General features: G+C 72.4%; 59 protein-coding genes and 1 pseudogene (2 of these 60 cut by a window edge). 32 read left to right on the top strand and 28 right to left on the bottom strand.

Annotated elements, in window-relative coordinates:
- The 5 genes from ACZ6S8_RS18260 to ACZ6S8_RS18240 all read right to left on the bottom strand — a co-directional run.
- Positions 1-238, bottom strand: the 5' portion of a protein-coding gene (locus tag ACZ6S8_RS18260) for a sensor histidine kinase (RefSeq protein WP_469456863.1). 1,118 nt of this gene lie to the left of the window's left edge; only the first 238 of its 1,356 coding nucleotides appear in the window; it begins with the start codon at positions 236-238; its stop codon lies beyond the left edge, outside the window.
- 98 nt (positions 239-336) lie between these two features.
- Positions 337-1,008 (bottom strand): response regulator, encoded by a 672-nt coding sequence (locus tag ACZ6S8_RS18255; RefSeq protein WP_469456861.1) that lies wholly within the window; start codon positions 1,006-1,008, stop codon positions 337-339.
- A 5-nt stretch (positions 1,009-1,013) separates the two neighbouring features.
- Positions 1,014-2,348 carry a sensor histidine kinase gene (locus tag ACZ6S8_RS18250; RefSeq protein WP_469456859.1) on the bottom strand — a complete coding sequence of 445 codons (1,335 nt, stop codon included), beginning with the start codon at positions 2,346-2,348 and terminating at the stop codon, positions 1,014-1,016.
- A 10-nt stretch (positions 2,349-2,358) separates the two neighbouring features.
- Positions 2,359-3,582 (bottom strand): acyltransferase family protein, encoded by a 1,224-nt coding sequence (locus ACZ6S8_RS18245; protein ID WP_469456857.1) that lies wholly within the window; start codon positions 3,580-3,582, stop codon positions 2,359-2,361.
- Complete coding sequence (locus tag ACZ6S8_RS18240) at positions 3,575-4,507, bottom strand: alpha/beta hydrolase (protein ID WP_469456855.1); 933 nt, start codon at positions 4,505-4,507, stop codon at positions 3,575-3,577. The genes ACZ6S8_RS18245 and ACZ6S8_RS18240 overlap by 8 nt, the downstream gene beginning before the upstream one ends.
- Positions 4,508-4,854: 347 nt before the next feature.
- Here ACZ6S8_RS18240 and ACZ6S8_RS18235 point away from each other — a divergent pair, with 347 nt between their 5' ends.
- The gene (locus ACZ6S8_RS18235; RefSeq protein ID WP_469456854.1) at positions 4,855-5,337 is read left to right on the top strand and encodes an HIT family protein; all 483 of its coding nucleotides are present in this window, start codon (positions 4,855-4,857) and stop codon (positions 5,335-5,337) included.
- A gap of 59 nt (positions 5,338-5,396) precedes the next feature.
- Here the strand turns inward: ACZ6S8_RS18235 and ACZ6S8_RS18230 are convergent, their stop codons facing one another.
- The 4 genes from ACZ6S8_RS18230 to ACZ6S8_RS18215 all read right to left on the bottom strand — a co-directional run bounded on the left by ACZ6S8_RS18230 (position 5,397) and on the right by ACZ6S8_RS18215 (position 9,243).
- Positions 5,397-5,798, bottom strand: coding sequence for a nuclear transport factor 2 family protein (locus ACZ6S8_RS18230; protein ID WP_469456852.1), 402 nt, complete (start codon positions 5,796-5,798; stop codon positions 5,397-5,399).
- Positions 5,799-5,890: 92 nt separating this feature from the next.
- Positions 5,891-7,639: a serine/threonine-protein kinase gene (locus tag ACZ6S8_RS18225; RefSeq protein WP_469456851.1), complete on the bottom strand. Its 1,749-nt coding sequence runs from the start codon at positions 7,637-7,639 to the stop codon at positions 5,891-5,893.
- A gap of 463 nt (positions 7,640-8,102) precedes the next feature.
- Positions 8,103-8,621: a MarR family winged helix-turn-helix transcriptional regulator gene (locus tag ACZ6S8_RS18220; protein WP_469456849.1), complete on the bottom strand. Its 519-nt coding sequence runs from the start codon at positions 8,619-8,621 to the stop codon at positions 8,103-8,105.
- Positions 8,614-9,243 carry a type 1 glutamine amidotransferase family protein gene (locus tag ACZ6S8_RS18215; RefSeq protein ID WP_469456848.1) on the bottom strand — a complete coding sequence of 210 codons (630 nt, stop codon included), beginning with the start codon at positions 9,241-9,243 and terminating at the stop codon, positions 8,614-8,616. The genes ACZ6S8_RS18220 and ACZ6S8_RS18215 overlap by 8 nt, the downstream gene beginning before the upstream one ends.
- A 329-nt stretch (positions 9,244-9,572) precedes the next feature.
- Here ACZ6S8_RS18215 and ACZ6S8_RS18210 point away from each other — a divergent pair, with 329 nt between their 5' ends.
- From ACZ6S8_RS18210 to ACZ6S8_RS18200, 3 genes are all read left to right on the top strand, one after another.
- Positions 9,573-10,940 carry an aminotransferase class III-fold pyridoxal phosphate-dependent enzyme gene (locus ACZ6S8_RS18210; protein ID WP_469456847.1) on the top strand — a complete coding sequence of 456 codons (1,368 nt, stop codon included), beginning with the start codon at positions 9,573-9,575 and terminating at the stop codon, positions 10,938-10,940.
- 97 nt (positions 10,941-11,037) lie between these two features.
- The gene (locus ACZ6S8_RS18205) at positions 11,038-11,703 is read left to right on the top strand and encodes a GntR family transcriptional regulator (protein WP_469456845.1); all 666 of its coding nucleotides are present in this window, start codon (positions 11,038-11,040) and stop codon (positions 11,701-11,703) included.
- Positions 11,704-11,838: 135 nt separating this feature from the next.
- Complete coding sequence (locus tag ACZ6S8_RS18200; RefSeq protein ID WP_383916521.1) at positions 11,839-12,489, top strand: hypothetical protein; 651 nt, start codon at positions 11,839-11,841, stop codon at positions 12,487-12,489.
- 69 nt (positions 12,490-12,558) lie between these two features.
- Here ACZ6S8_RS18200 and ACZ6S8_RS18195 read toward each other — a convergent pair whose 3' ends face one another.
- Positions 12,559-13,305 (bottom strand): SLATT domain-containing protein, encoded by a 747-nt coding sequence (locus tag ACZ6S8_RS18195; protein WP_469456844.1) that lies wholly within the window; start codon positions 13,303-13,305, stop codon positions 12,559-12,561.
- 255 nt (positions 13,306-13,560) lie between these two features.
- Between ACZ6S8_RS18195 and ACZ6S8_RS18190 the strand changes: the two genes are divergently transcribed.
- The 7 genes from ACZ6S8_RS18190 to ACZ6S8_RS18160 all read left to right on the top strand — a co-directional run bounded on the left by ACZ6S8_RS18190 (position 13,561) and on the right by ACZ6S8_RS18160 (position 19,772).
- Positions 13,561-13,905 (top strand): YbaB/EbfC family nucleoid-associated protein, encoded by a 345-nt coding sequence (locus tag ACZ6S8_RS18190; protein WP_267721137.1) that lies wholly within the window; start codon positions 13,561-13,563, stop codon positions 13,903-13,905.
- 50 nt (positions 13,906-13,955) lie between these two features.
- Positions 13,956-14,555, top strand: a complete 600-nt coding sequence (gene recR, locus ACZ6S8_RS18185; protein WP_469456842.1) for a recombination mediator RecR — start codon at positions 13,956-13,958, stop codon at positions 14,553-14,555.
- Positions 14,548-15,195 (top strand): DUF5063 domain-containing protein, encoded by a 648-nt coding sequence (locus ACZ6S8_RS18180; protein ID WP_351274897.1) that lies wholly within the window; start codon positions 14,548-14,550, stop codon positions 15,193-15,195. Before recR ends, ACZ6S8_RS18180 begins: the two co-directional genes overlap by 8 nt.
- Before the next feature lie 145 nt (positions 15,196-15,340).
- Positions 15,341-16,615, top strand: coding sequence for an aspartate kinase (locus ACZ6S8_RS18175; RefSeq protein WP_386529612.1), 1,275 nt, complete (start codon positions 15,341-15,343; stop codon positions 16,613-16,615).
- On the top strand, positions 16,612-17,685 hold the full coding sequence (locus ACZ6S8_RS18170) for an aspartate-semialdehyde dehydrogenase (RefSeq protein ID WP_469456840.1): 1,074 nt from the start codon (positions 16,612-16,614) through the stop codon (positions 17,683-17,685). Before ACZ6S8_RS18175 ends, ACZ6S8_RS18170 begins: the two co-directional genes overlap by 4 nt.
- A gap of 171 nt (positions 17,686-17,856) precedes the next feature.
- Positions 17,857-18,660, top strand: coding sequence for a SigE family RNA polymerase sigma factor (locus ACZ6S8_RS18165; RefSeq protein WP_469456839.1), 804 nt, complete (start codon positions 17,857-17,859; stop codon positions 18,658-18,660).
- The gene (locus tag ACZ6S8_RS18160) at positions 18,657-19,772 is read left to right on the top strand and encodes a hypothetical protein (RefSeq protein ID WP_469456837.1); all 1,116 of its coding nucleotides are present in this window, start codon (positions 18,657-18,659) and stop codon (positions 19,770-19,772) included. The genes ACZ6S8_RS18165 and ACZ6S8_RS18160 overlap by 4 nt, the downstream gene beginning before the upstream one ends.
- Before the next feature lie 34 nt (positions 19,773-19,806).
- Here the strand turns inward: ACZ6S8_RS18160 and ACZ6S8_RS18155 are convergent, their stop codons facing one another.
- On the bottom strand, positions 19,807-20,598 hold the full coding sequence (locus tag ACZ6S8_RS18155) for an SURF1 family protein (protein WP_469456836.1): 792 nt from the start codon (positions 20,596-20,598) through the stop codon (positions 19,807-19,809).
- Between the two features lie 58 nt (positions 20,599-20,656).
- The gene (locus ACZ6S8_RS18150) at positions 20,657-22,492 is read right to left on the bottom strand and encodes a S9 family peptidase (protein ID WP_469456835.1); all 1,836 of its coding nucleotides are present in this window, start codon (positions 22,490-22,492) and stop codon (positions 20,657-20,659) included.
- A gap of 128 nt (positions 22,493-22,620) precedes the next feature.
- Between ACZ6S8_RS18150 and codA the strand changes: the two genes are divergently transcribed.
- Both codA and ACZ6S8_RS18140 read left to right on the top strand, forming a co-directional pair.
- Positions 22,621-23,943, top strand: a complete 1,323-nt coding sequence (codA, locus tag ACZ6S8_RS18145) for a cytosine deaminase (protein ID WP_469456833.1) — start codon at positions 22,621-22,623, stop codon at positions 23,941-23,943.
- 48 nt (positions 23,944-23,991) lie between these two features.
- A complete protein-coding gene (locus ACZ6S8_RS18140; RefSeq protein ID WP_469456832.1) occupies positions 23,992-24,507 on the top strand; it encodes a DUF5956 family protein in 516 nt (171 codons plus the stop codon).
- A 20-nt stretch (positions 24,508-24,527) separates the two neighbouring features.
- On the opposite strand, the gene ACZ6S8_RS18135 is transcribed toward ACZ6S8_RS18140, so the two are convergent.
- The 12 genes from ACZ6S8_RS18135 to lxmA (ACZ6S8_RS18080) all read right to left on the bottom strand — a co-directional run bounded on the left by ACZ6S8_RS18135 (position 24,528) and on the right by lxmA (ACZ6S8_RS18080) (position 35,417).
- Entirely contained in the window at positions 24,528-25,274 is a 747-nt protein-coding gene (locus ACZ6S8_RS18135; protein ID WP_469456830.1) for an ABC transporter permease, read from the bottom strand.
- Positions 25,267-26,082: an ABC transporter ATP-binding protein gene (locus ACZ6S8_RS18130; RefSeq protein ID WP_469456829.1), complete on the bottom strand. Its 816-nt coding sequence runs from the start codon at positions 26,080-26,082 to the stop codon at positions 25,267-25,269. Before ACZ6S8_RS18130 ends, ACZ6S8_RS18135 begins: the two co-directional genes overlap by 8 nt.
- A 133-nt stretch (positions 26,083-26,215) precedes the next feature.
- Complete coding sequence (gene lxmJ, locus ACZ6S8_RS18125; protein WP_469456996.1) at positions 26,216-27,244, bottom strand: F420-dependent peptide dehydroalanine reductase LxmJ; 1,029 nt, start codon at positions 27,242-27,244, stop codon at positions 26,216-26,218.
- A complete protein-coding gene (locus ACZ6S8_RS18120; RefSeq protein WP_469456828.1) occupies positions 27,241-28,566 on the bottom strand; it encodes a M16 family metallopeptidase in 1,326 nt (441 codons plus the stop codon). The genes lxmJ and ACZ6S8_RS18120 overlap by 4 nt, the downstream gene beginning before the upstream one ends.
- Positions 28,563-29,939, bottom strand: coding sequence for a M16 family metallopeptidase (locus ACZ6S8_RS18115; RefSeq protein ID WP_469456826.1), 1,377 nt, complete (start codon positions 29,937-29,939; stop codon positions 28,563-28,565). The genes ACZ6S8_RS18120 and ACZ6S8_RS18115 overlap by 4 nt, the downstream gene beginning before the upstream one ends.
- Entirely contained in the window at positions 29,936-30,808 is an 873-nt protein-coding gene (locus ACZ6S8_RS18110) for a class I SAM-dependent methyltransferase (RefSeq protein ID WP_469456824.1), read from the bottom strand. The genes ACZ6S8_RS18115 and ACZ6S8_RS18110 overlap by 4 nt, the downstream gene beginning before the upstream one ends.
- A 1-nt stretch (position 30,809) precedes the next feature.
- A complete protein-coding gene (locus ACZ6S8_RS18105; protein WP_469456823.1) occupies positions 30,810-31,823 on the bottom strand; it encodes a T3SS effector HopA1 family protein in 1,014 nt (337 codons plus the stop codon).
- Positions 31,820-32,965: a class V lanthionine synthetase subunit LxmK gene (lxmK, locus tag ACZ6S8_RS18100; RefSeq protein ID WP_469456821.1), complete on the bottom strand. Its 1,146-nt coding sequence runs from the start codon at positions 32,963-32,965 to the stop codon at positions 31,820-31,822. Before lxmK ends, ACZ6S8_RS18105 begins: the two co-directional genes overlap by 4 nt.
- Positions 32,962-33,915 (bottom strand): phosphotransferase family protein, encoded by a 954-nt coding sequence (locus ACZ6S8_RS18095; RefSeq protein WP_469456820.1) that lies wholly within the window; start codon positions 33,913-33,915, stop codon positions 32,962-32,964. Before ACZ6S8_RS18095 ends, lxmK begins: the two co-directional genes overlap by 4 nt.
- Positions 33,912-34,586, bottom strand: a complete 675-nt coding sequence (gene lxmD / locus ACZ6S8_RS18090) for a peptide terminal cysteine decarboxylase LxmD (protein ID WP_469456818.1) — start codon at positions 34,584-34,586, stop codon at positions 33,912-33,914. The genes ACZ6S8_RS18095 and lxmD overlap by 4 nt, the downstream gene beginning before the upstream one ends.
- Before the next feature lie 175 nt (positions 34,587-34,761).
- Positions 34,762-34,977: a lexapeptide family class V lantibiotic gene (lxmA, locus tag ACZ6S8_RS18085; protein WP_469456816.1), complete on the bottom strand. Its 216-nt coding sequence runs from the start codon at positions 34,975-34,977 to the stop codon at positions 34,762-34,764.
- A gap of 224 nt (positions 34,978-35,201) precedes the next feature.
- Positions 35,202-35,417, bottom strand: a complete 216-nt coding sequence (gene lxmA / locus ACZ6S8_RS18080) for a lexapeptide family class V lantibiotic (protein WP_469456816.1) — start codon at positions 35,415-35,417, stop codon at positions 35,202-35,204.
- A 260-nt stretch (positions 35,418-35,677) separates the two neighbouring features.
- On the opposite strand from lxmA (ACZ6S8_RS18080), the gene ACZ6S8_RS18075 reads away from it, so the two are divergent.
- Positions 35,678-37,438: an ABC transporter ATP-binding protein gene (locus ACZ6S8_RS18075; RefSeq protein ID WP_469456814.1), complete on the top strand. Its 1,761-nt coding sequence runs from the start codon at positions 35,678-35,680 to the stop codon at positions 37,436-37,438.
- A gap of 81 nt (positions 37,439-37,519) precedes the next feature.
- A complete protein-coding gene (locus ACZ6S8_RS18070) occupies positions 37,520-38,032 on the top strand; it encodes a hypothetical protein (RefSeq protein WP_469456812.1) in 513 nt (170 codons plus the stop codon).
- A 103-nt stretch (positions 38,033-38,135) separates the two neighbouring features.
- On the opposite strand, the gene ACZ6S8_RS18065 is transcribed toward ACZ6S8_RS18070, so the two are convergent.
- Positions 38,136-38,399, bottom strand: coding sequence for a helix-turn-helix domain-containing protein (locus ACZ6S8_RS18065; protein ID WP_469456810.1), 264 nt, complete (start codon positions 38,397-38,399; stop codon positions 38,136-38,138).
- A gap of 162 nt (positions 38,400-38,561) precedes the next feature.
- Between ACZ6S8_RS18065 and ACZ6S8_RS18060 the strand changes: the two genes are divergently transcribed.
- Positions 38,562-39,551 carry a helix-turn-helix transcriptional regulator gene (locus tag ACZ6S8_RS18060; protein WP_469456808.1) on the top strand — a complete coding sequence of 330 codons (990 nt, stop codon included), beginning with the start codon at positions 38,562-38,564 and terminating at the stop codon, positions 39,549-39,551.
- Here ACZ6S8_RS18060 and ACZ6S8_RS18055 read toward each other — a convergent pair.
- Together ACZ6S8_RS18055 and ACZ6S8_RS18050 are read right to left on the bottom strand one after the other, a co-directional pair.
- Entirely contained in the window at positions 39,548-39,862 is a 315-nt protein-coding gene (locus tag ACZ6S8_RS18055) for a hypothetical protein (RefSeq protein ID WP_469456806.1), read from the bottom strand. The two genes, ACZ6S8_RS18060 and ACZ6S8_RS18055, sit on opposite strands and share 4 nt — an antisense overlap.
- A 7-nt stretch (positions 39,863-39,869) precedes the next feature.
- Positions 39,870-40,094 carry a hypothetical protein gene (locus ACZ6S8_RS18050; protein ID WP_469456804.1) on the bottom strand — a complete coding sequence of 75 codons (225 nt, stop codon included), beginning with the start codon at positions 40,092-40,094 and terminating at the stop codon, positions 39,870-39,872.
- Between the two features lie 497 nt (positions 40,095-40,591).
- On the opposite strand from ACZ6S8_RS18050, the gene ACZ6S8_RS18045 reads away from it, so the two are divergent.
- The 4 genes from ACZ6S8_RS18045 to ACZ6S8_RS18030 all read left to right on the top strand — a co-directional run bounded on the left by ACZ6S8_RS18045 (position 40,592) and on the right by ACZ6S8_RS18030 (position 46,081).
- Entirely contained in the window at positions 40,592-41,338 is a 747-nt protein-coding gene (locus tag ACZ6S8_RS18045) for a hypothetical protein (protein ID WP_469456802.1), read from the top strand.
- A gap of 162 nt (positions 41,339-41,500) precedes the next feature.
- The gene (locus ACZ6S8_RS18040) at positions 41,501-42,952 is read left to right on the top strand and encodes a hypothetical protein (RefSeq protein WP_469456800.1); all 1,452 of its coding nucleotides are present in this window, start codon (positions 41,501-41,503) and stop codon (positions 42,950-42,952) included.
- A gap of 676 nt (positions 42,953-43,628) precedes the next feature.
- Positions 43,629-45,125 carry a helix-turn-helix transcriptional regulator gene (locus tag ACZ6S8_RS18035; RefSeq protein WP_469456798.1) on the top strand — a complete coding sequence of 499 codons (1,497 nt, stop codon included), beginning with the start codon at positions 43,629-43,631 and terminating at the stop codon, positions 45,123-45,125.
- A gap of 11 nt (positions 45,126-45,136) precedes the next feature.
- Complete coding sequence (locus tag ACZ6S8_RS18030; RefSeq protein WP_469456796.1) at positions 45,137-46,081, top strand: NAD-dependent epimerase/dehydratase family protein; 945 nt, start codon at positions 45,137-45,139, stop codon at positions 46,079-46,081.
- On the opposite strand, the gene ACZ6S8_RS18025 is transcribed toward ACZ6S8_RS18030, so the two are convergent.
- Positions 46,078-46,506, bottom strand: a complete 429-nt coding sequence (locus ACZ6S8_RS18025; RefSeq protein ID WP_469456794.1) for a winged helix-turn-helix domain-containing protein — start codon at positions 46,504-46,506, stop codon at positions 46,078-46,080. The two genes, ACZ6S8_RS18030 and ACZ6S8_RS18025, sit on opposite strands and share 4 nt — an antisense overlap.
- Positions 46,507-47,122: 616 nt before the next feature.
- On the opposite strand from ACZ6S8_RS18025, the gene ACZ6S8_RS18020 reads away from it, so the two are divergent.
- The 12 genes and pseudogenes from ACZ6S8_RS18020 to ACZ6S8_RS17965 form a co-directional block, all read left to right on the top strand.
- A complete protein-coding gene (locus ACZ6S8_RS18020; RefSeq protein WP_469456792.1) occupies positions 47,123-47,419 on the top strand; it encodes a hypothetical protein in 297 nt (98 codons plus the stop codon).
- On the top strand, positions 47,416-47,604 hold the full coding sequence (locus tag ACZ6S8_RS18015; protein WP_469456790.1) for a hypothetical protein: 189 nt from the start codon (positions 47,416-47,418) through the stop codon (positions 47,602-47,604). Before ACZ6S8_RS18020 ends, ACZ6S8_RS18015 begins: the two co-directional genes overlap by 4 nt.
- A pseudogene (locus tag ACZ6S8_RS18010) lies at positions 47,601-48,455 on the top strand (DUF2637 domain-containing protein). Before ACZ6S8_RS18015 ends, ACZ6S8_RS18010 begins: the two are co-directional and overlap by 4 nt.
- On the top strand, positions 48,446-48,826 hold the full coding sequence (locus ACZ6S8_RS18005) for an RRQRL motif-containing zinc-binding protein (RefSeq protein ID WP_469456788.1): 381 nt from the start codon (positions 48,446-48,448) through the stop codon (positions 48,824-48,826). Before ACZ6S8_RS18010 ends, ACZ6S8_RS18005 begins: the two are co-directional and overlap by 10 nt.
- Positions 48,823-51,033 (top strand): cell division protein FtsK, encoded by a 2,211-nt coding sequence (locus ACZ6S8_RS18000; RefSeq protein ID WP_469456786.1) that lies wholly within the window; start codon positions 48,823-48,825, stop codon positions 51,031-51,033. The genes ACZ6S8_RS18005 and ACZ6S8_RS18000 overlap by 4 nt, the downstream gene beginning before the upstream one ends.
- Before the next feature lie 139 nt (positions 51,034-51,172).
- Positions 51,173-51,424: a hypothetical protein gene (locus ACZ6S8_RS17995; protein WP_469456784.1), complete on the top strand. Its 252-nt coding sequence runs from the start codon at positions 51,173-51,175 to the stop codon at positions 51,422-51,424.
- An 18-nt stretch (positions 51,425-51,442) separates the two neighbouring features.
- A complete protein-coding gene (locus tag ACZ6S8_RS17990) occupies positions 51,443-51,640 on the top strand; it encodes a hypothetical protein (RefSeq protein ID WP_389691604.1) in 198 nt (65 codons plus the stop codon).
- A gap of 33 nt (positions 51,641-51,673) precedes the next feature.
- The gene (locus tag ACZ6S8_RS17985; RefSeq protein WP_469456782.1) at positions 51,674-51,862 is read left to right on the top strand and encodes a hypothetical protein; all 189 of its coding nucleotides are present in this window, start codon (positions 51,674-51,676) and stop codon (positions 51,860-51,862) included.
- A 10-nt stretch (positions 51,863-51,872) separates the two neighbouring features.
- Positions 51,873-52,322 carry a hypothetical protein gene (locus ACZ6S8_RS17980; RefSeq protein ID WP_469456780.1) on the top strand — a complete coding sequence of 150 codons (450 nt, stop codon included), beginning with the start codon at positions 51,873-51,875 and terminating at the stop codon, positions 52,320-52,322.
- A gap of 11 nt (positions 52,323-52,333) precedes the next feature.
- A complete protein-coding gene (locus tag ACZ6S8_RS17975; RefSeq protein ID WP_469456778.1) occupies positions 52,334-52,624 on the top strand; it encodes a hypothetical protein in 291 nt (96 codons plus the stop codon).
- A 179-nt stretch (positions 52,625-52,803) separates the two neighbouring features.
- A complete protein-coding gene (locus ACZ6S8_RS17970; RefSeq protein ID WP_469456776.1) occupies positions 52,804-53,655 on the top strand; it encodes a bifunctional DNA primase/polymerase in 852 nt (283 codons plus the stop codon).
- 2 nt (positions 53,656-53,657) lie between these two features.
- A protein-coding gene (locus tag ACZ6S8_RS17965; RefSeq protein WP_469456994.1) for an ATP-binding protein crosses the window boundary here: on the top strand, positions 53,658-54,828 show its 5' portion. The gene runs 305 nt beyond the window's last position; only the first 1,171 of its 1,476 coding nucleotides appear in the window; it begins with the start codon at positions 53,658-53,660; its stop codon lies beyond the right edge, outside the window.

Below are 54,828 nucleotides of genomic sequence, written 5' to 3'. Positions count from 1 at the left end.
CCGTGAAGATCACGGTGAAGGCGGCCAGCGCCGTCACCGCCGCGTACTGCCCCCAGGGCGCGTGCCTGCGTATCGCCGCGGGCATCCGCCGCATGAAGAACCCCGGGGCCGTCATCAGCGGGAGCGGCCGGTAGGCGAAGGCATCGGTGAGCATGTCCTGGCGCAGGGTCGCCAGCACCCCCGCGGCCATGCGGAACTCGGGCGTCCGGGGTGTCCCCCCGGCGGTCGTCTCGGTCATGCACCCACCGTAGGTCGCCGCCCGCATCGTCCGCGTCGCCGCTGATGGGGATATCCCGGGGTCCCTCTCAAGTACTACCCGGGTCCGTCAGTACCCCGTCAGTACCCCGTCGGGCGGATCAGACCCGTCTCGTACGCGAAGACGGCGGCCTGGGTCCGGTCCCGCAGGCCGAGCTTCACGAGGATGCGGCCCACGTGGGTCTTCACCGTCTGCTCGGCCAGGACCAGGTGCGCGGCGATCTCCGCGTTCGACAGACCCTGGGCGATCAGCGTGAGCACCTCGGTCTCCCGCTCGGTCAGTTCGTCGATCCGCGCGCGCGAGGGAGCGCGGGGCGCCCCCAGCCGGGAGAACTCCGTGATCAGCCGCTTCGTGATGTTCGGAGACAGCAGCGCCTCGCCGGCCGCCACCACGCGCACCGCCTCGGCCAGCTGGTCCGCCGAGGCGTCCTTGAGCAGGAACCCGGAAGCGCCGGCCCGCAGTGCCTCGTACACGTACTCGTCGAGGTCGAAGGTGGTGAGGACCAGCACCTTCACGGAGGCACCCGGGACGGAGGTGATGACGGACGTCGCCTCGATGCCGCCCATGCCCGGCATGCGGATGTCCATCAGCACGACGTCCGGCGACAGCTCGGCGACCCGGGCCACGGCGTCGGCGCCGTCCACGGCCTGGCCGACCACCTCGATGTCGGGCTGGGCGTTGAGCAGCACGGTGAACCCCTGCCGGACCATCATCTGGTCGTCGGCGATCATCACCTTGATGGGGCTGGTCATGGGGGTCAGTCCTTCTTCGTGTCAGGGGCGGATCCACCGGTCGGGTGCCGCGGGTCCATCGGGAGCACGGCGCTCACCTCGTACCCGCCGTCGGGGCGCAGCCCGGCGGCCAGCTCGCCCCCCAGCATGCCCGCGCGCTCCCGCATGCCCAACAGGCCGTGTCCCGCGCCCGGGGAGGACGGGGCGGGCCGCGTCGGCGCGGTGTTCGCGATGCACAGGTGCAGTTCGTGCGGCCCGTAGGCGATGCCGACCTCGACCTGCGAGCCGGGAGCGTGGCGCAGGCAGTTGCTCAGGGCCTCCTGCACGATCCGGTACGCGGTGAGCTCGACGCCCGGGGTGAGCGGCCGGCGCACCCCCGCGATCTCGGTGGTGACCTCCAGCCCGGCGCCCCGCACGTTGTCGACGAGGCCGTCCAGCTCGGCGAGGGTCGGCTGCGGATGGTGCGGGTTCGCGGGATCCTCCGGGTCCTCGGAGCGCAGTACGCCCAGCACCCGGCGCAGCTCCGTCAGGGCCTCCAGGGCGTTCTCCCGGATGCCGGCCAGGTTCTCCTTCAGTTCCTCGGACGGGTTCTCCACGAGGTGCGGCGCGACCTGGGCCTGGATGGAGATCACCGACATGTGGTGCGCGACCACGTCGTGGAGTTCGCGGGCGATCCGGCTGCGTTCCTCCAGCAGGGTCCGCCGGGCGCGTTCCTCCTCGGTCAGGGTCTCCTGCTCGACGAGTTCCCCGCGGGCCAGCCGCAGTGCGCGCAGGGCGTAGCCGAGGAGGCCCGAGAAGCCGAAGACGACGGCGGCGCCCACGATGGTGCTCTGGCTGTGCTCCGGCTTGAACAGCGCCTCGGCCAGGGCGGTGTAGCCGAGCGAGACGCCGACGACCACGATGGTGACCCTGGGCGGAACCCGGAGGGCGACCAGCAGGACCAGCGGCGCGAAGGCGAACAGCCCGCCGGGCGTCCAGGGCCAGGTCGCCTCCGGCGAGAGGGGGAGGGGAATCGTCCAGGCGATCAGGGCGGCGGCGACCAGTCCGAGCCACCAGGCGGCGATCGGACGGTACAGGGCCAGCCCGATGGACAGACCGGTCAGGACCGCCTGGAAGAACGCGAGATCGCCGCTGACCTGGTACGGGTCGAACAGCTGCGTCGCGGTGAGGAGGCCGAAGAATCCGGCCGCGATCATGACGACCACGTGCGGCAGCCGGGCCAGCCAGCGCGGCCGCGACATCGGGGGGAGCGGGTCCCGGCGCAGCGTGAACAGCTCCCGCACCGCCGCCCGCCAGGTGGTGTCCCCCAAGGCCGGGGCGCGGTGCGGTGGTTCGGCCGGGGTCCGCAGCTGATGGGTCACAGGGGTCACCCTAGGCACGGGTCGCCTCCTTGACGGGAGCCGGACAAGCAACGGCCGTCAGCCGCGCGGCCACCGTTCGGGCGCTGTCCACCGGCGCGCTCCCGGGCGGCCGGGGCCGCGCGGGCCGTTCGTACGCACGGAACGCGGCCCAGCACACCGCGAGCGCGGCGGCGAACACCGGCAGCCACAGCAGCCGGGCGGCTATCCAGCCCACCGAGCCGGGCACCGTGTGCAGCCCGCGCAGATCGGCCGGGGCCAGCAGCCCGACGGCGGTGACGGCCATCATGGCGGTCTGGTGCCAGAGGAAGACCGTCATGGCCGAGAGGTTCACCAGGGCCACCTTCGCCCAGGCCCTCGGCCGGGCCATGGCCCGGGCCAGCGGCTCGCGGACCAGCAGCGCCAGACCGCACTGGGCCAGTCCGAAGGCCACGGCGGCGAGGGTCGGCGGGTTCAGGTTCGAGACGGCGGCGCCGGGGACGCCCACCATGGACGCCGGGTACCCGGCCCAGAGGACCAGCGAGGCGGTCGCGGCCGTTGCGCCGACGAGCAGGAGCAGCGCCGGCCCGCGCCGGGCGAACGCCCCCCGCGCCCACGCGGCGCCCAGGGCGTAGGGGACCAGCCAGCCCACGGCCACGTTGATCCAGCCGAGGGCCTCGGGCCCGCCGAACCCGAACCGCCAGACGTCGACGCCCGCCACCACGGCCGCCGGCCAGAGCGGGCTGAGCCGCGCCACCAGCGGAGTCGCGGCGGTCAGCGCGGCGAAGACCAGCAGGAACCACAGCGGTGACAGCACCAGCCGGACCAGCGTCCGCACGGTGTCCAGGGCGACTCCGCCGAGCAGCATCCCGCCCGCGGCCACGGTCCACAAGACGAGCAGCACGGCCACCGGACGGAACAGCCGGCCCAGCCGCTGCCCGGCCCACGTGCCGTACGGGACCCCCCGCGCCCGGGCCGACGCGTACCCGGTCGCCGCGACGTGGCCGCCGACGAGGAAGAAGACGGCGAGGGTCTGCAACACCCAGGACACCGGTGCGAGCCAGGGCATGTACGCCAGCGGACTCGTGCCGCTCAGGCCGCCGTCGGCGGTGGTCAGGGCGGTGACGAGCCAGTGGCCTAGCACCACGCCGCCGATCGCCAGGGCCCGCAGCGCGTCCACGGCCCGGTCCCGCCCGGCCGGGGTGGCGCCGTCGACGCGGTCCGCCAGGACGGACCAGCGCGAGCGGAGCCTACGCACGGGGCACCCCCGCACCCGCACCCACGCCGGTGCCGGTGCCGGTGCCGAGGACGATGGCGGCCAGGCTGTCCAGGGACTCGGTGCCGGGCTTGAGGTAGTCGCTGTGCCCGGCGGAACCGGCGTCGAAGGCCCGGGCACCGAAGGCCGGATCCACCGGGTCGGCACCGAAGCCGATCCCCCCGAACCGCGCGTGCGGAACGCTGCCTATCCAGTCACCGCTGCCCCGGCCCGCCCAGATCCGGGCCCCGGTCGGCAGCTCGCGGGCGGAACGCGCCCCCGTGCCCGGGCTGCCGAACAGGGCCACGTCGGTGACCGCCGGCCCGGTGGCGGTCCGGGCGCAGACCACGGAACCGTAGGAGTGGCACAGCAGGGAGAGCCGCGCCCCCGGTCCCGACAGCCCCCGCAACCCGTCCAGGAAGGGGCCCAGTTCGGCCGCGGCCGCGTCCGCCCGGTCGGTGGTGAGGACGGTGGTGCTGACCGTGCCGGGAGGGCCGTACCCGAGCCAGGCGACCACGGCCGAGCGCGGGTGCTCGGCGGCGAGGCGCTGCTGGAGGGCGACGGCCCCGGCACGGAACCGCTGGTAGGTGTCGAGCGTGGTGTCCGATCCGGGCACGAGCACGGCGACGCGGTCGGCGCCCTTCAGCGTCCCGAACACCTCGACGGCGCGCCCTTTCCCCCGGCCGTCGAAGGCGAGGAACCGGGCCGTACCGCCCGCCTCCATGGCGTGGAGCTTCGCCGCCCGGCCGGTACGGCCGGCACCCCGCGCCGCACCGGCCGCCTCGGCGAGGTTGGCGAGGTTCGCGGCGTACCGCACTTCGGCGGTGGCGCCCTCCGTGAACGCCACGGGCGGCGGCGCGGGCACGTCGGGGGAGGCGGCGGCGGACACGGGTATCGCGACGGCGGAGGCGACCAGCGCGGCCAGCACCGTACGCCGCAGCCGTCCGCGAACCCGCCCGCCAAGCGGTGCATCCCCAGAAGCACCCGCCGTCGCCGTACCGCCCACCATCCCGGCCCCGGCACTGGCACCCGCCCCAGTCCCGGCCCCGGCCTTCGTCCCCGTCCCCGTCCCCGTCCCCGCCATCGTCTGTTCCTTCGATCCGGAAGAGCCGTCCCCGCCCCTCATCTGATTCCGAAGGTAGAAATCCAGACCCGTGGTTCGCGTCCCGCTGCGGAGCCGTGTTCGTACGTGGCTCTCAGGTATGACAGGGGTTACGCGAGAGGTGAGGTGAGGTGCTGACCGGCCCGATACACGCCGTTCAGTAGGGTCCCGTCATGATCGATACCGCATGGCGCCACGACCGCATCGGCAGCGCTCACCGGGGGGAGAACCCCACCGTCCTGCGCCGTCTCGACGCCGGCTTCGCCGTGATCGGCGACCGCCAGTTCCTGCCCGGGTACTCGGTACTGCTGACCGACGACCCCGCCGTGACCCGGCTCTCCGACCTGCCCCGGGCGCGCAGGACCGTGTACCTCTCCGACATGGAGCGGCTCGCCGAGGCCGTCGAACTGGCCTGCCGCCGCCTCGACCCGGCCTTCCGCCGCGTGAACATCGAGATCCTGGGCAACACCGACCCGTACCTGCACGCCCACGTTTGGCCCCGCTACGACTGGGAGCCCGCCGACCTCGTCCGGATGCCGGTCTGGCGGTACGACCAGGAGGCGTACTGGCGCGGCGCGGAACACGCCCTGGCCCCCCGCCACGACGGCCTGCGCACGGCGATCGGGGAGGAACTGGACCGGCTCGCGGCCGCCTGACGGCAGTCCGCCGCTCGAAGGCACCCGCCTGACGGGATCCGCCCCGGCGGAGTCGCGGATCAGTCCGCCACGAGGGGTTCCACGAGGGGTTCCACGTATCCCGCCCGCCAGCGCGGCGCGGGGTCCTGGCCGGGGCTGGTCCAGTACTCCCGCGCCCCCACGATCTCCCCGTCCCGCACGGTCCACAGGGAGACGGCGCGGTAGACGACGTGGTCCTGAGGTATCTCGACCTCAGTGACGACGAGGTCCCCGTCCGCCAGGATGCGCAGCAGTTCCACCGATCTCTCGTCCGAGTAGCCGTCGTCGCTGTTCACGGCGACGAAGTTGGCACGCCCCACGATGCGCTCACCGCTCACGGGCCATTCGATGACCGCGTCCTCGGCGATGAGCTTGGCCACCCCGTCCCAGTCGCGTGCCTCGATCCGCTCCCACAGTTGTGCCACTACGTTCAACGGCTCCATGTGCGGCAGTGTCCGACGCAGCCGTCATACGTAACAAGCTCTGCTTGCAGGCTTATTGACATCGACACAATCCGGTGGGCGCGCCCGTCGCCTCACTGTTTCCGGTACGTCAGCGGAGGGGCGTCGCTGGCGACGAGCTCCCGCTGCAGGGTCCCGTCGGGCAGCAGCAGCAAGCGGCTCCACCCGCCGGGCGCGCAGGTGACGGGGTCGCCGGAGGTGACGGCCGAGGCGTCCAGCTCCACCGGGTCGGCGGCGGTGCGCAGGGACGCCTCCCAGGAGCAGGCGAAAGCGGGGTCCTGGACGGAGAGGGACATCACGGTGTCGCCGACCGACCCGGGACCGAGGGTGAGCCGCCACGCCTGGGTGCCGTTGGCGGCGCGCCAAGTGCCGAGGTACGCCTCGGGAAGGCGGTCGGCGGCCGTCCCGGACGCGCCCGCCGCGCCGACGGGGGCGGACGGCGCCGGGGCCGAGGGGGCCGAGGGGGCCGAGGGGGCGCTGACGACGGGCGTACGGGTGCTGCTTCGGGGCGGCGCCACGTCCTGGCCGCCGCTCATTACGGCGTACACGGTGCCGCCCGCCGCGATCGCGACGACCCCGGCGATGGCGACGAGGAAGGCGGTGGACGCGGTCCGGGACCGCGGGGGCGGCTCCGCCCGGCCCGGTCCGTACGCGGGGTGCGCGGCCGGCAGCGCCGAGGGGCCGAAGCGGGTCGGCAGCGTCGACGGGTGCGCCGGGGGAGGGGGCGGCGGCGCCGAGGGCCCTGGCCCCGACGGGTACCGCGGCGCGGCGGCGGCCGGGTAGGGGGGCCCGTAGCCGGGCTGGTGCGCCGGCCCGTACGGCGGCTGGTGCTGCGGCCGGTGCTCCGGCCGGTGCTCCGGCGCGTACGGGGCCGCGGCCACGGGCTCCGCGCGGTCCGGGCCGGCGTCCTCACGGTCCAGGAGCTGTACGGCGTGCCGCCCGAGCTGGGCCACCAACGGGCCCGGAAGCCAGGGCTCCAGGGCCCTCCCGTCGGCCACGGTGTCGCCGGCGCCGACCCTGGCCAGCACCTCGGCGGGCGCCGGCCGCCCGGCGGGATCCCGGCGCAGGCAGTCCCTTACGAGGGCGTGCAGCGCGGCCGGAACACCGGTCAGGTCCGGCTCGGCCTCGGTGATGCGCAGCAGCAGCGCGGCCATGCCGCCGGGCTGCTCGCTGTCGCCGAACGGGAGCCGGCCGGTGGCGGCGTACGCGAGGACCGCGCCGAGGCAGAAGACGTCGCAGGCGGCGGTGACCGGAACGCCGTTGATCTGCTCGGGGGCCATGAACCCGGGGGAGCCGATGAGTTCGCCGGTCCGGGTCAGACCGGCGTCGGGCTCGGCGGGGGCGCGGGCGATGCCGAAGTCGATGACGCGGGGGCCGTCGAGGGTGAGCAGGACGTTCGAGGGCTTCAGGTCGCGGTGGATGAGCCCGGCGCGGTGGATGTCCTGGAGGGCGTACGCGAGGCCCGCGGCCAGGATCCGTACGGAACGCTCCGGCAGCGGGCCGAAGTCGCGGGCGACGGCCTGGCGGAGGCTGGGCCCGGCGATGTAGCCGGTGGCGAACCAGGGGGTCGGGGCCTCGGTGTCGGCGTCGAGCACCGGGGCCGTCCACTCGCCGCCGACGCGGCGCGCGGCGGCGACCTCCTGGCGGAACCGGATCCGGAACTCCTCGCGGGCGGCGAGCTCGGGGTGCACGAGCTTGACGGCGACGGTGCGGCCGCGGTCGGAACGGGCCAGGTAGACCTGGCCCATGCCGCCGGCGCCGAGGCGGGACAGCAGGCGGTACGGGCCGATGCGGTGCGGGTCGTGCGGGTGCAGTTGTTCCATGGCCGGGTGGCCCCTCCCCCTCGGACTGGCCGTGGATCCGAGCCTAGTGCGGGTGGCTCCGCCGGGGGGCCGGAATGCGTGGTCCCGGCGGGCTGCCGCCGCGGGCCCGCCGCCGGGCTCTGCCCGGGCCCGTGGGGGCGGGGCCGGGTCCTTGGCGCCGGGCGGGGCGGGGCGGGGTGGGGTGGAGGTGAGGGACAGTACCGGGCTGCGCGCCGGGGCCGCCGGGCTCTGCCCGGACCCGCGCCTCAAACGCCGGCGAGGCTGGGGTGGCGCCGGATGTCCCGCGCCTCAAGCCCCGCGCCTCAAACGCCGGCGAGGCTGGGATGGCCGGCCCCGGCGAGGCTGGGGTGGCTCCGGCGAGGCTGGGGTGGCTCCGGCGAGGCTGGAGTGGCCCCGGTGGCGCCTGGGATGGCCCCCGGGGGCGCCGGGGGTGGCCCCGCCGGCGCCGGGGGTGGTCTCGGCGTCAGGGGTGGGTGGGGTCCGGGAGGGTGTCCATGGCTGCCGTCAGGCGTTCCAGGACGCGTACCGTTTCCGCGAACGCGTCGTCGCCCAGCGCGTCCGCCAGCCGGTTCGCCAGGGCGGCGTGGCCCGGGGCGATGCGCGCGATCGCCGCGCGCCCGGCTTCCGTCGGGCGGAGCAGTTTCGCCCTGCGGTGGGCCGGGTTCGGGGCGTACTCCGCGAGTCCCTTGTCCGCCAGCAGGTCGGCGATGCGCTGGACGCTCTGCCGGGTGATGCCCATGGTCCGGGCTATCCCCGAGACGGGCAGCGGCTCCCGCAGCACAGCCCCCAGCACCTGCCACCAGGCGGCCGTCAGCCCGGCCGGCCGGGCCAGTTCCTCCGAGAGGGCGAGGAACTGGCCGTTCAGCCGGAACACCTCCAGTGCGGTGCTGCTCAGCAGGTCCTGCCGGCCGCGGTCGGTCCGGCCCGGTATGCCCGCGGCCGCGCCGGTGCCGGCCGGCGCACTCGTCGCCAGGTCAGGCATTGCCGGCCGCCGCTGCCGCCATCAGCACCGGGTAGGCGCTCGCGTCCGAGTCGCGGAAGAGGCGGTACCAGGCGTCCAGGACGTCCGGCTCGTAGACGTCGAGCCGGGAGAAGACCTCGCGCGCGAAGGCCACCGGGTCCGTCGGACCCGCCGTGATCAGGTCGCCGTCCGTGACCGCGTCGGCGTCGACGTAGTGGTCCGCGCCGCCGTAGCCCGGCTGCTCCGCCAGGTAGAAGGAGACCGCGCTCGTGTGGGTCCGGCCGTCCAGCAGGCCCTCGCGGGCGAGTCCGGCGGTGGCCCCGCAGATCGCCGCGACCGGCACTCCGGCGGCCAGGAACTCACGGGCCTTCGCCGCGAACGGCGCCAGTTCCTCGCCCGAGTCCCAGAGCTCCGCGCCGGTGAGGATCAGCAGCGCCGAGTCCTCCGGTCGCAGGTCCGCCAGGGCCAGGTCAGGCTGGATGCGAACACCGCCCATGGTGGTGACCGGCTCCCCGGCGGCCGTGCCGACCGTACGGACCTGGTGGCCGCGCTGGGTCAGGTGCGCGGTGGTGTAGCCGGTCTCCCAGTCCGCGTACGTGTCGTAGACCGCGAGGTGGACGGGCTTGCGGGGGGTCTCGCTCATGGTGCTCGCCTCCAACATCGATTCCGGTGACGGCTCCGGGGCCCGACGTTCGGCCTCGTTTCCACCACCGACTTGCTATGACAATAGACTGTCATAAAGGCAGCATGCTGTCAATCGCACACCCGGCCGGACGCACCGCGAAAGCCGCCGTCGAAAGCTCGTCGAAGGCCGCCCGCCGGGCCGCCGCAAGAGCCCCCGGGCATCCCTCCGGGCGCCCCCCGCCAACGCCCCCGCAGCGCCCCCGCGCAGACAGACTGCCGAGACCGGCCCCCCGCCCCCATACAGTCCGCCGATATCGCTCCCCACCTGCGCACTTCTAGCGTGGCGCCATGACCCCTCATGCCACCCCGCACACCCTTGCCGCCGTGAAGGACGCCGACCGGAAGCACGTCTTTCACTCCTGGTCCGCCCAGGCCCTGATCGACCCCCTCGCCGTAGCCGGGGCCGAGGGCTCGTACTTCTGGGACTACGACGGGAAGCGCTTCCTCGACTTCTCCTCCCAGCTGGTCAACACGAACATCGGCCACCAGCACCCCAAGGTCGTCGCCGCCGTCCAGGAACAGGCCGCCCGCCTCTGCACCCTGGCCCCCGGATTCGCCGTCGACGTCCGCTCCGAGGCCGCACGCCTCATCGCCGAGCGGACCCCCGGCGACCTCGACAAGATCTTCTTCACCAACGGCGGCGCCGAGGCCGTGGAGAACGCCGTCCGCATGGCCCGGCTGCACACCGGCCGGCAGAAGGTGATGTCCACCTACCGCTCCTACCACGGGGCCACCGCCGCCGCGATCAACCTGACCGGCGACCCGCGCCGCTGGCCCTCCGACACCGCCGCCGCCGGCGTCGTGCACTTCTGGGGCCCGTACCTCTACCGCTCCGCGTTCCACGCCACCACCGAGGCCGAGGAGTGCGCGCGCGCCCTCGCCCACCTCGCCGACACGATCGCCTTCGAGGGGCCGCAGACCATCGCGGCGATCATCCTGGAGAGCGTCCCCGGCACCGCCGGGATCATGACCCCGCCCGCCGGCTACCTCGCGGGCGTGCGCGAGCTCTGCGACCGCCACGGCATCGTGTTCATCCTCGACGAGGTCATGTCCGGCTTCGGCCGGACCGGCGCGTGGTTCGCCGCCGACCACTGGGGCGTCACCCCCGACCTGATCACCTTCGCCAAGGGCGTGAACAGCGGGTACGTACCGCTCGGCGGCGTCGCCATCTCCGCCGCCATCGCCGAGACCTTCGCCCGCCGCCCCTACCCGGGCGGGCTGACGTACTCCGGCCACCCCCTCGCCTGCGCCGCCGCCGTCGCCACCATCAACGCGATGGCGGACGAGGGGATCGTCGCGCACGCCGCCCACCTCGGGGAGAACGTGATCGGCCCGGCGCTCGCCGAGATCGCCGAGCGGCACCCGTCGGTCGGGGAGGTCCGGGGACTGGGCACCTTCTGGGCGCTGGAACTCGTACGGGACAAGGAGACGCGCGAGCCGCTCGTCCCCTACAACGCGGCCGGGACCGACAACGCCCCCATGGCCGAGTTCGCGGCCGCCTGCAAGGCGTCCGGCCTGTGGCCCTTCGTCAACATGAACCGGACGCACGTGGTCCCCCCGTGCACCATCTCCGAGGCCGAGGCCAAGGAGGGTCTCGCCCTGCTCGACGAGGCGCTGACGGTGGCGGACCGGCACACCACGAGGGCGTCCGCATAACGGGCCCTAAATCCGCATAACGATCCTCGACCGCTCGGTTTCGGCCGCGCTGCCTGGCCTAAGGTGTCCGAAGTTCTCACTGAGGAAACGGACCCCTATGCCAGGCAGCGGAGCTGTCACCCGCAACACCCTTCGCCAGCAGATCGCGGACGCGCTGCGGGACGAGGTCCTTGCGGGACGCCTGCCGCCGGGGACCGAGTTCACCGTCAAGCAGATCGCCGAGCAGTACGAGGTCTCGGCCACCCCGGTGCGCGAGGCCCTCGTGGACCTCTCCGCGCAGGGGCTGCTCGAACTGGTCCAGCACCGGGGGTTCCGGGTCCGCGCCTACTCCGTCGACGACTTCCGCGGGATGATCGAGGCCCGCACGCTGATCGTGGACGGGATATTCCGCCGGCTCGCCGAGCGCGGCACCGCGCCCGGTTCCGGCGAGATGCTGGTGTCGGTGCGCCGCCGGGCCGAGGAGGCGCGGCGGGCCGCGCAGAGCGGTTCGCTCGAAGTGCTGATCGGCTACGACCTGCGCTTCTGGCGGGAGCTGAGCGGGCTGGTCGGCAACACCTACATCTCCGAGTTCCTGCACCGCATCCGGGTCCAGTGCTGGGTCTTCGCCGTTCCGCACCTCCAGCGCGAGCCGCAGCTCCGGGCGGCCCTCTGGGACCGGCACGGGGAGCTGGTGGACGCCGTGACCCTCGCGGACGCCGAGGCCGTGCGCAGTCTGGTCCTCGACTACAACCGGCACGGGCTGGACTGGGCCGCGGGGCTGTAGCGGGCGGGTCGCGGCGCCGGTCCGCACGCGGTGCGGAACGCGCCGGACGCCGACGGGGTTCTGCGCACCCCTTCGCGGAGGGTGTCCGGCGCACTACGCTTGGCCGATCGGCGGCAACGACTGATCGGAGCCCGCGTGGCCTGTGACCTCTGGCTGGTCCCCCTTGTCGACGTGCTGTGCCACAGCCCCGACAACCCCTTCGCGGAGGAGATCGCCTCGTACGACAAGGCGCTGGGCGAGGCCGGGCTGCCGTCCGTGCCCGTCTTCTCCTACATGCCGGGTCTGAGCGGGGACGTCGCCCCGGTCGCCGGCTTCGACTACGACGCCCTGCACTTCCTGCGGCGGGCGTACCTCCTCCAGCTCTGCGGACTGCCGGTGACCCCGGTGGACGAGCTGGGCGGGGACTACGAGCAGCTGCTGGAGATGTTCGAGCCGACGGCCCAGCAGTCCCACCTGGTCTGGCACTACGACCACGCCGGGGCCTACGTCCCGGTGGACTTCGCGGCGCCGCTGGCGAACGAGGAGCTGCTCGCCGGGGGAGGGCCGCTGGGGTCCGCGCAGGGCCTGCTGCGGGAGCTGGTGTTCGTGGCTCCGGCGATCGGGATAGACCCGGCGAACCCGCCCGCGCCGCCCGCGCCGCCCGGCCGTCCGACCTCGCTGGAGGAGCCCGCGGGGCCGATCCCGTACGACGACAGCCCCTTCGCCCGGGAGCGCCACGTCTGGCTCGGGCTGCACGCGGCCGCGACCCGCAGCCTCGGCCAGGGGTCGATGATCATCTTCAGCTGACCCGGACCCGGACCCGGACCCGGACTCCGATTCCGATCCCCGGGACCGCGGCGCCGCCCCGCCGGACGGCTACCTCGGCTGCTCCGGCGGGCGCTGACGCGGCATGTTCGGGCGGGTGCCGGGCGGCAGCGGGAACCGGGCCGGCGGGATGCCCGCCTCCACGCGGCCCCCGGAGGCGCCCAGGCACTGCATGACCAGGGGCGCCGGGCCCGCCCGGAACTCCACCATCCAGTCCGCCGTCTCGGAGCGCACCAGCTCGGTGATGTCCTCGGAGAACCGCCGCAGCACGGTCAGGCAGCGCTCGGCGGCCTCGCTCGCCGTGCCCTCGGTGGGCCCGAGCACCTCCCGGACGTTCTCCGAGGCCCAGTCGAACTGGAGCGTCTGGAGCCGCCGCTGCACCGCCTGCGCGGTCGCCACGTTCCGCATCCACCCGGACGTCAGCCCGAAGAACCGGTCGCAGGCCAGCGCGGCCGCGCCCAGCAGCAGCGCCAGGTACCCGTACGAGGCCGCGCCGGGCACCGAGCCCGTGAGGTCCAGCAGCGGCAGCGCGGCGCCCGTGACGGCGCCCACGGCCGCGCTCCCGCGCAGCACCCGCGCGCCCAGGCGCTTCCAGGCCCGGTCGGCGAGGTACCACTCGGCGGTGCGCAGCGCGTCCGCCTCGACCCGCCGGTACAGCTCGTCGAGCCGCTCCGCGGGCTCGCCCCAGTCCCCGAGGGGGAACGGCCGGCCGATCAGGTCTCCGGCCGCCACCGGCCCGTCGACCTCCTCCCGGGGATCCCGGGGTGGCCCATCGGGCTGCATCTCCGGCTGGCTCACCCGGCACTCCCTCTGCCTGCGCTGACGACTGGTGGTGCGCGTGTGCGCAATGATGCGCATGCTCTTCCTACCTTCGAATGACGGGCAGTGGACGACGATTCCCGCGATTTCCGCCCGCAGGGAGGTCCCCAGCAGGTACGCGCACGCCTCGTACCTCACTCGAAAGAGTTGGTCCTCACGGCGTAGGGCGCCGCGCCCGGGGAGCACGTAGGCTCGGATTGACCAAGCGTCCCGACGGTACGGAGTGAATGACCTGTGATTCCCGGTGGTGGCCAGCCCGACATGCAGCAGCTGCTCCAGCAGGCCCAGAAGATGCAGCAGGACCTCGCCGCGGCCCAGGAAGAACTGGCGCGCACCGAGGTCGAGGGCCAGGCCGGCGGCGGTCTGGTCCGGGCGACGGTCACCGGTTCCGGTGAGCTGCGCGCGCTGGTGATCGACCCGAAGGCCGTGGACCCGGCGGACACCGAGACCCTCGCCGACCTGGTCGTCGCGGCGGTCCAGGCCGCCAACGAAAACGCCCAGGCGCTCCAGCAGCAGGCGCTGGGCCCCCTGGCCCAGGGCCTGGGCGGCGGCAGCGGCATCCCCGGCCTCCCCTTCTAGTCCCCAGCACCCGCCTCGCGGCGGAAACCGAAACGAAAGAAGGCAGTCCGTTGTACGAAGGCGTGGTCCAGGACCTGATCGACGAACTGGGCAGGCTGCCCGGCGTCGGGCCCAAGAGCGCGCAGCGGATCGCCTTCCACATCCTGCAGGCCGAGCCCACCGACGTCCGCCGCCTCGCGCACACGCTGCTGGAGGTCAAGGACAAGGTCCGGTTCTGCGGGGTGTGCGGGAACGTGGCGCAGGAGGAGCGGTGCGGGATCTGCCGCGATCCGCGCCGCGACGTCACGGTCATCTGTGTCGTGGAGGAGCCGAAGGACGTCGTCGCGGTCGAGCGGACGCGCGAGTTCCGGGGCCGGTACCACGTCCTTGGCGGTGCGATCAGCCCGATCGAGGGCGTCGGACCGGACGACCTGCGCATCCGCGAGCTGCTGGCGCGCCTCGCGGACGGGGTGGTGACCGAGCTGATCCTCGCCACCGACCCGAACCTGGAGGGCGAGGCGACCGCCACCTACCTCGCCCGGATGCTCAAGCCCATGGGCCTCAAGGTCACCCGCCTGGCCAGCGGGCTCCCCGTCGGGGGAGATCTGGAGTACGCGGACGAGGTCACGCTCGGGCGGGCCTTTGAAGGAAGGCGACTTCTCGATGTCTGACGCAACCCTGCACGCAGCGGGCCCCGATCCGGGCGACTTCGCCGTTCAGATCGCGGACCAGATCGGTTCGTTCATCGTCGCCGTCACCGAGGTGGCCAAGGGCGAGGATCCGGACCGCGCCGTGCCGTTCCTGCTGCTGGAGATCTCCCAGCTGCTGCTCGCGGGCGGCCGCCTGGGCGCGTACCAGGACGTGCTGCCCGACGAGCGCTACGAGCCCGACCTGGGCCCGGAGCCGGACGTGGACGACCTGCGCGAGCGCTTCGCGGTGATGCTGGAGCCGGTCGACGTCTACTCCGAGGTCTTCGACCCCTACGAGCCGCGGAAGGCCCCGGTCCCGCACCGGATCTCCGACGACGTGGCCGACGTGGTGGCCGACCTGCGCCACGGGCTGATCCACTACCAGGCCGGGCGGATCACCGAGGCGCTGTGGTGGTGGCAGTTCTCGTACTTCACCAACTGGGGTCCGACGGCCTCGGCGACGCTGCGCGCCCTGCAGTCCCTGGTGGCGCACGTGCGCCTGGACCAGCCGCTGGCGGCCCTGGACGGGCTGGACACCGACGAGGACCTCGCCGAGGACGACCTGGCCGAGCAGGCCGGGGTGGTCATGGCGGAGGAGCTCGGAGGCCTCGGCCGCAGGTGAGGGGCATGGTGACGGTCCCCACGGATGCTCCGGCGCGGGAACTTCTCGGCTGATCTTTTCGTCTCATGATGTGGTACGAAGCGGTCGGATCGCGGCCGCTCGTTAGACTGCACCAGCAATGAGACGGATTGAGCGAGGAGCGCACGTGGGCCTTGTCGTGCAGAAGTACGGAGGCTCCTCCGTAGCCGATGCCGAAGGCATCAAGCGTGTCGCCAAGCGGATCGTGGACGCCAAGAAGAACGGCCACCAGGTGGTCGTCGTGGTTTCCGCGATGGGCGACACGACGGACGAGCTGATCGATCTCGCCGAGCAGGTGTCCCCGATGCCTGCCGGACGAGAGTTCGACATGCTGTTGACCGCCGGAGAGCGGATCTCCATGGCCCTGCTGGCCATGGCGATCAAGAACCTGGGCCACGAGGCCCAGTCGTTCACCGGCAGCCAGGCAGGCGTGATCACCGACTCGGTCCACAACAAAGCGCGCATCATCGATGTCACGCCGGGCCGTATCCGCACCGCGCTGGACGAGGGCAACATCGCCATCGTCGCCGGCTTCCAGGGCGTGTCCGCGGACTCCAAGGACATCACCACCCTCGGCCGGGGCGGCTCGGACACCACCGCCGTGGCGCTCGCCGCCGCGCTGGACGCCGAGGTCTGCGAGATCTACACCGACGTCGACGGCGTCTTCACCGCGGACCCCCGCGTCGTGAAGAAGGCCCGGAAGATCGACTGGATCTCCTCCGAGGACATGCTGGAGCTCGCGGCCTCCGGGTCCAAGGTGCTGCTGCACCGCTGCGTCGAGTACGCACGCCGCTACGACATCCCGATCCACGTCCGTTCGTCCTTCTCGGGACTGCCGGGCACCTGGGTCAGCAACGAGAATCCGCAAGGGGACGCGCAGGTGGAGCACGCCATCATCTCCGGAGTCGCGCACGACGTCTCCGAAGCCAAGATCACGGTCGTCGGCGTCCCGGACAAGCCGGGCGAGGCCGCGGCGATCTTCCGCGCCATCGCGGACGCCGAGATCAACATCGACATGATCGTGCAGAACGTGTCGGCGGCCTCGACGGGCCTCACCGACATCTCCTTCACGCTCCCCAAGGCCGAGGGCCACAAGGCCATCGACGCCCTGGAGAAGGCCAAGGACCGGATCGGCTTCGACTCCCTGCGCTACGACGACCAGATCGGCAAGATCTCCCTCGTCGGCGCCGGCATGAAGACGAACCCGGGCGTCACCGCCTCCTTCTTCCAGGCCCTGTCCGACGCCGGCGTGAACATCGAGCTGATCTCCACCTCGGAGATCCGCATCTCGGTCGTGACCCGCCAGGACGACGTCAACGAGGCCGTCCGCGCCGTGCACACGGCCTTCGGCCTCGACTCCGACAACGACGAGGCCGTCGTCTACGGAGGCACCGGACGATGACCCCGCCCCGGTCCTCCGGCCCGGCGCTCGCCGTGGTCGGAGCGACCGGAGCGGTCGGTTCCGTCCTGCTCGGGATCCTGTCCCAGCGGGCGGACGTCTGGGGCGACATACGCCTGATCGCCTCCGCCCGCTCGGCCGGCCGCACGCTGACCGTCCGCGCGGAACGGACCGAGGTGCTCGCCCTCACCGAGGACGCCTTCCACGGCCTCGGTGCCGGCGACGTCGTGGTCTTCCTCACTCCCGCCGCGGTCTCGGCCCGGTGGGCGCCCGTCGTCACCGCGCGCGGCGCCGTCGTCGTGGACCAGTCCGCCGCGTTCCGCGCCGACCCCGAGGTGCCGCTGGTGGTGCCCGAGGTCAACGCCCGCGCCGCCCGGATCCGGCCGCGCGGGATCGTCGCGGGCCCCGACTGCGTGACCGCCGCGATGAGCGCGGCCCTCGGCGCGCTGCACGCCGAGTACGGGCTGACCGAGCTGGCCGTCTCCTCGTACCAGGCCGCGGGCGCCGCCGGCCGGGCCGGCTCCGAGGCGCTGCGCCGCCAGCTCTCGCTGGTCGCCGGCACCTCGCTGGGGGAGCAGCCCGGCGACGTGCGCCGGGCCGTGGGCGAGGACACCGGCCCGTTCGCGGCGCCGCTCGCCCTCAACGTCGTTCCCTGGTCGGGGGAGTTGTGCGAGGACGGCTGGTCCTCGCACGAACTGGCCGTACGGGCCGAGACGCGCCGGATCCTGGACCTGGAGCGGCTCCAGGTGTCGGTGACCTGCGTGCAGGTGCCGGTGGTGGCCGGGCACTCGCTGACCGTGCGGGCCCGGTTCGAGAACCCGGTGGACGCCGCGCACGCCCGGGAGATCCTGGACGCCGCCCCCGGCGTGGTGCTCGTGGACGATCCGGCGGCGGGCGAGTTCCCCACCCCCGCGGACGCCGCGGGGACCGACCCGGCCTGGGCGGGGCGGGTGCGGGTGTCGCTCGACGACCCGCACGCGCTGGAGTTCTTCGTGTGCGCCGACAATCTGCGCAAGGGCGCCGCCCTGAATGCCACGCAAATCGCGGAACTGATCGCGGGTGAATTTGCGTAATTCGCTTTGTAGGATCGGTGCTGATCCCTTGATCAAGGTGATGGCCCGACTGCCGTCTCGATAGAACCGGGGCAATCGGGAAGAGCGGGAACGCATGAGGGCAATGGGGATGTTGCGGGTGAGGTTGCCCGGCGCGTACAACCCTCACGGGAGGACGCGCGTCCTACAGGCGTGGCAGAGGCACTTCTCGACCTGGCCGTCCTGCCGGCGCGCACCGGGATCCTTCCGCCGCGCCGGAGTTCCCGTACGCCCGGCGGCGGTTTTCCCGTGATCGTCCCCGTCCCGCCGACGGGGCCTTCCGAGGCGTCCGTACGGGCTCCCGCGCCGGACCTGGGCGGGCGCGTGCCCGCGCCGCGCGACGGCGCCGGAGCGACGGCGGACGACGGCGAGGCGGCGGCCCGGGACGGCGACGCGACCGCCCGGGACGGCGGGCCGGCCGCCGCGGCCGGGAGCGCCGCCGAGGCGGCGCCGGTGGTGGCGGGCACCACCGTCGACCACCTCACCGCGACCTACCAGGCGCACTACCGCTCGCTCCTCGGCCTGGCCGCGCTGCTCCTCGACGACACCGCCTCCTGCGAGGACGTCGTCCAGGAGGCGTTCATCCGCGTGCACTCGGCCCGCAACCGGGTCCGTGACCGGGAGAAGACGCTGGCCTACCTGCGCCAGACCGTCGTCAACCTGTCCCGGTCCGCGCTGCGCCGCCGCATCCTCGGCCTCAAGCTCCTGTCGAAGCCGATGCCGGACATGGCGAGCGCCGAGGAGGGCGCGTACGACCAGCTGGAGCGGGACGACCTGATCAAGTCCATGCGGGGACTCCAGCGCCGCCAGCGCGAGGTGCTGGTGCTGCGCTACTTCGCGGACATGACGGAGGCCCAGGTCGCCGAGACGCTCGGGATATCGATCGGTTCGGTGAAGGCGTACGGATCGCGGGGGATTGCCGCGCTGCGGGTGGCGATGGAGGCTGCGCAGTCATGACGGACGACCACACCCCGCTGGGCGGGGCGAGCGAGGAACAGGCGCTGCGGGGCCTGCTGCACGGAGCCGTCGGGGGCCTGGAGCCCTCCGAGGGCGCGCTGGAGCGGCTGCGGTACGCGGTCCCCGCGCGCCGGACCCGCAGGCGCCGGGCCGTCGTGGGCGCCGCCGCGGCCGCGCTGCTGGCCGGCGCCGGGATCCCCGCCGCCGTGCACCTGAGCGGCGGCGGCAGCACGGCCGCCGACCGGTCGGCGGTGGCCGGGCACGGCGAGCGGGCCGGAGCCACCGGGGGCACCGGTTCCTCCGACCCGCACCAGAACGGCGCCGGCACCCACCCCCGGGCCACCGTCTCCGCGGGCGCGCCCGACGCGGGCGGCACCACCGGGGAACCGGACCGCGCCGCCGCCGGTGCGCCGACCGGCGGGACCGGGGCCTCCGCGGGACCCTCGGGCGCCGGCACGCCGTCCGGCTCCTCCCTCGGCCGGGACGGGCAGGTCCCGGTCACCGGGCCCCAGCCGCCGGCCGCCCAGGGGGTCGCCCGGTGCGGCGCCGACCAGCTGGGGGTGGTGGGCTCGGCCCGCACCCCCGGGGCCGACGGCAAGGTGTACGGCAGCTTCAAGGTGACCAACGTGTCGGTGCGGGGCTGCATCGTCTCCGGCGCGGACACGGTGACGGCGGCCGCCGCCGCGTCCGGTACGGGAACGGGCACCGCCGTCGTCGGCCACACCGCGGGGGATCCGGCGAGCGGGCTGCTGCCCGACCCGTCGTCGGAGCCGCCGCTGCTCGTGCTCCAGCCGAACACGGCCTACGAGGTGCGCTTCGCCTGGGTCCCCTCGGGGGAGCCCTGCGCGGCGACCACCCCGGCGGGCCCCAAACCGCCGCAGGGCGACTCCGGGGACGCCGCCGCCGGCTCCCCGGGCGGCGCGGACGGTACGGGGGGCGCCGCCGCGGGCGCGGACCCGCAGACGGGCCCGCCGGCCCCGGAGCCGGCCGGGGTCGCGGTCGCGCACACCCCGGCGGCGGGTTCGCCGACCACGCAGACCACGATCCCCGAGGCCTGCGGGGGCACGCTGTACCGGACGGGCGCGATCCCGCTGGACGCGCCGGCGCCGTAGCGGCGCGGGCGGCACCGGGGAACGGTCCGCGGCGTCAGGCGCGCTGCGGGGCGGCCTCGGCGGCCGTCTCCTCCGCCGGGAGGAGGCCGGCCTCGGCGTCGCGGAGGGTCTCGATCTCGCGGCGGTAGAGGCGGAACCACATGAACAGCACGAAGGCGGCGAAGACGAACCACTCGCCGGTGTAGCCGAGGTTCTGGAAGGCCTTCAGATCGAGCCCGGTGTCGTTCGGGGCCTGCGGCGGCACCGGCAGCATGCCGTCCGCCGGGGTCTGCACCGTCAGCCACGCGTCGTACAGGTCGTACGGGACCAGGTTGGCCAGCGACGCGGCGCCGATCACCCCGAGCTGTCCGGCGGGCAGCCCGCCCTCGGAGTGGACGCCCTTCGTGCGGGAGTTCTCCGGGGGCTGCAGCGCCCCGGTGACGTCGACCCGCCCGGCCGGCGCGGCCGGCGCGACCGCCGGGTCCGCGGTGCCCGGCAGCCAGCCCCGGACCACGGGGACGGCCTTGCCGGCATCGGTCTTCAGCAGGGTCAGCACGTAGAAGCCGGACTTCCCGTCGAGCGTCCGCTCGGGAACCAGCAGCTGCTCCGCGTACTCCCCGGAGACGGAGGCCGGCTGCCCGGACGTCTTCTTGTCCACCGGGAGCAGCGAGGCCAGCGGGGCGGCGGCCAGGTCGGCGGGCCGCTCGGCGGTCGCCTCCCGGTGGGTGTCGACGCGGTCCTCGAACCGGCCGAGCTGCCAGGTCCCCATGAACAGGCAGAAGGGGACGCCGAGCACGACGAAGACGTTGATCCCCCACCAGCGCGGGGTCAGGAGAAACCGGTGCACCCCACCACCGTACGGGGGGTGCGACCGGTTCCGTCTGCCGGGGCTCGGTTCGCCGGGGTCAGCGGGGGAGGTGCTTCAGGGCGAACTCCAGCTCCATCCGGACCTGCTTGATCCGCTCCTCCACGACCAGCGAGCCGTGGCCCGCGTCGAAGCGGTACACCTCGTGCTCCGCGCCGCGCGCCGCGAGCCGGTCGACGTAGTTGTCGATCTGCCGGATCGGGCAGCGCGGGTCGTTGACGCCCGCCGCGATGTACACGGGGGCCTTCACCGCGTCCACGTACGTCAGCGGCGAGGACGCCTCGAAGCGGTCCGGGACCTCCTCCGGGGTGCCGCCGAAGAGCGTGCGGTCCAGGGACTTCAGCGCCTCCATCTCGTCGTGGTACGCCGTCACGTAGTCGGCGACGGGCACGGCGGCCAGGCCCACGGCCCAGGCGTCCGGCCGGGTGCCGAGGCCCAGCAGCGTCAGGTACCCGCCCCAGGAGCCGCCCGAGAGCACCAGGCGCGCCGGGTCCGCGAGGCCGGACTCGACCGCCCACGCGCGGACCGCCTCGATGTCCTCCAGCTCGATCAGGCCGACGCGGTGCTTGAGGGCGTCGGTCCACTCGCGGCCGTAGCCGGTCGAGCCGCGGTAGTTGACGCGGACGACCGCGAAGCCGTGGTCGAGCCAGGCCGCCGGGGTCGCCAGGAAGGCGTCGCTGTCGTGCCAGGTCGGACCGCCGTGGATCTCGAAGATGGTCGGGAAGGGGCCGTCGCCGTGGCCGACGGGCCGCTGCGCCAGCGCGTGGATCCGTCCGCCGGGGCCCTCCACCCACACGTCCTCGACCGGCACCGAGCCCGGCGGCCGGAAGCCGGGCGGGTCCAGGACGACCCCGCCCGCGGTGGACCGCACGGAGGCGGGCTCGGCGGCCGAGGACCACTGGTACTCCACCGTGCCGTCGGGGCGCGCCGTCGCGCCGGACACGGTTCCGGCCGGGGTCTCCACCGCGACCAGGGACCGCTCGGCCAGGTCGTAGCGCCACAGTTCGCTGCGCGCCTCGAAGCTGTGCACGATCAGCAGCGCCGACCCGTCCGGGTACCACTCGGCGCTGACGTCGCCCGGCAGCTCGATGCCGAGTTCCGTCTCCGTGCCCGTGGACACGTCCCACACCATCGGCTCCCACCGGCCGCGCCGCTGGTGGCCGACGAGCAGCCGGGTGTCGCCGTCGACGGGAGCGAAGCCGAGGACGCCGAGGCCGAGGTCCTCGGTGCCGCCCTTGGAGTCGTCGAGTTCCGCGACCGCGGCGCCGTCGAGGGTGACCACGCGCAGCGCCGAGTGCATCGCGTCGCCGTGCTCGGTGTGCTCGATGACGAGCAGGGAGCCGTCGCGGGACAGGTCGCCCACTCCGGCGGACTCGCGGTGGCGGTAGACGACGGAGGGCGCGCTCCCGTCCGGCCGCACCACGTGGATGGTCGTGCCGTCCTCGTCGGTGGACCGGCCCACGACCGCCGTCCCGTCGCGCCCGATGGCCAGGCCCGCGGAGTACGAGGGCTCCAGCCCGGGCGTGGCCGGCTCGTCGGGGCCGCCCGCGAAGGGCTGGCGGACCCAGGTGCCGAACTCGTCGCCGTCGGTGTCGGAGAACCACCAGATCCACTCGCCGTCGGGGGAGAGCGTGCCGTCGGTGGTGCCGTTGGGGCGGTCCGTGGCCTGCCGCTGGGCGCCGGTGGCGCGGTCCCAGGCGTAGAGCTCGAAGGTGCCGGTCGCGTTCGAGACGAAGAGCGAGCGGTCCGGTGCGTCCTCGGCCCACTCGGGCAGACCGACGCGCGGCGCGCGGAACCGCTTCTCCCACTCGGGGACCCCGTCGGGGGCGGTGTCGGGGGTCTCGTCGTTGCCGGTCACATCGCTGTCGCTGGTCATGCCTCCCATTCTTGCCACACGCGGTCCCCGAACGGCGACCCCGCCGGACGGGCGCCGCCCGGAACCGGCCGCCCGCCGCTTCCCGCGGCCTCCCGCCGGGGCGCGGGCGGCGTGCGTACGCTGGCGGCATGCGGATGATCGTCCGGGGCGCCCGGCTGCTGCACACCGAAGGCCACGAGCGGGGACCGGGAGCCCTCTGGGACGTGGAGGTGGGCGAGGACGGCCGGATCGCCCGCGTCCTGCCGCACGACGACGCGAAGGAACCCCCGGCCACCGGCGTCCTGATCGAGGCCCACGGGTCCCTGCTCACCGCCCCCTTCGTCGAACCGCACATCCACCTCGACACCGCCCTGACCGCCGGCGAGCCGCGCCCCAACGCCTCCGGCACCCTGTGGGAGGGCATCGCCTGCTGGAGCGAGCGCAAGCGGACCCTGACCCGGGACGACGTCGTCGACCGGGCCACCGAGGTGCTGCGCTGGCAGGCGGCGCAGGGCGTGCTGCACGTGCGCACCCACTGCGACACCACCGACCCGGCCCTGACCGCGCTCGACGCCCTGCTCGAAGTGCGCGACCGGGTGCGTGACTTCATGACCCTGCAGATCGTGGCCTTCCCGCAGGAGGGCATCGTCTCCTTCCCGGACGGCGAGGCGCTGCTGCGCGAGGCGGTCCGGCGCGGTGCGGACGTCGTCGGCGCGATCCCGCACTTCGAGGACACCCGCGAGGACGGGATCGCCTCGCTGACCACGGCCTTCGCGCTCGCCGAGGAGCACGGGCTGCGCGTCGACGCGCACTGCGACGAGATCGACGACGAGCAGTCCCGCTTCGTGGAGGTGCTGGCCGCCCTGGCCCTGCGCTCGGGCCTGCGCGGACGCGCCACGGCCTCCCACACGACGGCGATGGGCTCCTACGGCGGCGCGTACAGCTTCAAACTCCAGCGCCTGCTGTCGCGTTCGGGGATCAACCTGGTCTCCAACCCCTTCGCCAACCTCAACCTACAGGGCCGCTTCGACGCCTATCCCAAGCGCCGCGGCCTCACCCAGGTCAAGGAGATGCTGGCGGCGGGGGTGAACGTGGCCTTCGGCCACGACGACGTGATGGACCCGTGGAACGCGCTCGGCACCGGCAACCCGCTCCAGACCGCCCTCGTCGGTGTGTACGCCGCCCAGCTCACGGGCACCGACGAGATCCCGGAGGCCTTCGCGATGGTGACGGACCGCGCCGCGCGCGTCCTGGGCCTCCCGGAGGCGGAGTACGGCATCGCGGAGGGCGCCGTGGCCTCCTTCGTCCTGCTCCCCGCGCCGACGCCGCTGGAGGCGGTCCGCCGGCAGGTCCGCCCCCGGTACGTCGTCGCGCACGGGCGCGTCCTCGCGGAGAACCCGCCCGCCCCGGCCCGCCTGTTCTGGCCGGGGGAGCCCGGGTCCGAGGTCGACTTCACCCGCCGCCCCCGCTGACGACGCGTCGGGCGGCGGTTCGGCGGCGGTGCGGCGTAGCCTGCCCGCATGTCGTGGGACGAGGACGGAACGCCGCACCCGCTCGCGCAGCGCCGCTCCGGCCGCAGCGAGCAGGAGCCGGACCGGCTGCCCGAGGTCCGCGAGCTGGAGGTGCTGGGCTGGGAGCGGGCCCCCGAGGGCGCGCGCTGGGCGTTCCTGCCGTACGTCTGGCCCGCACCGGCCCGTACCTGGGTCCCGGACCGGTCCACCCGCTGGGCGGTGGAGACCTCGCTCGACGGACACGGCCACGTCACCGCCGTCGCGTGCGCCCCGCTCGACGGCGCCGACCTGGCCGGCCTGGACCGCGAGGCCGACGAGGCGCTCGCCGCCCTCGGACTCCCGCCCCGGCCGCCGGGCCGGCTGTGGCTGCTGCGCCCCCTCGGCGGCCTCCCGACGCTCGGAGCGGTCCTGGCCCACCTCGACGCGGCGGCGACCGCCCGCGGACTGGACCCCCACGACGCCCCGGCGCTCCTCACCCTGACCCGCACGGAACTGACCGCTCTGGCCGCGCCCCCGCCCGCCTAGGCGGGCGGCGGGGGCGGCGGTCAGACGTCCCGGCGGGCGAAGAAGCGGTGGGCCAGGAGCGCCGTGCCGGCGCCCCAGGCGACCAGGAGCAGCAGCCCGTACGGGGCGTCCAGGGCGCTCGGGAAGGTGAGTTCGTCGCCGAGCACGCTCAGCTGCGCGCCGTCCGGGAGGAAGCGCCCCACCTCCGGGAACTGGCCCAGCACCATCAGCTGTCCGAAGGTGCCCCACACCACCAGGCCGAGCACCGCGACCAGCTGGCTCCGCACGACGAACCCGATCGCCGCGCCCCACGGCGCGGCCAGCGCGCAGACCGCGACCACGGCGGCCGCGATCACTCCTGAGCGCCCGTCCAGGACCGGCGAGGCGTCCTTGGCGGCGAACGCGGCGGCGCCGACCGCCAGTGAGCTCAGCACCGAGACGACCCCGAAGAGCGCCCCGGCCAAGCCCGCCACCAGCAGTTTCGCACCGACGACGGCGCCCCTGCCGGGGGCGTAGAGGACGCTGCGGCCGATCGAGCCGGACTTGAACTCGCCCGTGACCAGCAGCGCCCCGAAGAGGGTCGAGAAGAGCGTCGCCGAACCGGCGAGGGTCATCACCCGGTGGGAGGTCTCCAGGGCGGTGGCGGCGAGGTCGGCTTCGGCGTAGACGGCGCCGAGCTGGCCGAGCGCGCTCAGCGCCACCGCGGCCAGGAGCAGCCCGGGCAGGGCGGCGCCGGAACGTGCCTTGAGGGTCTCGGCGGCGAGCTGGTTCCGCATCGGGTTACGCACGGGAGGCCTCCCGGCCGGTGAGAAGGTCGTCGGCGGGCCGGTCGGCGGCGCCGCGCACCGGGCCGTCGGCCGCGCCTTCGACGAGTCCGAAGTACGCGTCCTCCAGGCGGCCGTCGCCGCGCCGCACCAGGTCCCGCAGGGAGCCGGTGAACAGCACCGAGCGGCGCAGCACGACGATGTCGTCCACGCTCTGCTCGACCTCGGAGAGCATGTGGCTCGCGATGAGCACGGTGCGGCCGCGGGCCGCGACCTGCTCGACGAGGCGGCGCATCCAGCGGATGCCGTCCGGGTCGAGTCCGTTCAACGGCTCGTCCAGGATGAGGAGTTCGGGGTCGGGGAGCAGAGCGACCGCCAGCGCGAGGCGCTGCCGCATGCCGGTGGAGCAGCTGCGCACGCGCTTGCGGGCGGCGACGCCCTCCAGGTCGACCTGTGCGAGCACCTCGTCGACGCGGGACGCGGGCAGGCCGAGCGAGCGGGCGGATATCTCCAGCTGCCGCCGTACGGTCAGGCGGGGCGGGAAGCCGAGGGCGTCCGCGACGACGCCGATCCGCCGGGCGCGCTCCGGCGCGGCGCCGGGCGCCTCCCCGAGGACGAGCGCGGTACCGCTGTCCGGGCGGGCGAGGCCCAGCAGGATCCGGAGCAGGGTGCTCTTGCCCGCGCCGTTGGGCCCGAGCAGACCGGTCACCTTGCCCGGCCTCAGCTCGAAGGTGACGTCCTCCAGCGCCTGGTGGGCGCCGAACCTCTTGCTGATGCCCGACAGGGCGACGCTGGCGCCGACTCCCCGGTCGGGGTGTTCCCTGCTGTTCACGAAACGGTTCTTCTTCCTGCTCGGACGGACGGACGGACGGAAGGACGGAGGTGGATGCGGAGGCGGATGCAGAAGCGGAACGCCTCCTCCGTACGTCCCAGCAAAGCAGCGGGCGGGGGCCCGACAGGGCTGCTCAGGCCGCAGCTTGCTGCCGCGGGCGGGGCAGGATCCTGTCGCAGGCGGCGAGGATCTCCTCCATGTCGGCGACGGCCGCCCGCACGCCCTCGGTCATCAGCACGCCCGACGGGTTGAGCATCACCTCGTCCACCCCCGCCCGGCGGTAGCCGTCGAGCGCCTCGGCGATCTCCTCCGGCGTGCCGGTGACGACGACCTGCCCGCGCAGCAGCGCGTCGGCCGTCCCCGCCGGATCGTGCGGGTCCACGGCGACGCCGGCCCGGCGCAGCATGTCGGCGTAGTGCGGTGCGCGCAGGTGGCTGCCGGCCGCGGCCAGGGCGAGGCGGCGGGGATCGCGGCCGGGGCGCGCGACGGCGACGTGCACGGCGGTGGCGATCCTCGGCCGGCCGGCGCGCCCCCCGGACGCCGCGCCCTCGTCGAGGGCGGGCCGGAGCGTTCCGGCGAGGTAGGACGGCGGGGTCATCCAGGTGATGGCCACGTCGGCGACCTCGCCGGCGGTACGGGCCATGCCCGGCCGCAGCACCCCGGCGCCGACCTCCACCGGGGCGTGGTCCAGCGGCATCAGGCCGCCGTGCATCTGGTGGTACGGGCCCTCGTGGGCGACCGTTCCGCCGTCGAGGAGGGCGCGCACGGAGGTGAGGTAGTCGCGGACGGCGGTGCGCGGGCTGGCGTACGGGCTGCCGGTGAGGCCCGACACGAAGTCCGGGTTGCCGATGCCGAAGCCCGCCACCACCGGCCGGCCGGTGATCAGGGCCAGGGACCGGGCCTGGAGCGCTGCCTCGTACGGGTGGCGCAGCGGCAGCAGCGTCACGCTCGTGCCGACCGGAACGGTGTGGCCCCTCCCCGCGAGGTGGGCCAGGACCTGGTGCGGCTCCGCCTTGAAGGACTGGCACAGCCACAGCCGGCGGGCGCCGCTGCGCCCCACCAGGGAGGCGAAGGGGGCGACGAGGTCGGGGTGGTCGGGCTGCAGGGGGTAGAGGACGGCCGGGAGCCGGGGGTCCGGGTCGGCGGGAGGCGTCGCGTTCACTGGGTCCACCGGTCGCTCTCTTCTCTCTCTTCGTCCGTGTCCGCGCAGGCGTCTGCGCCTGCGCCTGCTTCCGTGTCCGCGGGCGCCGCGTCGTCGTCGAGGGTCGCGACGAGCGCGCGGGCCGGGTCCAGGAACCGTGCGGCCGCGTCGGCGACCTGGTCGCCGGTCACGCCGCCGAGGGCGTCGCGGTACCCCGCCAGCCAGTCGAGGGGCAGCCCGGCGGCGGCGAAGCCGGCCAGCGCGCTCGCCTCCTCGGTACGGGTCGCGAGCGCGAAGCGGGTGAACCCGCCCGCATAGGCGCGCGCCCGGTCGAACTCCCTTGGACCGGGGCCGTGTTCGGCGAGGTCCCGCAGGCAGCCGGTGACCTCGGCGGCGACGCGGGCCGCCGTGCCGGGCGCCCCGGCGCACTCGATCTCCAGCCAGTCGCCCGCCCTGTTGCCGCGGATCTCCGCCGACACCGCGTACGCGAGCCCGTGCCGGTCCCGGACGCGCCGGTGCAGCAGCGAGGACGCGTATCCGCCGAGCACCAACTGGGCCAGGTGCAGCGGAGCGTGACCGGGGTCGGCGGCCGGCACGGCGGGGCCGGCCGTGAGGACCAGGGCCTGACCGGAGCCCGCGGGAACGTCCCCGCCGGGCACCGCGAGCCGGCCGGGGCGCGGGGTGCGGCGGGCGAACGGCGGCAGGACCAGCCCGGACGGGCCGCCCTCCCAGCCCGCCAGCCGCTCCCGGACCAGGCCGGTGACGGCGTCGGGCGTCCGGCCGGACAGCACCAGCAGCACCGAGCCCGCCGGTACGACGGCCCGGGCGTGCAGCGCGTACAGGTCGCCGGCCGTGGGCGCGCTCCGCGGGCCGGGCGGGTCGACGAGCGGGTGGCTGCCGAAGGCGCGGCCGAGCAGTGCCCGTCGCAGTCGCTGCCGGGGGCCCGGCGTGCGGGGAGCGGCTGCCGCGCGCGCCCGGAACAGGGCGAGTTCGGGCTCCCGGTAGGCCGGGCGGAGCAGCAGGTCGGCGAGGAGGTCCAGCGCGCCCGGCAGGCCGGCGGACAGCACGCTCGCCGCCATGACCAGCGACTCGGCGGTGACCACGCTGCTCAGCTCCGCACCCAGGTCCGCCGCCCGGTCGGCGACGTCCTGCCGGGTGCCGTCGCCCGCGGTGGTCCCGGTGCCGAGGCACCCGGCGAGGGCTTCCTGAGCGGCGCCGAGGTGCGGCGCGGTACGGGCGTACGGCAGGACCAGCCGCAGTTCCGCGAGCGGCGCGCCCGGGGCGTGGACGGCGAGGACGCGCAGGCCGTTGCCGAGGGTCGTGTCGGTGGTCGTGCGGTTCACCGGGTCTCTCCGAGTTCGGTCGCCGAGCAGGGTCCGGACAGCAGGGCGCGGGCGGCGGCGGCCACGTCCCGCGGCGTCACCCGGGACAGGTCGCCGGGGAGCGCGGCGAGGCCGCCGCTGCCGGGGAAGAGCAGCGCCGTACGCCCGTGGGTGACGGCGCGGGCGGTGAGGGAGTCGGCGGTGCGGTGGCAGGCGAGCAACAGGCCGTTGACGGCCCGCCGGTGGTCGTCGGCGCCGGCCGGCCGCGCGGCCGCCCCGCGCAGGACGTCCAGCCAGCCGTCGACCGCGTCGGCGGCGGACGCCCCGGGGGCGCGGGCCAGCAGGACGAGCGCGAGGTCGGGCGCGGCCGAGGAGAGCCACTGCCCGTGGTAGCCGCAGGTGATCCGGGCGGAGGCGAGACGGGGGTCGCGCCGGGTGAGGCGGGGCAGCAGACTGCGGCCGAGGTGTTCGGCCAGGACGACCCGGGCCAGGTAGGCGTCGCGGTCGGAGACCGGGTCGGGCAGGGGGTACCCGAGGGCGACGCCGCTTACGGGGGAGGACAGCGGCGCGGTCCGCACGGAGAACGCGCCGGCAGCCGCCGGGTCCGGGGCCGCAACTGCTCTGCCCGGGCCCGTGACCGCGGCGCCAGGGCCCGCAACTGCCGGCCCTGCGACCGTGACCGCCGTACCCGGAGCGGCAACCGCCGCGCCTGCGGTCGCGAGTGCCGTCCCCGTGGCGGAACGCAGCGGTGCGAAGAGCGCGTCCACGGAGGCCGCCACCCGGTCCGCGTCCACGTCCCCGACGACCGACAGGACCATCGCGTCCGGCCGGTAGTGGCGCCGGAAGAAGGCCGTCGCCTCGGCCGCGGTGACGCCGGACAGCTCCGCGGGCGTCCCGAAGCTGTCGCGGCTGCCGGGGTGGAGCGCCGCCAGCGCCGTCTCCCAGACCCGCCCGCCGGCCGCCGCCCCGCGTATCTCCTCGGTGATCGCGGCCGTCTCCGTACGGAGCACCGCATCGGTGGGGGCGAACTCCCTCAGCCGCCGCGCCTCCCACTCCAGGACGTCCGGCAGCATCCCGGCGGGCACGGTGGTGTGGAAGACGGTGTGGTCGCGGTGCGTCTCCGCGTTGCAGAAACCGCCCGCGCCCTCGACCCGGGCCACGTGGGAGTCCGCGCCGCCGTCCGCATCCGCGCCGCCGTCCGCGCCGTCTCCGTCGCCGCCGCGCGGGAACATCAGGTGCTCGACGAGGTGGGCCATGCCGTGCCGGCCCGCCGGATCGTCGTCGCCGCCCACCGCGACCGTCAGCGCGACCGAGACGAGGCCGCTCCCGTGCCCCGGCAGCGGTTCCACCGACAGCCCGAAGCCGTTCGGCAGCCGGTGGGCGTACGGGCTCATGCCAGCGGCCGGAAGACGGAGACGCACATCTTGCGGCTGTCACCGCCGTCGAACGGCTGCTCCTGCCAGCCGGAGTAGCGGCCGACCAGCTCCAGGCGGGCGATCGCCGCCAGCAGGTCCAGCTCGCTGGGCCACAGGTAGCGCATGACCGTGGAGGAGGACTTGGGCGCGGCGCCGTCCAGCAGCAGCGTGCTGTTCAGCAGCATGTTCTGCGACGCGGGGAGCACGTCGAGGGACTCGATCACCACACCGCGGGTGCCGACCGGGCGCGTCTTGAGGTCGCTCTTGCGCTGGACGTGGTAATCGCTCGGGTCGAACGTCTCGATCACCACGTGGCCGTCGGCTGCGGTGTGCCGCGCCACGGCGTGCATCAGGGCGATCTGCTCGTCGATCGCCATCGCGCAGCACAGGACGTTGAAGGGCGCCAGCACCACGTCGAAGGTCCGCCCCAGGTCGAGGCCGGCGAAGTCGCCGAGGATCGGCGTGATCCGCCCCTCCGGGTCCTTCTCGGCCAGGCGGGCGAGCATGCCCTCGGAGGTCTCCACCCCGTGGACCTCGAAGCCGTGATCGGCGAGGGGCACGGCCACGCGGCCGGTCCCGACGCCGAGTTCGAGGACGCTCGCGCCCGGCTTGGTCAGGGTCACCAGGTACTCGGCGATCTCGGAGCTGCCGGGGTAGATGTCGTCGTACACCTCGGCAAGGGCGTCGCTGTACGCCGTGGTGATGGCGGTACCGAGACCCGGCCCGCCGAGCGCACCGGGCGCGTCCGCAGCCTCCGCCACGTCTGCCTCGCCCGCCATGCCTGCCTCACCCGTCACGTCGGTCTCGCCCGTCACGTCGGTCTCGTCCCTCGTGGTCGTCTCGCTCATGTCAGTTCCCCTCCGTCGTGGAGATGTTGTTCTCGGGGTGCAGCGGGTCGATCCCCGCCGCCCGGAATTCCCGCGCGATGTGCTCCTCCAGCGGCCCCCGCGGTGAGCCCGGCCCCCAGCCCCCCGACGCCGACGCGTGGTCGACCAGGGCCGTGGCCAGGGCGAAGCTGCGGTGCTGGCCGAAGCTCATGCTGCTCTGGCCCGGTCGCGGGTCCCGCGGGTCCCACGCGGCCGCCACGCCCGGCGCGAGCTGCTCGGTGTACAGCGAGGTGTCGGCCCCGCGCCCGGGCAGGTCCCGGACCGCCTCGACCACGGCGCGCTCGGCCGGCCCGTGGGCGCCGTGCAGGTAGACGACGAGGCCGTCGCGGCGCGGGAAGTCGTCCGGGTCCGACAGGGCCTTCGCGTGGTACAGCGCACCGACCCGCTCCAGCGCCTTCAGCGCGGCCGCCCACAGCGCCGCCGCGCCGTCCCCGTCCAGGGCGTGCAGGAACAGCCTGCGGACGGCCCCGGTCGGGCGGGGCAGCGGGCGCGACCCGAGGACGTAGAAGAACCCGGGCGACAGCGCGGGCCGGGCGGCCTCCAGCGCCAGTTCGACGAGGTCCCCGGGCCGGGGCGGCTCGGCCCCCGCGTTCAGGAGCCGGTCGGCGGGCACCCGGGCGGTGATGTCGGGAAGCCGTACGACGAGCTGGTCGCCGGAGGGCCGGTGCAGCACCTCGACCAGCCGCCCCCGGGTGGGGGTGTACGCGTGCGGCACGCCCGCGGCCAGCCGCTCCTCCAGGTGCGGGTCGCGCAGGCTGCGCCGCGGCGCCCCGCCGGGGTCCCGGCGCTGTGCGCCGTTGCCCGCGTGGAACTCCTCGTACAGCGCGTTGGTCAGGCGCCCGCGCAGGTCCCGGCGGCTCTCCGCGCTGAGCTCGCGCCCGTCCACGGTGGCCCGCAGCGCGTCGCCCCGTACGGACACCAGGTCCAGGGCGGCCGCCAGCCGGGGGGCGAGAACCAGCGTGTCGGTGACGGTCATCGGGAGCTCCCGGAGGGCGGGTCGAGCCGCAGCGTGGCGACGGCACCGGACGGGTTGAGCAGCAGGACGCGCCCGATGCCGGCCGCCGCGCGGGCGACGGGGTTGAGGACGGCGTGGGCCTGGGCGGTGGCGATCAGCCGGTCGTACATGTGCCAGCCGGCGAAGCCGACGGCCCGCTCGGCCAGCTCCGGGTCGGGGGTGCGGCACGCGAGGTAGCCCTGCCAGAACGCGGCGATGCGGGGGATGTGCCGGCGCAGGCTGGCCGATCCGCGGTCGACGATCTCCTCGTGGTCCAGGTCGAAGCCCAGCACGGGCGCGCCGGGGTCGCCGGTCGGCGCGAACACGGAGTACGTCGCCTGGAAGAGCCACTCGCCGATGAAGGCGCCGACGTCGCGCGCCGGGTCGGCGATCCTGAACTCCTCCCAGTCGCACAGGTAGAGCGTGCCCTCGTGGTGGATGAACTGGTCGAAGCGCAGGTCGCAGTGGGCGGGGGTGTGCGGCGCGGACCGCTCCCGCTCGCGCAGCAGCCGCAGCGCGGCGTTGACCTCCGCGTCGTCCTGGACGAGCTTCCAGGCGGCGATCTGCGCCATGCTGCGCTCGTGGACCGCGCTCCAGGGGAACGCCTCCAGCCAGCCCAGCGGCGGCAGGGGGGCCTCGCCGGCGTCGATGTCGGCGCCCGCCGGGTCCAGCGCGTGCAGCGTGGCCACGGCACGGCCGGCCTCGCGGCACAGCGCCTCGTCGAAGTCGCCGTCCAGGGCGACTTCGGAACCGGAGCGGGCGCCGGCCAGCAGCCGGTAGGCGCTGAGGGCGGCTTCCGGGTGCGTGCCGAGGTGGGCGGGGGAGCGCAGCGGGGAGTCCGCGGGGAGCCGCCCCGCGAGGGCCTCGAAGGCCAGCGTGCGGTCGAGCTCGGGGCTGCTGCCGTCGGGGGCGCGGGCGACGGTCTTCACGAAGACCCGGTCGCCGCTCGTCGTCGTACCGGCCCAGTTGTCGTTGCGGCCGCCGAACGAGGTGAGTCCGTCGGCGACGAAGCCGCCGAGGCCGAGCCGGTCGAGCAGCTCCGTCACGTCGGGAGCGGTGTCCAGGTCGGTGGGCTGGTACCGGACCAGCGCGGGCTGCTGCCCGGCCGGGGTCGCTGTAGTCATGACACTCCCTGGGGGACCGCTCTGCGGCCCTCCTCGTCGATCAGTTCGGCGGTAAAGGCGATGTAGCCCAGGAGCTCGTCGTCCCACCCGCGGTAGGTGGCGAAGTCCTGCATGTGCGTGACGACGCGCAGAACGGCGGACCGTCCGACGAGCACCGGGTCCGGCCCGGGCCCGTAGGCGTCCAGCAGCACCCGCTGGAGGTCGGAGCAGTCGTGCGGCGGAGCCGCCCAGGCCAGCTCGACGAGCTCGCCCAGCAGCCAGCCCAGGTCCAGCTCGGGACGGCCGGCGGCCAGGTCCTCCCCGGTCAGCAGTGCCACCCGGCCGCCCCGCCCGAGGGGCGGGACCAGGGCGCCGACCGATGCCCAGCCGTGGACGAGGGACCGGGTCCCGGTGGTGGCGGGCCCCGTGGTGGCGGGCGCGGCGGCTTCGGCGGGCGCGGCCTGGTCGGCCCAGCCGAGCAGCCGCTCCAGCCGCTCCGGCCCCCAGGCCGCGAGGGTCCGGCGCCTCAGCTCACCGCTCCCGTCCGCCCAGGCCCGCAGCCGGGTCAGGCCGGGCGGGGGGCCGAGCGGGACGTCGTCCGGTACGGGTACGGCGTGCAGCGCCCGCAGCGAGCGGCCCGCCGAGGCGAGCGCGTGGGCCACGAGGGCCCGGGCCTGGGGCCGGAAGTCCCGCAGCCAGGCCGCGGCGGAGGCCGACCCGGAAACGCGGTGCAGCAGGCCGTCGCCGGCCCGCTCCGGAACGGCCAGCACGGCGGCGCCGCTCTCCGGGGGAAGGCCGGGCACCAGGTGGGCGGCGGGCGCGGTGAGCGGCCCCGGAACCTGCGGGCCGGGGCCCTGCCACCAGAGGAACCCGCCGTCGGGCGCCCGGTGGATCCGGGTGGCGGACAGGCCGGTCCCGTACGCGGCCACGAGGTCGAGGCCGTCGGCGTGCGCGAGGGCCGGGGAGGTCATGAGCCGGCACCCTTCGCGGCGGCGGCGGCGACAGCGCCGACACCATCGGCCTCGGCATCGGCATCGGCCTCGGCCTCGGCATCGTTCGCGGCCCGGGCGGCGACGGCCGCGGCGTGCGCGACGCAGAGGTCGTACAGCTCGTTGAGCGGCGCGGAGCCGCCGTCCTCCAGCTCCCCGGTGCTCGCGCTGACGGCGGGGATCGTCGGCGCGACGACCACGCCCGGCCGGGCCCGCAGCACGTCCAGGTGCCCCTGTACGACGGGGCTCCGGTGCGCGCCGGGCGGCAGCGAGGGGGCGACGCCCACCACGGCAGCGGTGGACTGGAGGGCGAGCATCAGGGGCGTGTCGGTGATGCCGAGGGCGTACCGGCCGACGAAGTGCAGGGTGGCGGGGTGCACGAGCACCAGGTCCGCCCAGCGCGCCAGTTCGACGTGGGGGACATCGACGCCGGAGAACGCGCTCCAGTCGTCGACGAAGACCTCCTTGCCGGACAGCACGGCGACCGCGTCCGCGGACACGAAGCGCAGCGCCGAGCGGGTCAGCGCGACCCGTACTTCCGTCTCGGGGAGCGCGCTTCTCAGCCAGTTGATCCAGAAGGGGAGGAAGGCCACCCCGAGCGCCCCGGTTCCCACGACGAGCACCCGCCTGAATCCGGTGTTCGGAACGTCCATGACTCCTCCTCTCGGGCGATTGCGGTGGTGCACGGGCGCGGAGCGACGCCGTGCCGGGGCCGGCCGGTGGCCGCGGACGTGGTGTGTCGCGGTCCGGCCGGTCCCCGTGGGTGGTGCGGTGGTGCTGCTCAGCTGCTGAGCGGAGGGTCGATCAGGAGGTGATCGGGGGAGGTGATCAGCACTTCTTCTCGACGGTCTTCGCGGCGAGCGAGCCGAGTGCGGCGGCGCAGGCCTGCGAGGAGCGGGCGGAGATGATGCCGGCCTGGATGGCCCACGGGATGGTGGGGCTGAAGGCCGGGCCGGCGGCCTGGCCGTCGTGCAGGCCGAGCTCCTCCGCGGAGGTGTAGGCGGTGTAGCCGTCGAACAGGTCCTTCTCGCTGACGTTCTGCATGGGGTTTCCCTACTTAGCTGGTCGAACGCGGTACGCCGGCCCGGCCCGGTCGGCCGGAGGCGCGGTGCGGCACGGGCGGGGGCGGGTGCCCAGCCGTCCGTGCCGGGGCCGGCCGGTGGCCGCGGACGTGGTGCGTCGCGGTCCGGCCGGTCCCCGTGGGTGGTGCGGTGGTGCTGCTCAGCTGCTGAGCGGAGGGTCGATCAGGAGGTGATCGGGGGAGGTGATCAGCACTTCTTCTCGACGGTCTTCGCGGCGAGCGAGCCGAGGGCGGCGGCGCAGGCCTGCGAGGAGCGGGCGGAGATGATGCCGGCCTGGATGGCCCACGGGATGGTGGGGCTGAAGGCCGGGCCGGCGGCCTGGCCGTCGTGCAGGCCGAGCTCCTCCGCGGAGGTGTAGGCGGTGTAGCCGTCGAACAGGTCCTTCTCGCTGACGTTCTGCATGGAAAGGCTCCTCCAACAGGGGCGGATAGGGGATTCCGGTGGCCGTCACGGCGACCGGTGTCCGCTGGGGACAGACCGATACTGACCCGCCGCCGAGACCCCGCACCATTGCCACTTGCGGCATTGCCCCAAGCGTCAACTCCGCTCCGGTCCATGCCGTTTCGGCGGGTCAGGAGCCCGCGCGGGTACCCGTCCGGCCCTCGCGGCATTGCCGCAAGTGCCAATTCCGCTTGCGCGCGCCGGGGATTAGAAATGCGGGTGTGAACACTTCTGACGCAGAACAGCCCAAGCCCAAGGCTGAGCGGCCCGCGCTGCGCGCGCTGCTCTCGTACGCGCGGCCGCACCGCGGTGTTCTTCTGCTGGTGCTGCTGCTGACCCTGCTCGGGAGCGCCGCCGGCCTCGCCCAGCCGATGGTCATCCAGTCCGTCCTGACGAACCTGATGACCGGCGCCGGACTGCGCGATCAGCTCCTGCTGCTGATCGGCCTGCTCCTCCTGTCGATCGCCCTCATGTGGGGACAGGCCTGGCTGAGCGAGCGCACGGCCGAGCGCGTGGTCCTCCACGTGCGCCGCGGCCTCATCGCCCGGCTGATCCGGCTGCGGACCAGCGAGCTGGACCGTACCGAGCCCGGCGGCCTGACCACCCGGGTGACCTCCGACAGCACCCTGGTGCAGCACGCGGCCACCGGCGGGCTGATCCAGATCGTCGACGGCTCCATCCACCTGCTGGCGACCGTCGTCCTGATGGGCGTCACCAGCCTGCCCCTGCTCGGGATCACCTCGGTGGTCCTGCTGGTCGTCGGCGTGGCCATGGGCGTGGTCATGCCGAGGATCCGCCGCGTCACCACCCAGTCCCAGGAGTCCGTCGGCGCGATCGGCGCCGCCCTGGACCGCGCCCTCGGCGCCGCCCGTACGGTCAAGGCGAACGGGGGCGAGGCCAAGGAGACCGAGCGCGCCGTCGCCGCCGCCGAGCAGGCGTACCGCGCGGGCCTGGTGGGCGCCCGCTACCAGGCGATGATCGCCGTGCTCGCCGGGCTGATCGTCCAGGCCTCGTTCCTCGCCGTCATCGGCTTCGGCGGCGCCCTGGTCGCCACGGGCGCGCTCGACCTCGCCGCGCTGATCGGCTTCCTGCTCTACCTGTTCAACCTGGGCGGCCCCATCCTGTCCCTGGTCTCCGGCACCACCGCCCTCCAGCAGGGCCTCGGCGCCCTCACGCGCATCGAGGAGGTCCGGGAGATGGAGACCGAGGACGACGTGGACGCGACGCCCGCCCGCCCCACCGGTCCGCCGCCGGAAGTCGTCGTGGAAGACGTGGAGTTCGCCTACCAGGGACGCACGCCTACCCTGAAGGGGACCAGTTTCACCGCGCCGGCCGGCGCCGTCACCGCGATCGTCGGTTCCTCCGGATCGGGAAAGACAACGGTGTTCTCCCTGATCCAGCGTTTCTACGACATGGACGGCGGCAGCATCCGCCTCGACGGTACGGACATCCGCTCGCTGAGCCGCGCCGACCTCCGGCGCCGCATCGCCTACGTCGAGCAGGACTCCCCGATGCTCGCCGGAACGCTCCGGGAGAACCTCCTCTACTCGGCGCCCGACGCCACCGACGAGGCCGTGGCCGACGTGCTGCGCAAGACCCTGCTCGACGAGTTCGTCGCGGGCCTCCCCGACGGCCTGGACACCGAGGTGGGCTCGCGCGGCCTGGCCCTGTCCGGCGGCGAACGGCAGCGCCTGGCCATCGCGCGGGCGCTGCTCCGCGAGCCGCAGGTGCTGCTGCTCGACGAGGTCACCGCGCACCTCGACGGCCGCAGCGAACTGGCCCTGCGCAAGACGGTCGAGCAGGCCGCCGAGCACTGCACGGTGCTGCTGATCGCCCACCGGCTCTCCACGGTGACGTCCGCCGACCAGCTGATCGTCTTCGACGAGGGCCGGGTGGGCGCCCGTGGTTCGCACCGGGAGCTGCTGGAGGGCAACGACCTCTACCGCGAACTGGCCACGACCCAGCTGGTCTCCGCCCGCTGAGACGCCCGCGACCCGGCCGCAGGCCCGGCCGTACCACCCGTGAAGAACCGCGGGTTCCGACCGCACCGAAGGACTTGACTCATGAACGACTCGGACCGAACCCCCATCGAGGACACGCGCTTCGGCGCGATCATCGTCCGACAGGACGGCCAGGAGGCCGTCCAGGTCGAGGGCGAGGGGATCCCCCGCGTCACCCTGGAGCGCGACCCCGGCTCCGAGGTGGACCCGCAGACCGCGATCGGCACCCGCGACCCCGCACACCTCACGATGCGGATCGACGGCCGCGAGGTCGAGCTGAAGCCGGCCAAGGGCGGTGTGACCAGGCGCTCGTACCGGGTGGACGTGGAGTACGAGGGAGCGCTGTACCGCCTGGTCCCGGACTCCGTCCCCAGCAGCCGGCTCACCCGCGACGGCAAGCACATCGGCGACTTCTCCTCCGACGGGGACGAGCTGGTCCTCGCCGAGTGGCAGGAGGACGCCGAACTCCGCCCGGCGGACGCGTCGATCGGCTACGCGCTGGCCTCCGCCTTCGGCACGGGCGGCCAGCCGATGTGGATGATGATCGCCGACGGCGTGAGCAGCGCCCTGCCGTAGGGGCGCCGCCCCCCTGCCCGCCGCGCAGGCGGAAGGCCCCCACCGACAGCCGGACGCTGTCGGTGGGGGCCTTTTCCGCTCCGTCCGCCGGACGGGGTGCCCGTCAGGCGGCCCTGCGGGGCGCCGGGTCGAGGCCCCGGATGTCGTCCGCGTACAGGTGCGAGACGATCGCGGCCTCGAACCGCGACTTGAGGTGCAGCTTGCGCACGATGCTCGCGGTGTGCGCCCGGATCGTGCGCTCCGCGATGCCGAGGCGCCGCGCGAGCCACCGGTTCTGCTCGCCCGAGGCCAGCAGCAGGAGCACCTCCACCTCGCGGCCGGTGAGTGTGGAGAAATCGAGTGGGTCGTGCTCGGCGAATGTCTTCAAAGTAACTTCCCCCGTAAGAAGATCCATGATTCATGTCACTTTCGGCTACTACGCCGGACTTGGTCTTTTACCTCGGCATTACCCTTCGTTCCAGTACGTAAGACCGCACGCCATCTGACCCATGCCGCGCGGTCATCGACCGGACGGCCTGCGGGGGCAGAAGTGAACGGGACCAGCCTGCTCGTATTCGGACTCACCAGCACGGAGGAGCGGATATACCGCCACTTCCTGCGCAACCCGGGAACGCAGGGCGAGGACATCCACGTCCTCCTGCACGCGCCCCGGGACGGTGTCGAGGCCGCCCAGAGCCGGCTGTCGCGGCTCGGCCTGCTGCACGGTGATCCGGGCGCGGTCTTCGCCACCGACCCGGAGACCGCCGTGGACCGGCTCACCGACCTCCGGCTGCGGGAACTGCACGAGCAGCTCCAGCAGGTCACCCAGTCCCGGCACCTGATCGCCGACCTGCGGGCCGAGCAGGGCTCCAAGTCCACGGCCCCGCAAGGGGTGGAGCGGCTGGAGGTCCTGTCCGAGATCCGCAACCGGATCGACGACCTGGCCTTCTTCGCCCGCGAGGAGATCCTCTCCGTGGAGCCGTACACCGCGCTCACGGCCGACAACATCGCCCACTCCCGCCCGCTCGACACCCGATGTCTGCGCCGCGGCGTCCGCGTCTGCAGCGTCGTGCGGCGGGAGGTCCTCGACCACCCGCCCACCGTCGCGTACCTGCGCGAACTCACCGCGCAGGGCGCGCTGATCAGGGTCGCGGAGGACCTCTCGGAGCGGATCCTCGTGTACGACCGCCGGACCGCGCTGGTACCGGTCGACCCGGCGGACACCTCCCGCGGCGCGCTGGTCACCCGGCAGGCCGGGCTCGTCTCCAACATCCTGGCCCTCTTCGAGAAGATCTGGGACCAGGCCGTCGACCTGTCCCAGCTGATCGACGCGGGAGCCGCGCCGGCGGACGTGCTGTCGGACATCGAGCGCCGGGTGCTGGAAGAACTGTGCCGCGTGGGCAAGGACGAGACGGGCGCCCGGAACCTCGACATCTCCGTCCGTACCTACCGCCGCCACGTCGCCGACGTCCTGCGCATCCTGGACGCCACCAGCCGCCCGCACGCCGCACTCCTCGCCCGCGAACGCGGCTGGATCTAGGCCGTGTCTTTCGGATCATGGCGGTCCGCCGGGTCCGGCCCGGCCGTTCCGCCTGACCCGGCGGCGCGCCACCCGCGCAGCGACCCGTCCGCGAGCGTCCGCGCCAGCCAGACCCGTACCGCGTCGGCCCCGTCCTCACCCGGGGCGTCCGCCGGCCGGATCAGCATCCTGATCCGGCCGGCCCCCACCTCCTGCGCGCACGTCCAGCCGGGCGGCAGCAGGCCGACGGCGCGGATCACGGCGATCTCCTCCGGCGCGGCGGCCGGACCGGCCCGGAGCAGGGTCACCTCGTGCGGGTGCCGCTCGGTCATGGCGCCCTCACTGCCAGCCGTTGACGCAGCTCAGCCGCGGCAGCAGCCCCGCGGCGGCCCGGGGCACGAACTGCGCGAGCAGATCGGGCAGGGGCAGCGACACGGGAGCCGAACAGAACTTCTCCGGCGCGGCCCCGGCCGCCCCGGTGGCCGCCGACGCCTCGGCCGGTACCAGCAGAACCAGGAGAGCCGTGGCCGGCACCAGCGCTGCGGCGATCTTCTTGACGCTCATCGGTGTCTCCGTGTCGTGGAAGAACGGGTGTGGTCATCCGGCTGTCGGCCGGTGAGAACCACCCTGTCAGCGCCGCAACCCACCCACCACGAAGACCGCTGTCAGCTTGTTGCACCCCGCCCCCAACTTCGTGCCACCACCCCGCCGGCGCCGGCGAGGGGGCGGTCACCCAAATCGGCCACCAACGCAGAAAGAGCCGGCGCAAGTTTCCTTGCACCGGCTCTCACCTGGTACTACAGCGTCGGGGTGGCGGGATTTGAACCCACGACCTCTTCGTCCCGAAGCATTCCGGGGCAAGGGGCGACGTGCCCATCCTACGGCGCTGACCTGCGCCGGAGGTCCGTTAGCGTCCGTGGACGTCTGTGTTCGTGCTCATCGGTTGTCACCCAGTTAGACACTCACTGCAGTCGAGCCGCTGAGAAGCCGGCAACTGAGCCGTCCACCGTCGCGAACCAAAGCCCGTACTGAGGCACCCGTGGCTCGCTAGCATCACGAATATGGGCCACGAAGCAAGTGAGACAAGGGCAGGACCATCGGCTGAGTCTGGGGTCAAGGCCGCAACCGGAGCGATTGTCGCAGTAGTCGGAGCGGCTAACCCCATCGCAGGCATAGCACTCGGGGCACTCAAGGAGTTCGTCGATGCCCCGCTCCTACGCCTTATAGAAAGGGATCGCGCACGCCGAGCGGAGCGAGGGCGACAGGCACTCGCTGCTAGTTCCCAGGAAGCGGGTCAGTCGCTGGACAGACTTGTTCAGACGATCGAGACCAGCTCTGATCTCCTGACGTTGATGTCAGAGACTGTGCAGAGCTCCATGGCAACGCCCCTGAACGAAAAGATCATCGCGCTCGGGCGGTGCTTGGGCCGCGGGGTGCGTGACGAAACCACCGTTGATGCCGAGCGTCTCCGCGTTCGCGGACTCGCGAGCATCGAACCACCAGAGGTCAAGCTCCTGGAGGTCATCTCCAGAGAGACGTACCCGGCACCAGCAGGCTGGGCGCCAGGGCGCCTACCTGGGTGGAGGCGACCAGAGATTCTCAATGAGCTCCCCGGCTTTGCCGCAGCTCTAGACGCCTCGATCGCTCGTCTGACTGCGGAGGGACTGGTCAAGGACGACGGGATCCACAGGCTCCCCGGTGATGATGCCCCTGACGCGCATGAGCTGTGGGTCCTGACTGACTTTGGGCGGGACTGCTTTTCCTTGCTCAAGGCGGTTTCCCCTGTGGCGGAACGCGGCACCCCGTGACCTGGCGCAGATAGAGGTCCAGCCCTAAGTGGAATGGGGTCGAGTTTCTCGGAAACGACCACCTAATCGGTAGCGCCGTACAGGAGAATGCATGCCTGGGAGAATCTCCTGCAGGGCATAGTGTGACGCGAAATGATCCAACCAAGCGATTATGGAGGGTGTATGAACGGCGAATTCAGCCCGCTCGACTCTGCGCTTTGGGGCGCCTGCAAGCCTCTAGTCAGGGATGCTATCGCCGCACTGCAAGAAAGGAAGAAGAGTGGGGGATACATCTCGCCTCATCTTAACTTTCCGAACCTTCATTCTCTTGATAATGGGATGCCAGGGATCCAGTCAAGCTTCAATTCCGGACCGCCCCATTACGATTTCACCCTGATGCAGTATTTTCGTAAAGATGGGGCTGCGGAATGTGAGGAGTGGGATAGCTATCTAGGGTACATCGCGTATGCGAAATCTTCCGCCAAGGTGAAGGGGTATTTCAATCCAAATTACCAAGAAGCTACGAATGACGGCCTTCTAGAACGCGTTCTCACGCTTCTTCCCTTCGAGTTGGTAGATAGGTACTTGAGTGTCAAGGGGGTCGATGTTGCTGATATTGAAGATGAGACCCTGCTGTCTATCTACCTGCAGCTTGAGGCTCCGATTTTCCGAGATGAGTTGCCGGTCTCTGCGGTGGTTCCACTGGCCCTTACTGCGATGGATATCGATCGTCTAGACATTCTGCCAAACGTCCGCATTGAACGACTTTCGGACGAAGAGCAACTGGCGCGATCTGTTTCCGAGTATGGTGACTCGAACGTGGCGATGAATAGGTGGCTTGTCCATGCTGCAACCCATGCGCTTGTCATTGACGGCCTCTCGATTTCCCACCAGCATCGTTGGGACTTCGACTATCTCCCGGTGCATTCGGGTGTGACCGACATTGCTGACGACTTTGTTCGGGCCCTTGCCATCTCCGAAAATAGGTCAGCGGGTTACGCGCAGATCTACTACAGGCCGGTGGGGTGGGCGCGTGATTTCACTGCGAGCTTGCCGCCCGTGGTGGGCGTCAGCTTTCTGCGCAAGTATCCGCCGCATTTTGATCATTCATGGCGCGAATTTACCACCCCCTTGACGCCTGATGAATGTCAAGCAGTTGTTGAGGTGTTTAAGGGTCTCCGCTCGTGTGATGCCAGAGTGAAGCTGGCGGCGAGGCGGCTCGGTATGGGGTTGCTTAGGGAAACCCAAGAGGACTCGATCCTCGACTTTTGTATCGGACTGGAGGCAGTGTTTGGTGACCTTGGCCCGGGCGAAACGACGTACAAGCTCGCCATGCGGGGAGCCAAGGTCTTGTCGTCTCAGCTGGTAATCTCGGAAGCTGAAGCGTTCACCTGTTTCAAGAAAATCTATGCATATAGGTCAGCGGTGGCTCATGGTAAGAGCAACGCCGAGAAGCAGCGTTCGATTAAACTTCGAGACGATTTTGAGCTGGCGGCAGAAGTGGCGGCCAGACAGTTGCTTCGGATGGGATTGATTTCTGTCCTGAAAGACCCCCGGCTGACCGTGGAATATATTGACAGAAATCTCTTGCTGAGTTCTGAGAGTGGTCAAAGCGCTGTTGACTCAGGGCTGTAGGGGTTTCTCGGCGAAGCATTCCGGGTCAACGGGTGATCTGCCCATTCTGCGGTGCTGACCTGCGGCGGAGGTCCGTGATCGTCCGTGGACGTCCGCCACCCCTCGTGCTGGTTCACCCGCCTAAGCCGAGCCATGCCGCCGCTCGGGTGTCTTCACGTCGTCTACTAACGGACGTAGGAGACGATGAGTAGCACCACCGCTGCGACACCGAACCAGAGAGGTATGCCGGTTTTCGTGTACCGCCCTCGATTGTCCCTGGGCTGCGGTCGTCGGCGCCTTGCCATTCAGCCTCCTCAGTGAACCCGGTGTTTCTCAGGCCAGGGTGTTGCCCGGGGTGTAGGGGGCGACAGGCGTACGGCGAGCGCGGCGGATGCACTCCGGGGCGCAACGCCCCCGGCACCTGAGCGCGCTCGGGCTGTCTCGAATCGCTGCCGCCTGTATCGCGAGTCCATAGTCTTGAAGGTGGTCTGGTCGGGCAGCGGACTGGTCAACCAAGTTGCTCAGTCACGCCGTTGGAGCCACCGCCTTCCCCCGAAGGGACCAGAAGCTCATGACTGTTGCCCCGCCCGCACCGTCTCTCTGCGTCAGGTGCGGCACGAAGCTGGGCCGAAGCAACACCGACACCGTGTGCAGTCCCTGCCGCAGGGCCATCGGCCCCGGAGCCTCAGGCAGCCCTGTGCGCGCCGTAGGGGCTGAGCCGTCGCCCCACTGGCTCGCCAGCGATACAGAACGGGCGACTCCTCCCGACGGCTCGAACCTGGCCGACGTTCTCAAGGCCTACCGGGCACTCCACAAGCTCAAGCAGCAGGATCTAGCGGATCTGCTCGGCTACGACCAGTCCTACGTGTCCCTCCTCGAACGCGGAAAGCGCAGTATCCGGGACATGGACGAACTCCGCAGGCTGGCTCGTGCGCTGGCGCTTCCGGAGGATGAGCTTGGCTTACTCCCATCGGTCGAGGCTGTGGTCACGGTGGCGGTCCCGGCTGGTGCCCCGGCCGAGGAGGGGCCACTGGCCGCAGTCGACGACCAACGGCGCTGGCGCATGACGCGTCGCGAGCTCAACCGGCACCGGGCAGACCTGACGAAGGCCGCAGCCCGGCTGTATCCGGACCTCTCCCGGGCCGGCAACAGTCCGGTGCTCACCCGCGATTCTTGGATGTGGCCCGCGCCGGTCGACTTCGAAGACATCGAGCTGGCCTGGCTGACACAGACCACTCCACCGGAAATCACCGGGCGCGAGAGGGAGTCTGAGGGCGTTCGCCCTCTCGCCCCTCAGGGCACCAAGTTCGATCGCTACACCCAGGCGATCCGGATGATCGACCGCCCGTCCCTGTTCGTCAACCGGCCGAGCTTCCGGTTGCTTGATGTGGCGCAAGCGGAGGGGCACCCCAAGCTGTCCTTCGGCTACACGACCTACTTCGACATGGCCGACGTCTGTGAAGGCGTGGCGCACGAGCTGGCGAGCGCCTGGTTGAAGACCGGCAGCGATCCAGGATGGATCAGCGATCCAAGCTGGGCGGAACTTCCCTTCCGGGGCTTGGTCGGAGATCCCTTCGACCTCGGCCACAGGGCGTTGCTCCCGTCCATCGACACCCTGACCATTCGGCTCGGCCCCGAAGGTGCTTCGTTCCCGCTCCACCACCGCTCCGCGAGCAACGTCGCGCTTGCCGGCGGGAACTACCACGTCATGCCGGCCGGGGTCTTCCAGCCTTCATCGGTGATGCCCTGGGACCAGTCGAACGACTTCAACCTCTGGCGCAACGTGCTCCGGGAGTACGCGGAGGAGTTCCTCGGGGACCCCGAGGCCGACGGCAGCAGCGGCGAACCGATCGACTACGACTCCACCGAACCGTTCCGGACCCTCAACCAGGCGCGCCGTGAGGGCAAGGTGCGCCCGTACTGCTTCGGGATCGGGCTGGACCCGCTCACGCTGGCCGGCGAGATCCTCAGCGTGGTGGTCATCGACTCAGACGTCTACGACTCCGTCTTCTCCGGCATGGTGTCCCGGAACTCCGAGGGGACGGTGGTCGCCGGGCGTCCTGGCGACAGCAGTGCCGGGGTCGAGTTCACTGAGGCCAACATCCGGCACCTACTGGAAAATGAACCCCTGGCATCCGCCGCCGCCGCGTGCCTCGACCTGGCGTGGCAGCATCGCGGGCTCATTCTGGGCTGAGAGGTAGATCAGTGCGCGTACTTGTGACCGGCGCCTACGGATTCGTGGGCAACGCGGTTGTACGACGGCTCGCCGAGGCAGGCCACGATCCTGTGGTGCTCACGCATCGGCCGGCTGATACCCCCCTGCCGGAGCTGCCGGTGACCCAGGTCTTCTACGGCGACATCAGGGATGAGGCGGCCCTGAGGGCAGCTCTCGACGGTGTCATAGGTGTCTGCCACCTCGCGGCTCTTACCCGCGTCCGTGAATCCTTCGAGCGGCCGGATGAGTACCAGGCCGTCAACGCTGGCGGCACGGTGACGCTGCTCGATGCGCTGGCTGCCGCCTCGGCAGGCTCGGAGACCCCTACGGTCATCCTTGGCTCGACGGCGGCGGTCTACGGAGCGCCCGATCGGCAGCCCATCGGTGAGGACACCCTGCCCGCCCCGAGCAATCCCTACGGGACGTCGAAGCTGGCCGCAGATGAAGCCCTCCGGGCCCGAGCGGAGGCCGGAGGGGTCAAGGCCGTAAGCCTGCGGTGCTTCAACATCTCGGGGGCCGTCGGTGGCGTGGGGGACTCGGACGAGAGCCGCATCATCCCGAAGGCGGTCGCCGTGGCGGCTGGCCGCTACCCCCACCTTGAGATGAACGGCGACGGCGACGCAGTTCGGGACTTCGTGCACGTAGACGACCTGGCGCGCGCCTACGTGTTGGCTCTTGAGGCCGACGCTTTTGTCCCGTACCGGGTCTACAACGTAGGTGCCACAGCAGCCAGCATGCGGGAGATCGTGGCCATGGTTGAGCGGGTGTCCGGAAGGGATGTGCCTGTAGTCCACCGCGCCCCTCAGCCCGAACCGCCGCGGCTGGTAGCCGACATCTCCAGGATCACAACTGATCTCGGCTGGAAGCCGGAGCGGTCCAGCCTTGAGCAGCTGATCGGCGACGCATGGTCGGTCGTATCCGCCGGCAACCGCTAAGACTTCTCCAAGCGGTCCTTGACGCTCTCCGGCAGGTTGGCGAACGCCGCATGCCAGCGCTCAAGGGCCGCTTCGCTGCTCGCTGCGCTGGCCCCGACCTCGCTCAGCGCTTCGCGTAGGGCTGCTTCAACCTCCACGCCTGCCTGCAGAAGCGGCAAGGCCCAATCTGCGGCGCCGCGCGAGTGATCCGAGAGCCGAGGCGGGAACTGGGCAAAGACCCCCTTGCCCTGGTGTCCGACTACGTACCCCTCCGCTCGCAGCAGAGACACGGCGTTCTTCACGACGGTGCTTGAAGCGCCGGAGCTGTTGATCAGATCCTGCGCCGAAGGCAGTGCGGAGCCGTCGGGCAGGTCGCCGCTTCGGATGCGTTCCCGCAGGTCGTCGGCCAGCTGAAGGTATGCCGGCTGCCCTCGAAACTCGGTCATCGGGGTATTCCTCCACTCGCAGGTGATGTACCTAGTACACCAGTCTCCCCGGATCCATTCCCGCAGACCTTGGCCGAGCCACTTGCCAACATGGTGCACTAGGTGCACCATGCTGTTCAGAGGGCAGCGAGCAAGCGGCAGACCTCATATGACAAGCCGTCATTCGATTCCGGAGCCCTGCGCGGACAGGCTTGTCGCAAGCAACGAGGCCGCCGGAAACGCTGGCTCAGTCGCTGACAACCAACTCGTGAGGGGCCTTCTTTGGGCTGCTCCGAGTGCCCGCAGTACCACTTGGCGTCCGGCGTGTCCCGTTCCTACGGGAGCCCTTCGGGGTTACCGCACCCGTCGGAGAGCCACCGGCTTTTCCTTGAGAACTCAACAGTGTGGTCACCGCCTCCTCTAGCTGAAAAGGCGGTCAGCGCGACAACGGCTCGCGCACTCGACTTCCGCAGCGTCGCGCTGCGGCCGGTTGCCTCCTCCGCCCGTCTGGCGCCTTTGGCGCTGTACGGGCGGGGTGGAGGGGAGCCGCGGAGTTCGGGCTTCACACCGAGGCTGGTCGCCTCTCGCCAAAAGACCGCGACCGCTCCGGCATCCCTTCGACTTCAGGAGAACAGTGATGCGTACGTACATCGGCGGCCAGGAGGCCGTCAGCGTGAATGAGTTCATCGAACTGGCCCTGGGTACCCCGCTGGAGCTGTGGCTCGGCGTGGAGGGGGAGAGCGCCGAGGAGCGCGCGGCCCGCCTGGACGCGGCCCGCGACATCCTCGCCGACAACCCGGACCTGCCCGACGACGTAAGCCGGATCGCCGCTCAGGTGATCGAGGCCAACGCCCCGGAGCTGTTCAACGTCGTCCCGCTCATCCGGCCGGCGGCCCGCCGTCGGACCCGCTCCCGCAAGGGGGCCGCGGCATGAGCGCCATCCCCCGCCGAGCCTTGGACCACTACGCGATCTGGGCCGGTTCGCTGACCGTGCTGGTGGCCATACCGGGCGCCGTCGCGCTGCACGAAGCCTGGCTGCTGGCAGCCGCCGGGGCTGGCTGGTGCGTCCAGCACGTCGGCTGGGCCCGGCACCGCCGCGCAATTGGCGGTGCGGCATGAACCGTACCGCCAAGGGGTTGCTGGTCGCCGCTCTCGTCGGCGTGGTCGCGATGGCCTTCAGGGTCTCGTGGAACGCTCAGCGGGACGTGGCGCGGACGGTCGGCGCGGACGGAACGGCCGCCCTGCTCTACCCGTTCGTGGTCGACGGCCTGATGGCCCTGGCCCTGGTCGCCACCCTTGTCCTCACCGGCAAGGACAAGACGTTCGCCCTGCGGGTGCTGGCCGGGTACACGGTCGCCTCCCTCGTCCTCAACTACGTCCACGGACTCGTCCCCGAGCTGCACGGCGGCGGCCGGGTGCAGTTGGCCGACTGGGACCCCGCCAACTGGGTCCTCGTGCTGCTGGCGACTTCGCTCCCGGTCGGGTCCATCTTCTTCGGCTCCGACCTCGTCGCGAAGGTCCTGCACCACCGACCGGCCCGCATCACAGATCAGGATGAATCAGATTAGCCCACCGTAAATCGGTTGGGGTCTGACCTGCACAAGTCGGCCCCCGTCGCCCCGGCAGGGGTGCCCGAACTCTCCGCCATCGAGTCGGCAGACCCCGCGCCGGTCGGGCTGCCGCAGTCGGCCCCGGCGCTGGCGGTAGCCGCCGTGCAGCACGCTCCGCGTCGGGCGACTGGTCGGGTGCCGGAGTCGGCGCGGACGCCCCGACCGACTCGGACCCCGGACGAGCTCCTCGGTGAGGCCCGGTCGGCTACCGCCGACTGGCCGGACGCTGAGCTGACGGCGGAGGCGATCCGCAAGGCGGTCCGCACCTCCTCGGCCAACGGCCGCACCTTGCGCGACACCCTCAAGGCCGAGCGCACCGACCAGGCCACCGCGGCCGGGGCGGTGGAGGTATGGGCCTGACCTTCGCCCGCTGCTTCGACCCGACCGGGGCCGTCCACGGGGTACCCACCTTCCCCTGGCGCCTTGCCCCGGACGGCCTCGCAACCCGTCGTCAGCTCCGCGCCCTCGGGCTTCGACCCGGCGGCCAGGACATCGCCGGTCAGGTGCTCCGCCCGCGCTTCCGGCGCGGCCCGTTGGCCGCGTTCTTGTACCGCGTCGACCGGGCCAAGCCGGTCCGGCCGATGACGCCGGCCAAGACCGCCGCGCTGGCCAAGGCCAACACCGCCCGCCGTACCTGCCCCGAATGCCGGCGCGATGCCGGATACGTCATCCCCGCCCAGCTCGGCGTGTGCATCCCCTGCGCCTACCCCGAAGGAGTCGAACCGTCGTGACCGAGACCACCCCGTTCCCGCACGCCGAAGGCCCGGACGAGCACACGGCCAAGGTGATGCCCTTCCCCAAGAAGTCCCCCGGACCCGACGCCGCCGGCGTGGGGGAGGTGCGGCCTGGTGAGTGGCAGGCCGAACTCCCCGACACCGAGGACGACTCGGACGACATCGCCGACGGCGCCCCGGTCGACCCGCCCCGGGAGGTGTACCCGCCGTCGGTGGCGGAGTGGATGCAGGCCCACGACAAGACGCGTCAGCCGGTCCTGCCCGACTGGGTCAAGCTCCCCGACCAGCGGACCGCCGTCCGACGGTGGGCCGTCCGCCACTACTCCACCCTCGTCGGCTACCACGCGCTTCGGCTGCCGGTGGTCTACACGCCGAAGATCCTGGCCTACGCCCCGCGCGGTGCCTGGCGCTGGTCGGCTGCGGCCGGCCGGTGGGTGTTCGACGCCGAGGGCAAGAACCTGAGGCTCGCCGCCGTCCGGGCCGAGGACGCGGGGGAGTACCTGAGCCTGTCCCGGCAGCGCAACGACCGCGTCCGCCTGCGCGGCATCGTCGCCGCGGTCGCCGGTTTCGTCGGCCTGGCCGCCGCCCTGACCGTCTACGTCATGGCCCCGTCCTGGATGCTCATGCTGTCCATTGCCGCGCTGACCACCACGCTCGGCGTGGTCGGGGCCCCGGCGGACAAGCCGCTCATCGACCGGGCGAAGGTCACCTTCCGCAAGCGGCGCCTGTCCTCCGACATCATCACCCGCGCCTTCGCCGCCGCAGGCCTGACCGTCAAGGACCAGGGCATTGCCTTCCCCCGCCCGATCGGCCGCGACGGCGACGGCTGGAGGGTCGTCGTCGACCTGCCCTACGGCAAGACGTTCGAGGACGCGCTCAAGAAGCACGTGCCCTTGGCTTCGGGCATCGACATCTCGCCCACCCAGCTCTTCCTGGACCGCGATGAGACCAGCGCGCGCCGGGTGTCGATGTGGATCGCGGACCGCGACCCGCTCGCCGTTCCCGCCGGCCGGACCCCGCTGTTGGGGGCGACGAGGGTGGACTTCTGGAAGCCGTTCCCGTGGGGCGTGGACGAGCGTGGCAACCCGGTCATGGCCAGCATGCTGTGGCTGTCTCTCCTGGTCGGAGCGGTCCCCCGCCAGGGAAAGACGTTCTCTGCTCGCTCCATCGTGCTGGCCGCCGCGCTGGATCCGTACGTGCGGATCATCTTGTTCGATGGGAAGGCCTCGCCGGACTGGAGGTCGTTCTCCAAGGTCGCGCACCGGATCGGGTTCGGCATCGTGCCGCGCAACGGCTTCGACCCCGTAGAGCACCTCATCAACGCCCTCATGGAGCTGAAGGCGGACGTCGAGGACCGCTACCACCGGCTCTCGGAACTGCCCCTGCACATCTGCCCCGAGGGCAAGCTCACCCCGGAACTGTCCCGGGACAAGAAGATGAACATGCCCCTCACCCTCGTGGTGCTGGATGAGGTGCAGGAGTACCTGCAGCACCCCGTCCACGGCAAGACCATCCTTGACCTGTTGGTCTACCTCGCCCGTGTCGCGCCGGCCGTCGGGGTCTCGGTCATGAACTCCACCCAGAAGCCCGACGACCAGGCCTGCCCCTCCGTGCTCCGTGACCAGCACCAGGCCCGGTTCTCCCTGCGGGTCGGGTCCTGGCAGGTGTCCGACGTCGTGCTGGGCGCCGGTTCGTACTCCGAGGGCCTGGACGCCTCCCGCCTTCTGAAGTCCCACAAGGGCGTGGGCCTCCTCAAGGGGATGAGCGACGACTCCGGGATCGTGCGCACCTACCTCGCCGACGGCCGCGACGCCGACAGCATCCTCGTCCGCGCCCGCGCCCTGCGCGAGGAGGAGGGCACCCTGACCGGCGACGCGATCGGTGACGTGCCCGCGGCCCGTAGCGCTGACGCGGTTCTGGACGACATCGCCACCGTCCTCGGCCGCTCCGAGGACAAGGTGTGGTCTGAGGTCATCGTGGACCGCCTCGCCGAACTCGACCCCGGCGCGTACGGGGCGTGGGCCGAGCTGGAGGGCCGCGCGAAGGCCGACCAGCTCGGTGCTGTCCTCAAGCCGTTCGGCATCAAGACCGACCAGGTGTGGGGCAAGACGGAGACCGGCAAGGGCGCCAACCGGCGCGGCATCGAGCGTCAGCACATCATCGACGCCATCACCAAGCGTGACAAGAGCCGGGCCGCGAAGTAGCCCGAAGAGCCGCTAGGTCTAGCAACCCACGTCGCTAGACCTAGCAACCTCGCTAGCGACCCAAACCGCATCTGATCAGGTCGCTAGCGTCTAGCGGCCCACCTGCGAAAACCCTGAAACCCCGCCCAGGAGGGCCCCAATGAGCCTTGCCCTGCTCGCTAGCGCCTGCCTGCTCGTCGTCACCCTTGGTTACGGCGTCAGGTGTTGGCTGTCCCCGTTCGGCACCTGCCGCAAGTGCGACGGCGTCGGCCAGCTCCTCAAGTTCGACCGCAAGGGACGACCCAAGCGCGGCAAGGTCTGCCGCCGCTGCCACGGCCACGGCATACGCGTCCGCGTCGGCCGCCGCCTCCACAACCGCGCCGCCCGCATCCACCGCGCCGGCACCCGCTAACCCCAAGGGAGCACCGTCATGGCCCGCGAGAAGTTCGCGCTCACCGACAAGGACCCGCACAGCCTCGGAGAACTCGCCCGCGTCGTCTACCTCGGCGCCAAGGCCGTCCGCCGCCAGCAGCGCGGCAAGTCCACCAAGCGCATCGAGAACGAGATCGACCGCATCCGCGAGGTCGCCCAGGCCCGCGAGGACGCCCGCGCCAACCGCCGCAAGTAGCTCCTCCTCCACCCCCGAGCAAGGAGGCCTTCCTTGGCCGTCACCGTCACCCTCGTCGCCCTCTTCGGGCTCCTCCTCGCGCTCCTCCTGCGCTCCAAGACCCTCGGCGTCGGCTCCGCCTTCGTCGCCGTGATGTTCGGCTTCTACCTTGCCTCCACCGGAGCCGCCCCCGCCGTCAACGAAGTCATCAACTCCCTCATCAACGCCATACCCGACCTGTAGGAGGCACCCCTTGAACCACCACGACCCGACCCGCTGGGAGACCGCCGAGATTCACCGGCCGGTCCCCATGGCACCGGCACCGCTCGCTCTCCAGCAGCCGCACCCGATGCCGGACGTCCAGACGATCCAGCTCCCGGACGGCCGCATCATCACCGGCTACGCCATCGCCCCCACGAAGGCCCCCGAGCCCATCGCGGAGCGGCCGGCCATCAACCCGCTCGCCGTCAACATCGCCCTCGGCGGCATCGGCTTCGCCGCAGCCTGCGGAGGACTGATGCTCCTGACCACCTTCATCACCGCCGTCGCCGCGCTGATCCAGCAGCTCGTCATCCTGGCCGCCGTCATCTTCGGCGGATGGATCGCCACCCAGGTCCTCGGCACCAACCACGGGACCAGCAAGGGCAGCACGGTCGTCAACATCCGCCGGGCCGTCATCAAGCGCAACCACTTCCACAACTGAAGGAGCCCTCCATGAGCCCGAGCCCCACCCTCGCCGCGACCCAGCACCCCACGCTCCACACCCAGGTTGACGGGGCCAGGTACCGGCCCGAACGCCTCACGGTGATCTCGGTTCTGTCCCACCTCCGCAGCGCCCGTAAGAGCCCGCAGAACGTGGACGCGGTGAACGTCTACGCCTTCACGAGCCGCGACGGCATCCCGCTGCACGTGGTCTACATCCACCACACGCCGGGCCGCTGGCACGGCGTGCAGGACGTCATCGACGTCTACGAGATCCCCACCGCCGCGCTCACCGACCTGTAGCTGTGCCCGGGGCGGTCGCCTCTCGCCAAAGACCGCGACCGCCCCGGCTCTCCGTCCCTTCGACAGAAACAGGAGAACCCCAGCATGACCCACCCCATAGACATTCCGCGAGAGACCACCGCCCGCCCCCCTCGCCTGTCGGCGTTGTGCGCCGGGTACGGCGGCGTCAGGAGCACGTCATGAGCGTGCCGACGAACGCACAAGGACAGCTCCGTACGGCGCTCTGGCTCGCGGAGATCGGCCTGCCCGTGCTGCCGTTGCGGGAAGGGAAGGAGCCGTTCGGGAACTGCCCGGCCTGCACCCGCTCGGCGTGCGGGGACCGGCCCCACATGAAGGCCACTGGCCCCTGCCAGTGCCCGGCCCCCTGCCACGCCTGGGGCGCCGCCACCACCGACCCGGACGTCATCACCGGCCCGGCATGGGCCCGCGCCTGGCGTCAGGCTGGGGCCGTCGCCTATTACCCGGGTGGGGCCGGTCTGACCGTGGTCGACCTGGACGACAGCGCAGCCATCACCTGGGCCCGGAAGACCCTTCCCGCCACCACGGTCGTGTCGACGATGCGGGGCGAGCACTGGATCTACCGGGGCGCCATGCAGTCGAAGAACGGGGTCCGCCCCGGAGTCGACGTGAAGTCCACGATGTCCTACGTCCGCTGGCGCGGCCCCGGCACCGGAACAATGGCCGCGCTGCCTGACGACGTGCGCGCGCTCGCGGTGAAGGAACTCACCGTGCAGCGGGCCCGCCCCGTCATCGTGGCGGTGCCAGCCGGGGGCGGGCAGTGCCCGCACCGCTCGCCCGTCTACCTGGAACGGGGCATCGCCATGGCAGAGCAGCGCATCACCGCGGCGGCCGAGGCCATCCACACGAGCGTGTACCGGACCTTCCTTGCCGTGCTGTCCGCCCATGGCCGGTGCGGCTGCCTGACTGAGGCCCACACCGCGCGCCTGTTCACCGCCGCGCAGGGCAAGGGCGAATCCGTCCGGAACTGCGAGGACGCCTGGACCAACGCCCGCACCACATTGGGGATGTGATCGTGCCCGAGGACGAGAAGAACCCGGCACGGCAAATCATCACCGACTACGCACAGGACCACTTCCGGTACTTCCGCACCACCGAAGGCACCGTCTACGCGCAGAAGAACGGCCACCCCGTCGCCCGCCCCATCCGCTCCCAGGGCACGACCGGCAGCCACCGCCAAGAACTCATGGTCGGCCTCTTCCGAGATGGATTCGGCGTGTTCAACGGCACCGCCCTCAAGGAGGCGTTGGACTTGATCGAGGCGCTCGCGCTCAGCCAGGACGTCCAGGCCACCCACATTCGGGTCGCCCCGGGATTCGACGGCGCGACCTGGCTCGACTTGGGCCGCGATGACGGCCGGTCCGTCCGGATCCACCCCACCGGCTGGGACATCCGCGTCCCCGACCCGCGTGAGGTGTGCTGGCGCCGGACCCAGCTCACCGGGGAACTCCCCCTCCCTGAGAAGGGCACGGAGGGTAAGGGCATCGATCGACTGCTCAGGTTGTGCAACTACGCCAGCGCCGAAAGCGAGTGCCTGGCCGTCGCCTGGGTGATCGGCTGCTTGGAGCCGTCCGTCCCCGTCCCCGCGCCGTTCCTCACCGGCCCCCAGGGCGCCGGGAAGTCCACCGCGGCGCGCATGCTGATGCGGATCGTAGAGGGCATGACCGGCGACCTGCGCCGTGCCCCGAAGGACGAGGAGAACCTGATCACGGCCGTGGCCGCCGGATGGATCACCGCACTCGACAACCTCTCCCACCTGCCCCCGGACCTGTCCGACCTGATGTGCTGCATCGTCACCGGAGCCGAGAGCATCAAGCGCGCGCTGTTTAGCGACGGCGACGTCTACCGCTCCCGCTACCGCCGGCCGCTCCTGCTGACCGGCATCGACGTGGGCGTCATCCGCCCCGACCTCGCCGAACGCCTCCTCCCCCTGCGCCTTGAACGGCCCCGCGTGCGGCGGACCGAGGCCGAGCTGTGGGCGGAGTACACGGAAGTGCTGCCGGTCATCCTCGGCTCCTTCCTCGACCTCACCGTCCAGGTCCGTGCCACGCAGGCCGACATTCCCGCGGACCTGCGCATGGCCGACTTCGCGCACCTCTGCGCCCAGCTCGACACGGCCACTGGCCTCGGAGCGCTGAGCGCCTACCGGGTGGCCCTGGACGAACTCAACGACGACGTCATCGAAG

Source organism: Streptomyces sp. NPDC048461, assembly GCF_055587105.1.
This window is presented reverse-complemented; position numbering and strand designations above follow the sequence as displayed.

Excerpts from the sequence above, each read along its gene's own strand:
- ACZ6S8_RS18210 (WP_469456847.1), top strand. The coding sequence starts at position 9,573 with ATGACCCCTCATGCCACCCCGCACACCCTTGCCGCCGTGAAGGACGCC.
- ACZ6S8_RS18050 (WP_469456804.1), bottom strand. The coding sequence starts at position 40,094 with ATGAGCGTCAAGAAGATCGCCGCAGCGCTGGTGCCGGCCACGGCTCTC.
- ACZ6S8_RS17995 (WP_469456784.1), top strand. The coding sequence starts at position 51,173 with ATGAGCCTTGCCCTGCTCGCTAGCGCCTGCCTGCTCGTCGTCACCCTT.
- ACZ6S8_RS18220 (WP_469456849.1), bottom strand. The coding sequence starts at position 8,621 with ATGCCTGACCTGGCGACGAGTGCGCCGGCCGGCACCGGCGCGGCCGCG.
- ACZ6S8_RS18025 (WP_469456794.1), bottom strand. The coding sequence starts at position 46,506 with ATGACCGAGTTTCGAGGGCAGCCGGCATACCTTCAGCTGGCCGACGAC.
- ACZ6S8_RS17990 (WP_389691604.1), top strand. The coding sequence starts at position 51,443 with ATGGCCCGCGAGAAGTTCGCGCTCACCGACAAGGACCCGCACAGCCTC.
- codA (WP_469456833.1), top strand. The coding sequence starts at position 22,621 with ATGCGGATGATCGTCCGGGGCGCCCGGCTGCTGCACACCGAAGGCCAC.
- lxmA (WP_469456816.1), bottom strand. The coding sequence starts at position 34,977 with ATGCAGAACGTCAGCGAGAAGGACCTGTTCGACGGCTACACCGCCTAC.
- ACZ6S8_RS17975 (WP_469456778.1), top strand. The coding sequence starts at position 52,334 with ATGAGCCCGAGCCCCACCCTCGCCGCGACCCAGCACCCCACGCTCCAC.
- ACZ6S8_RS18225 (WP_469456851.1), bottom strand. The coding sequence starts at position 7,639 with ATGGAACAACTGCACCCGCACGACCCGCACCGCATCGGCCCGTACCGC.
- ACZ6S8_RS18055 (WP_469456806.1), bottom strand. The coding sequence starts at position 39,862 with ATGACCGAGCGGCACCCGCACGAGGTGACCCTGCTCCGGGCCGGTCCG.
- ACZ6S8_RS18150 (WP_469456835.1), bottom strand. The coding sequence starts at position 22,492 with ATGACCAGCGACAGCGATGTGACCGGCAACGACGAGACCCCCGACACC.
- ACZ6S8_RS18005 (WP_469456788.1), top strand. The coding sequence starts at position 48,446 with ATGGGCCTGACCTTCGCCCGCTGCTTCGACCCGACCGGGGCCGTCCAC.
- ACZ6S8_RS18180 (WP_351274897.1), top strand. The coding sequence starts at position 14,548 with ATGTCTGACGCAACCCTGCACGCAGCGGGCCCCGATCCGGGCGACTTC.
- ACZ6S8_RS18255 (WP_469456861.1), bottom strand. The coding sequence starts at position 1,008 with ATGACCAGCCCCATCAAGGTGATGATCGCCGACGACCAGATGATGGTC.
- ACZ6S8_RS18070 (WP_469456812.1), top strand. The coding sequence starts at position 37,520 with ATGAACGACTCGGACCGAACCCCCATCGAGGACACGCGCTTCGGCGCG.
- ACZ6S8_RS18140 (WP_469456832.1), top strand. The coding sequence starts at position 23,992 with ATGTCGTGGGACGAGGACGGAACGCCGCACCCGCTCGCGCAGCGCCGC.
- ACZ6S8_RS18115 (WP_469456826.1), bottom strand. The coding sequence starts at position 29,939 with ATGAGCCCGTACGCCCACCGGCTGCCGAACGGCTTCGGGCTGTCGGTG.
- lxmA (WP_469456816.1), bottom strand. The coding sequence starts at position 35,417 with ATGCAGAACGTCAGCGAGAAGGACCTGTTCGACGGCTACACCGCCTAC.
- ACZ6S8_RS18105 (WP_469456823.1), bottom strand. The coding sequence starts at position 31,823 with ATGACCGTCACCGACACGCTGGTTCTCGCCCCCCGGCTGGCGGCCGCC.
- ACZ6S8_RS18235 (WP_469456854.1), top strand. The coding sequence starts at position 4,855 with ATGATCGATACCGCATGGCGCCACGACCGCATCGGCAGCGCTCACCGG.
- ACZ6S8_RS18020 (WP_469456792.1), top strand. The coding sequence starts at position 47,123 with ATGCGTACGTACATCGGCGGCCAGGAGGCCGTCAGCGTGAATGAGTTC.
- ACZ6S8_RS18230 (WP_469456852.1), bottom strand. The coding sequence starts at position 5,798 with ATGGAGCCGTTGAACGTAGTGGCACAACTGTGGGAGCGGATCGAGGCA.
- ACZ6S8_RS18215 (WP_469456848.1), bottom strand. The coding sequence starts at position 9,243 with ATGAGCGAGACCCCCCGCAAGCCCGTCCACCTCGCGGTCTACGACACG.
- ACZ6S8_RS18040 (WP_469456800.1), top strand. The coding sequence starts at position 41,501 with ATGAACGGCGAATTCAGCCCGCTCGACTCTGCGCTTTGGGGCGCCTGC.
- ACZ6S8_RS18110 (WP_469456824.1), bottom strand. The coding sequence starts at position 30,808 with ATGAGCGAGACGACCACGAGGGACGAGACCGACGTGACGGGCGAGACC.
- lxmD (WP_469456818.1), bottom strand. The coding sequence starts at position 34,586 with ATGGACGTTCCGAACACCGGATTCAGGCGGGTGCTCGTCGTGGGAACC.
- ACZ6S8_RS17970 (WP_469456776.1), top strand. The coding sequence starts at position 52,804 with ATGAGCGTGCCGACGAACGCACAAGGACAGCTCCGTACGGCGCTCTGG.
- ACZ6S8_RS18160 (WP_469456837.1), top strand. The coding sequence starts at position 18,657 with ATGACGGACGACCACACCCCGCTGGGCGGGGCGAGCGAGGAACAGGCG.
- ACZ6S8_RS18205 (WP_469456845.1), top strand. The coding sequence starts at position 11,038 with ATGCCAGGCAGCGGAGCTGTCACCCGCAACACCCTTCGCCAGCAGATC.
- ACZ6S8_RS18015 (WP_469456790.1), top strand. The coding sequence starts at position 47,416 with ATGAGCGCCATCCCCCGCCGAGCCTTGGACCACTACGCGATCTGGGCC.
- ACZ6S8_RS18045 (WP_469456802.1), top strand. The coding sequence starts at position 40,592 with ATGGGCCACGAAGCAAGTGAGACAAGGGCAGGACCATCGGCTGAGTCT.
- lxmK (WP_469456821.1), bottom strand. The coding sequence starts at position 32,965 with ATGACTACAGCGACCCCGGCCGGGCAGCAGCCCGCGCTGGTCCGGTAC.
- ACZ6S8_RS18170 (WP_469456840.1), top strand. The coding sequence starts at position 16,612 with ATGACCCCGCCCCGGTCCTCCGGCCCGGCGCTCGCCGTGGTCGGAGCG.
- ACZ6S8_RS18095 (WP_469456820.1), bottom strand. The coding sequence starts at position 33,915 with ATGACCTCCCCGGCCCTCGCGCACGCCGACGGCCTCGACCTCGTGGCC.